Source organism: Acinetobacter baylyi DSM 14961 = CIP 107474 (assembly GCF_000368685.1).
Lineage (GTDB): Bacteria > Pseudomonadota > Gammaproteobacteria > Pseudomonadales > Moraxellaceae > Acinetobacter > Acinetobacter baylyi.
The window spans coordinates 115,343-173,013 of record NZ_KB849625.1 but is presented as its reverse complement, the minus strand read 5'-3'; the positions used below and the strand labels follow the sequence as shown (position 1 = coordinate 173,013).

The 57,671-nt window shown below is 41.4% G+C and carries 52 protein-coding genes and 1 pseudogene (2 of these 53 running past the window's edge); 38 read left to right on the top strand and 15 right to left on the bottom strand.

What is annotated here, in order from left to right:
* From F952_RS02770 to F952_RS02710, 13 genes are all read left to right on the top strand, one after another.
* Nucleotides 1–546, top strand: partial view of an aromatic ring-hydroxylating oxygenase subunit alpha gene (locus F952_RS02770; RefSeq protein ID WP_004921856.1) — the 3' portion only. 507 nt of this gene lie to the left of the window's left edge; only the last 546 of its 1,053 coding nucleotides appear in the window; the start codon falls outside the window, past its left edge; the stop codon is at nucleotides 544–546.
* Between the two features lie 11 nt (nucleotides 547–557).
* Nucleotides 558–1,322: an SDR family oxidoreductase gene (locus F952_RS02765; RefSeq protein ID WP_004921853.1), complete on the top strand. Its 765-nt coding sequence runs from the start codon at nucleotides 558–560 to the stop codon at nucleotides 1,320–1,322.
* Nucleotides 1,323–1,332: 10 nt separating this feature from the next.
* A complete protein-coding gene (locus tag F952_RS02760) occupies nucleotides 1,333–2,268 on the top strand; it encodes a VOC family protein (RefSeq protein ID WP_004921848.1) in 936 nt (311 codons plus the stop codon).
* 25 nt (nucleotides 2,269–2,293) lie between these two features.
* Entirely contained in the window at nucleotides 2,294–3,505 is a 1,212-nt protein-coding gene (locus tag F952_RS02755) for an NAD(P)/FAD-dependent oxidoreductase (protein ID WP_004921845.1), read from the top strand.
* Nucleotides 3,506–3,571: 66 nt separating this feature from the next.
* A complete protein-coding gene (locus F952_RS02750; RefSeq protein ID WP_004921842.1) occupies nucleotides 3,572–4,801 on the top strand; it encodes an MFS transporter in 1,230 nt (409 codons plus the stop codon).
* A gap of 30 nt (nucleotides 4,802–4,831) precedes the next feature.
* Nucleotides 4,832–5,356, top strand: coding sequence for a cupin domain-containing protein (locus F952_RS02745; protein ID WP_004921840.1), 525 nt, complete (start codon nucleotides 4,832–4,834; stop codon nucleotides 5,354–5,356).
* 64 nt (nucleotides 5,357–5,420) lie between these two features.
* Nucleotides 5,421–6,257 (top strand): alpha/beta fold hydrolase, encoded by an 837-nt coding sequence (locus F952_RS02740; protein ID WP_026056949.1) that lies wholly within the window; start codon nucleotides 5,421–5,423, stop codon nucleotides 6,255–6,257.
* Nucleotides 6,258–6,260: 3 nt separating this feature from the next.
* A complete protein-coding gene (locus F952_RS02735; RefSeq protein WP_004921834.1) occupies nucleotides 6,261–7,055 on the top strand; it encodes an SDR family oxidoreductase in 795 nt (264 codons plus the stop codon).
* A gap of 11 nt (nucleotides 7,056–7,066) precedes the next feature.
* On the top strand, nucleotides 7,067–7,858 hold the full coding sequence (locus tag F952_RS02730; RefSeq protein WP_004921832.1) for an aspartate dehydrogenase: 792 nt from the start codon (nucleotides 7,067–7,069) through the stop codon (nucleotides 7,856–7,858).
* 13 nt (nucleotides 7,859–7,871) lie between these two features.
* A complete protein-coding gene (locus F952_RS02725) occupies nucleotides 7,872–9,338 on the top strand; it encodes an aldehyde dehydrogenase (RefSeq protein WP_004921829.1) in 1,467 nt (488 codons plus the stop codon).
* A gap of 62 nt (nucleotides 9,339–9,400) precedes the next feature.
* Complete coding sequence (locus F952_RS02720) at nucleotides 9,401–11,041, top strand: thiamine pyrophosphate-binding protein (RefSeq protein ID WP_004921827.1); 1,641 nt, start codon at nucleotides 9,401–9,403, stop codon at nucleotides 11,039–11,041.
* Nucleotides 11,042–11,293: 252 nt separating this feature from the next.
* Entirely contained in the window at nucleotides 11,294–12,490 is a 1,197-nt protein-coding gene (locus F952_RS02715; RefSeq protein ID WP_026056948.1) for a hypothetical protein, read from the top strand.
* 143 nt (nucleotides 12,491–12,633) lie between these two features.
* Nucleotides 12,634–13,977 (top strand): PepSY-associated TM helix domain-containing protein, encoded by a 1,344-nt coding sequence (locus tag F952_RS02710; protein ID WP_011182194.1) that lies wholly within the window; start codon nucleotides 12,634–12,636, stop codon nucleotides 13,975–13,977.
* Here the strand turns inward: F952_RS02710 and F952_RS02705 are convergent.
* Nucleotides 13,974–14,465 carry a GNAT family N-acetyltransferase gene (locus tag F952_RS02705; protein WP_004921817.1) on the bottom strand — a complete coding sequence of 164 codons (492 nt, stop codon included), beginning with the start codon at nucleotides 14,463–14,465 and terminating at the stop codon, nucleotides 13,974–13,976. The genes F952_RS02710 and F952_RS02705 overlap by 4 nt on opposite strands.
* 178 nt (nucleotides 14,466–14,643) lie before the next feature.
* Entirely contained in the window at nucleotides 14,644–16,782 is a 2,139-nt protein-coding gene (locus F952_RS02700) for a TonB-dependent siderophore receptor (RefSeq protein ID WP_004921815.1), read from the bottom strand.
* 76 nt (nucleotides 16,783–16,858) lie between these two features.
* On the opposite strand from F952_RS02700, the gene F952_RS02695 reads away from it, so the two are divergent.
* Nucleotides 16,859–18,004, top strand: coding sequence for an acetyltransferase domain-containing protein (locus tag F952_RS02695; RefSeq protein WP_004921812.1), 1,146 nt, complete (start codon nucleotides 16,859–16,861; stop codon nucleotides 18,002–18,004).
* A gap of 33 nt (nucleotides 18,005–18,037) precedes the next feature.
* Here F952_RS02695 and F952_RS02690 read toward each other — a convergent pair whose 3' ends face one another.
* The 6 genes from F952_RS02690 to betI all read right to left on the bottom strand — a co-directional run bounded on the left by F952_RS02690 (nucleotide 18,038) and on the right by betI (nucleotide 25,911).
* On the bottom strand, nucleotides 18,038–18,523 hold the full coding sequence (locus tag F952_RS02690; RefSeq protein WP_004921808.1) for a hypothetical protein: 486 nt from the start codon (nucleotides 18,521–18,523) through the stop codon (nucleotides 18,038–18,040).
* 63 nt (nucleotides 18,524–18,586) lie between these two features.
* Nucleotides 18,587–19,858 (bottom strand): MFS transporter, encoded by a 1,272-nt coding sequence (locus F952_RS02685; RefSeq protein WP_004921805.1) that lies wholly within the window; start codon nucleotides 19,856–19,858, stop codon nucleotides 18,587–18,589.
* An 80-nt stretch (nucleotides 19,859–19,938) separates the two neighbouring features.
* Complete coding sequence (gene mqo / locus F952_RS02680; protein ID WP_004921803.1) at nucleotides 19,939–21,570, bottom strand: malate dehydrogenase (quinone); 1,632 nt, start codon at nucleotides 21,568–21,570, stop codon at nucleotides 19,939–19,941.
* Between the two features lie 499 nt (nucleotides 21,571–22,069).
* Nucleotides 22,070–23,731 carry a choline dehydrogenase gene (gene betA / locus F952_RS02675; RefSeq protein ID WP_004921798.1) on the bottom strand — a complete coding sequence of 554 codons (1,662 nt, stop codon included), beginning with the start codon at nucleotides 23,729–23,731 and terminating at the stop codon, nucleotides 22,070–22,072.
* A gap of 88 nt (nucleotides 23,732–23,819) precedes the next feature.
* The gene (gene betB, locus F952_RS02670) at nucleotides 23,820–25,292 is read right to left on the bottom strand and encodes a betaine-aldehyde dehydrogenase (RefSeq protein WP_004921796.1); all 1,473 of its coding nucleotides are present in this window, start codon (nucleotides 25,290–25,292) and stop codon (nucleotides 23,820–23,822) included.
* Nucleotides 25,285–25,911, bottom strand: a complete 627-nt coding sequence (gene betI, locus F952_RS02665) for a transcriptional regulator BetI (protein WP_004921794.1) — start codon at nucleotides 25,909–25,911, stop codon at nucleotides 25,285–25,287. Before betI ends, betB begins: the two co-directional genes overlap by 8 nt.
* Before the next feature lie 247 nt (nucleotides 25,912–26,158).
* On the opposite strand from betI, the gene F952_RS02660 reads away from it, so the two are divergent.
* The 3 genes from F952_RS02660 to F952_RS02650 all read left to right on the top strand — a co-directional run bounded on the left by F952_RS02660 (nucleotide 26,159) and on the right by F952_RS02650 (nucleotide 30,601).
* Nucleotides 26,159–27,739 (top strand): BCCT family transporter, encoded by a 1,581-nt coding sequence (locus F952_RS02660; RefSeq protein WP_004921791.1) that lies wholly within the window; start codon nucleotides 26,159–26,161, stop codon nucleotides 27,737–27,739.
* A 165-nt stretch (nucleotides 27,740–27,904) separates the two neighbouring features.
* A complete protein-coding gene (locus F952_RS02655; RefSeq protein WP_004921787.1) occupies nucleotides 27,905–29,965 on the top strand; it encodes a choline transporter in 2,061 nt (686 codons plus the stop codon).
* A 12-nt stretch (nucleotides 29,966–29,977) separates the two neighbouring features.
* The gene (locus F952_RS02650; protein ID WP_004921786.1) at nucleotides 29,978–30,601 is read left to right on the top strand and encodes a MarC family protein; all 624 of its coding nucleotides are present in this window, start codon (nucleotides 29,978–29,980) and stop codon (nucleotides 30,599–30,601) included.
* 38 nt (nucleotides 30,602–30,639) lie between these two features.
* Here the strand turns inward: F952_RS02650 and F952_RS02645 are convergent, their stop codons facing one another.
* Both F952_RS02645 and lipA read right to left on the bottom strand, forming a co-directional pair.
* Entirely contained in the window at nucleotides 30,640–31,755 is a 1,116-nt protein-coding gene (locus F952_RS02645; protein WP_004921783.1) for a transcriptional regulator, read from the bottom strand.
* Between the two features lie 214 nt (nucleotides 31,756–31,969).
* On the bottom strand, nucleotides 31,970–33,001 hold the full coding sequence (lipA, locus tag F952_RS02640) for a lipoyl synthase (protein WP_004921780.1): 1,032 nt from the start codon (nucleotides 32,999–33,001) through the stop codon (nucleotides 31,970–31,972).
* Between the two features lie 348 nt (nucleotides 33,002–33,349).
* Between lipA and F952_RS02635 the strand changes: the two genes are divergently transcribed.
* The 8 genes and pseudogenes from F952_RS02635 (at nucleotide 33,350) to F952_RS02605 (ending at nucleotide 41,069) form a co-directional block, all read left to right on the top strand.
* The gene (locus tag F952_RS02635; RefSeq protein WP_004921778.1) at nucleotides 33,350–34,312 is read left to right on the top strand and encodes a thiamine pyrophosphate-dependent dehydrogenase E1 component subunit alpha; all 963 of its coding nucleotides are present in this window, start codon (nucleotides 33,350–33,352) and stop codon (nucleotides 34,310–34,312) included.
* A gap of 15 nt (nucleotides 34,313–34,327) precedes the next feature.
* Complete coding sequence (locus F952_RS02630) at nucleotides 34,328–35,347, top strand: alpha-ketoacid dehydrogenase subunit beta (protein ID WP_004921775.1); 1,020 nt, start codon at nucleotides 34,328–34,330, stop codon at nucleotides 35,345–35,347.
* A gap of 1 nt (nucleotide 35,348) precedes the next feature.
* Nucleotides 35,349–36,144, top strand: a pseudogene (locus F952_RS17165) (E3 binding domain-containing protein); the annotation flags it as partial.
* Nucleotides 36,145–36,221: 77 nt separating this feature from the next.
* Nucleotides 36,222–36,890, top strand: a complete 669-nt coding sequence (locus F952_RS17160) for a dihydrolipoamide acetyltransferase family protein (RefSeq protein WP_410468491.1) — start codon at nucleotides 36,222–36,224, stop codon at nucleotides 36,888–36,890.
* Nucleotides 36,891–36,900: 10 nt separating this feature from the next.
* Nucleotides 36,901–38,301: a dihydrolipoyl dehydrogenase gene (gene lpdA / locus F952_RS02620; protein ID WP_004921768.1), complete on the top strand. Its 1,401-nt coding sequence runs from the start codon at nucleotides 36,901–36,903 to the stop codon at nucleotides 38,299–38,301.
* 74 nt (nucleotides 38,302–38,375) lie between these two features.
* A complete protein-coding gene (locus tag F952_RS02615; protein ID WP_004921766.1) occupies nucleotides 38,376–39,434 on the top strand; it encodes a 2,3-butanediol dehydrogenase in 1,059 nt (352 codons plus the stop codon).
* Nucleotides 39,435–39,473: 39 nt separating this feature from the next.
* Nucleotides 39,474–40,259 carry an acetoin reductase gene (locus F952_RS02610; protein WP_004921763.1) on the top strand — a complete coding sequence of 262 codons (786 nt, stop codon included), beginning with the start codon at nucleotides 39,474–39,476 and terminating at the stop codon, nucleotides 40,257–40,259.
* Nucleotides 40,260–40,547: 288 nt separating this feature from the next.
* Nucleotides 40,548–41,069 (top strand): acyl-CoA thioesterase, encoded by a 522-nt coding sequence (locus F952_RS02605; RefSeq protein WP_004921762.1) that lies wholly within the window; start codon nucleotides 40,548–40,550, stop codon nucleotides 41,067–41,069.
* A gap of 139 nt (nucleotides 41,070–41,208) precedes the next feature.
* Here the strand turns inward: F952_RS02605 and F952_RS02600 are convergent, their stop codons facing one another.
* The gene (locus tag F952_RS02600) at nucleotides 41,209–41,451 is read right to left on the bottom strand and encodes a hypothetical protein (RefSeq protein ID WP_004921759.1); all 243 of its coding nucleotides are present in this window, start codon (nucleotides 41,449–41,451) and stop codon (nucleotides 41,209–41,211) included.
* Nucleotides 41,452–41,946: 495 nt separating this feature from the next.
* Here F952_RS02600 and F952_RS02595 point away from each other — a divergent pair, with 495 nt between their 5' ends.
* A complete protein-coding gene (locus F952_RS02595) occupies nucleotides 41,947–42,957 on the top strand; it encodes a CobW family GTP-binding protein (RefSeq protein WP_004921756.1) in 1,011 nt (336 codons plus the stop codon).
* Nucleotides 42,958–42,961: 4 nt separating this feature from the next.
* Here the strand turns inward: F952_RS02595 and dctA are convergent, their stop codons facing one another.
* The gene (dctA, locus tag F952_RS02590) at nucleotides 42,962–44,233 is read right to left on the bottom strand and encodes a C4-dicarboxylate transporter DctA (RefSeq protein WP_004921754.1); all 1,272 of its coding nucleotides are present in this window, start codon (nucleotides 44,231–44,233) and stop codon (nucleotides 42,962–42,964) included.
* 206 nt (nucleotides 44,234–44,439) lie between these two features.
* Between dctA and F952_RS02585 the strand changes: the two genes are divergently transcribed.
* The 9 genes from F952_RS02585 to F952_RS02545 all read left to right on the top strand — a co-directional run bounded on the left by F952_RS02585 (nucleotide 44,440) and on the right by F952_RS02545 (nucleotide 52,430).
* Complete coding sequence (locus tag F952_RS02585) at nucleotides 44,440–44,970, top strand: YaeQ family protein (protein WP_004921751.1); 531 nt, start codon at nucleotides 44,440–44,442, stop codon at nucleotides 44,968–44,970.
* Nucleotides 44,971–45,019: 49 nt separating this feature from the next.
* Nucleotides 45,020–45,355, top strand: a complete 336-nt coding sequence (locus F952_RS02580) for an FKBP-type peptidyl-prolyl cis-trans isomerase (protein WP_004921748.1) — start codon at nucleotides 45,020–45,022, stop codon at nucleotides 45,353–45,355.
* A gap of 377 nt (nucleotides 45,356–45,732) precedes the next feature.
* On the top strand, nucleotides 45,733–47,808 hold the full coding sequence (gene pgaB / locus F952_RS02575; RefSeq protein WP_004921745.1) for a poly-beta-1,6-N-acetyl-D-glucosamine N-deacetylase PgaB: 2,076 nt from the start codon (nucleotides 45,733–45,735) through the stop codon (nucleotides 47,806–47,808).
* A gap of 12 nt (nucleotides 47,809–47,820) precedes the next feature.
* A complete protein-coding gene (gene pgaC, locus F952_RS02570) occupies nucleotides 47,821–49,089 on the top strand; it encodes a poly-beta-1,6-N-acetyl-D-glucosamine synthase (protein WP_004921742.1) in 1,269 nt (422 codons plus the stop codon).
* A gap of 23 nt (nucleotides 49,090–49,112) precedes the next feature.
* Nucleotides 49,113–49,526, top strand: coding sequence for a poly-beta-1,6-N-acetyl-D-glucosamine biosynthesis protein PgaD (pgaD, locus tag F952_RS02565; protein WP_004921738.1), 414 nt, complete (start codon nucleotides 49,113–49,115; stop codon nucleotides 49,524–49,526).
* Nucleotides 49,527–49,707: 181 nt separating this feature from the next.
* A complete protein-coding gene (locus tag F952_RS02560) occupies nucleotides 49,708–50,844 on the top strand; it encodes an acyltransferase family protein (RefSeq protein WP_004921735.1) in 1,137 nt (378 codons plus the stop codon).
* 83 nt (nucleotides 50,845–50,927) lie between these two features.
* On the top strand, nucleotides 50,928–51,503 hold the full coding sequence (gene pnuC, locus F952_RS02555; protein ID WP_004921733.1) for a nicotinamide riboside transporter PnuC: 576 nt from the start codon (nucleotides 50,928–50,930) through the stop codon (nucleotides 51,501–51,503).
* Nucleotides 51,503–51,775 carry a hypothetical protein gene (locus tag F952_RS02550; RefSeq protein ID WP_004921730.1) on the top strand — a complete coding sequence of 91 codons (273 nt, stop codon included), beginning with the start codon at nucleotides 51,503–51,505 and terminating at the stop codon, nucleotides 51,773–51,775. Before pnuC ends, F952_RS02550 begins: the two co-directional genes overlap by 1 nt.
* A gap of 58 nt (nucleotides 51,776–51,833) precedes the next feature.
* Complete coding sequence (locus F952_RS02545) at nucleotides 51,834–52,430, top strand: alpha/beta hydrolase (RefSeq protein WP_004921727.1); 597 nt, start codon at nucleotides 51,834–51,836, stop codon at nucleotides 52,428–52,430.
* 40 nt (nucleotides 52,431–52,470) lie between these two features.
* Here the strand turns inward: F952_RS02545 and F952_RS02540 are convergent, their stop codons facing one another.
* Together F952_RS02540 and F952_RS02535 are read right to left on the bottom strand one after the other, a co-directional pair.
* Nucleotides 52,471–53,766 (bottom strand): MFS transporter, encoded by a 1,296-nt coding sequence (locus F952_RS02540; RefSeq protein ID WP_004921725.1) that lies wholly within the window; start codon nucleotides 53,764–53,766, stop codon nucleotides 52,471–52,473.
* A 105-nt stretch (nucleotides 53,767–53,871) separates the two neighbouring features.
* Nucleotides 53,872–54,075, bottom strand: coding sequence for a hypothetical protein (locus F952_RS02535; RefSeq protein ID WP_004921723.1), 204 nt, complete (start codon nucleotides 54,073–54,075; stop codon nucleotides 53,872–53,874).
* Nucleotides 54,076–54,276: 201 nt separating this feature from the next.
* Here F952_RS02535 and F952_RS02530 point away from each other — a divergent pair, with 201 nt between their 5' ends.
* From F952_RS02530 to F952_RS02520, 3 genes are all read left to right on the top strand, one after another.
* Nucleotides 54,277–55,128, top strand: coding sequence for a Cof-type HAD-IIB family hydrolase (locus tag F952_RS02530; RefSeq protein WP_004921719.1), 852 nt, complete (start codon nucleotides 54,277–54,279; stop codon nucleotides 55,126–55,128).
* Nucleotides 55,128–55,610, top strand: a complete 483-nt coding sequence (def, locus tag F952_RS02525; protein WP_004921717.1) for a peptide deformylase — start codon at nucleotides 55,128–55,130, stop codon at nucleotides 55,608–55,610. Before F952_RS02530 ends, def begins: the two co-directional genes overlap by 1 nt.
* Before the next feature lie 160 nt (nucleotides 55,611–55,770).
* Entirely contained in the window at nucleotides 55,771–57,036 is a 1,266-nt protein-coding gene (locus tag F952_RS02520) for a glutaminase (protein WP_004921713.1), read from the top strand.
* A gap of 34 nt (nucleotides 57,037–57,070) precedes the next feature.
* Here F952_RS02520 and F952_RS02515 read toward each other — a convergent pair whose 3' ends face one another.
* On the bottom strand, nucleotides 57,071–57,671 hold the 3' portion of the coding sequence (locus tag F952_RS02515; protein ID WP_004921709.1) for an AraC family transcriptional regulator. The gene runs 173 nt beyond the window's last position; 601 of the gene's 774 nt are visible here — the last part of the coding sequence; the start codon falls outside the window, past its right edge — the gene reads right to left on this strand; it ends in the stop codon at nucleotides 57,071–57,073.

Genomic DNA, 57,671 nt, shown 5'->3' with positions numbered 1-57,671 from the left:
GTCATGGATCCGATGCATGGAACGTATTTGCATTGTACTTCGCACTCCATGGCAGAAGGTGAACGTACCGCAGAAATGAAACATCGCAGCACTGAGCATGGTTTTATTTTTGAAAAGGAAGGTCAAACTGGCGTTAATTTTGACTGGGTTGAATATGGTAATACAGGTGCAAGCTGGTTACGTCTGTCTATTCCATATCGTAAAGACTTTGGCCCAGGTGGTGTGTTCTGGATTGTTGGTTTTGCAACGCCTATTGATGCCGATAATACCCGTGTATTTTTCTGGCGCTGCCGCAAGGTCAATGGCTGGCAACGCAATGTTTGGCGTTTCTTATATCGTAATCACCTAGAAAAATTGCATTGGGATGTGCTGGAGCAGGATCGTATTATTCTGGAAAATCTTGCACCGAATGCACGTTCTAAAGAATTCCTTTATCAACATGATGTTGGATTGTCACGTTTACGCCGTCTGATGAAAAAAGAAGCCGAAAAGCAGTTGAAAAAAATTGCAGTGCTAAACACTTCATCTTTGACCGAAACACCATAAGGATTGTGGTTATGACCATTCATACATTACTGCACGGTAAAAAAATTATTGTCACGGGAGCAGCACGTGGGCTTGGTTTGGGCTTTGCTCAAGCAATTGCTGAGGCGGGTGCACAAGTCATCATGGCAGATATTTTAATCGAATTGGTTGAAGGCGAGGCAAAGCAGTTACAACAACAAGGTTTGCAGGTGCAAGCTGTTGGACTGGATTTATCTCAACCTGAATCAATTCAGACTGCAGTTCAATTTGCCGTAAATACTTGGGGTGGTCTGGATGGTTTAGTGAACTGTGCTGCATTGGCAACAGGTGTGGGGGGTAAGGACTTAACTCAATACGATCCTGATTTGTGGGATCGGGTTATGACGGTCAATGTCAAAGGTACATGGTTGATGGTTCAGGCATGTGTACCGTATTTGAAACAGTCACAAAGCGCAAAGATTATCAATATTGCTTCTGATACTGCACTTTGGGGTGCGCCCAAGTTGATGGCTTATGTTGCAAGTAAGGGTGCCATTCTTTCGATGACTCGCTCAATGGCAAGAGAGTTGGGGGAATTTAACATCTGTGTAAATACACTCTCTCCAGGGCTTACTCTGGTTGAAGCAACCGAGTACGTACCACAAGAACGACATGACCTATATGTCACTGGTCGCGCCATTCAGCGTCAGCAACATCCACAGGATTTAAACGGCACAGCGCTTTATTTGCTATCTGATCTTGCATCGTTTGTGACGGGACAAAATATCCCAGTCAATGGTGGCTTTGTCTTTAACTAGGAGCAAAAACATGATTACAGGAATTGAAGTTTTAAAATTTGGCGTTGAAGACAAAGCGGAAGCAATCAAGTTTTTATCCGATTTTGGCTTGGTACAGCAACCCTCCGATATCAGTGAAGCGGAACTGTTTCAAACACAAAATGGTAGCAAAATATATTTGTTTGATCTTCACGATTCGCGCCTGCCTGTTGCCATCGAAGATGGTTCAACCTTACGAGAAGTGACATGGGGAGTCGATAGTGATCAGGATTTGCAACAATTTGCACAAAATTTAAAAGATATCGAAGGCTTTGAACAAGGTACAGAATATGTTCAGTGCCGTGACCCGAATGGAATGACCATTGTCTTTAAACGTTCGATAACCAAAGATTTACCTGAGCAAAAAACCGAAGGCATTAATCAGTATGGCAATATCCAGCGTGTCAATGCAGCCAGCCCTGTTTATGAAAAAGGTGAACCGATTGCGATTGGTCATGTGGTGTTCTTTACCCCAGATTTAGCAACAACAGAAAGTTTTTATAAAGAAAAACTCGGTTTTCATTTGTCGGATGCCTATCGCAATCGTGGCGCTTTCTTGCGTTGTCGCGGTGAAGGTTTTCATCATGATTTATTTTTGCTTTCTGTACCCAATAAACCTGCGGGTTTAAACCATGTTGCCTTTGTAGTGCGTGATATTCATGAGGTGATTGGGGGTGGTTTAAATATGAACCGTTCTGACTGGTCAACTTTTATTGGGCCAGGCCGTCATCCAATTTCTTCTGCGTATTTCTGGTATGTCAATTCACCACTTGGCGGCGCATTTGAATATTACACCAATGATGACTATTTGACTGAAGAGTGGCAACCGCGTGTAGAAGAACACTCTCTGGAACTATTTACCGAATGGGCGATTGAAGGTGGGCTTGATCATGATACCCGTCGTCAGATCAAACCAGTTCAGGGTTAATCAGGTTTACAGGGAGTATACGTCAATGGAAAGAATTGTGGTGGTCGGTGCAGGTCAGGCCGCAGGATGGGCAGTCAGTACTTTGCGTCAGGAAGGTTTTCAAGGTGAGATTCATGTGGTGTCCAATGAACATCAGATTTTTTATGAACGCCCCCCATTGTCTAAGCAAGTGCTGTCCAAAGAAGCGAGTTATGACAGCCTGAATTTATTTTCACCTGAACAAATTGATGCATTTTCTGTGCAATGGCACAAACCAGATCTGGCTACCCAGATTGATCGTGATCATAAACAGGTCATTTTAGAAAGTGGCAAAATTTTACCTTATGACAAACTCTTGATCGCGACAGGCAGCCGGGCACGGGTACCTGTGAATACCTGGAAAGATATTTCTAATGTTGTGACTTTACGTGATGTACAAGACTGCGAACGTTTGGCGAATTTACTGGAAACAGCAAAGTCGATTGCCATCATTGGTGGCGGCTGGATTGGTCTTGAAATTGCCGCGACAGCACGTAAACAGGGCAAACAAGTTCATGTGTTTGAATACGCAGAACGCTTGTGTGGGCGCAGTGTCAGTCCAGAAGTTTCTGAATTTTTAAAAGAAATTCATGAGCAGCAAGGCACAAAGATTCACCTTAATAGTAAAAATCTACATTTGATTGAAAGTTCGGATCAAACGGTTCAGGTCCTCAACCATCCAGAAACAGCCCAGACATTTGATTGTGTGGTGGTGGGTGCAGGTGCAGAAATTGCCAAAGAACTTGGGGTGAGTGCTGGTCTGGCTGTAAAAGATGGCATCGTGGTCAACTGTTATGGTCAAACCTCAGATGTAGATATCTATGCTGCAGGTGATGTGGCGATTCATCCTGTTTTAGGGTACTGCATTCAGTCTTGGGCCAATGCACAAAATCAAGCCATTGCAGCTGCCAAATCAATGCTGGGTGTTGCGACCGAATATTCAGATATTCCATGGTTATGGTCAGATCAGTATCAGTTCAACATTCAGATTTTGGGTACCTATCAAGCTCAGTCTAATCCTAAATTAATTATTCGCCAGAGTAGTCCAGCTCAACTCAGTTATTTATATCTGGATGAGCACAATCGCTTGATGAATCTAATTGCAGTCAATGATGCCAAGCTGGTCAAACTGGCCAAACGCTGGATTCAAAACAGCACTGTATTAGATCCAAAATTATTAGCTGATCCTGAATTTAATGTCATGAAGCTCAAACCGTAAGCGCACTTCACGACATCCAGTCAGAGCACTCATTTTAGGCGAATCGCCAGATCGAAGGAATGTTGCATGTTAAATGATATAGATGAAAAAAAAGGATTCAAACACTGGATACCCGCCTTTGTCTTAATGGCATGTGTGGTATTGGCCTTCTTTGACAAGATTAGTATTGCAGTGTTGTTTTCAGATCCGCATTTTCAGGACGCAATGGGAATTGCTGAGGACAAAGCCAAACTGGGGTGGCTAATGACCAGCTTTTTGCTGGCGTATGGATTCTCTTCTATTTTTCTGAGCTTTCTGGGCGACATTTTTAATCCCAAGAAAATGCTGTTTTGGAGTGTAACCTCGTGGGGTATTTTAATGCTGATCATGGGATTTACCACACACTATGGCAGCATGTTGTTTTTGCGGGTATTGCTTGGTATTGCAGAAGGCCCTCTGTTTGCGCTGGCTTATGCCATTGTCAAACAAACTTATACAGATCGTCAGCAAGCACGTGCATCAACCATGTTTTTACTTGGTACACCCATTGGCGCATTTTTAGGCTTTCCAATTACTGCGGCGGTGCTGGCTAAGCACGACTGGCATACCACGTTCTTTGTCATGGCGGCTTTAACTTTAGTGGTGATGATCATTATTGTACTTGGATTGCGCAATTTACAGTTACGTAAAATCATTGAAATTGAAGACTCAAGCAAGCGTGTCAATTTTAAGGGACATATTGCCAATACCAAACTTTTACTTAAAAACAGGGCGTTCTGGCTGGTCTGTTTATTCAATATCGCACTCATGACTTACTTATGGGGTCTGAATAGTTGGGTGCCGTCTTACTTGATTCAAGATAAAGGTTTTAACCTCAAAGAGTTCGGTTTTTATTCGAGCTTGCCATTCATTGCCATGTTGGTGGGTGAAGTCGTAGGTGCTGTTTTTTCAGACAAATTGGGTAAACGTGCGATTCAGGTTTTTAGTGGTCTATTGGTCGCAGGAATCTCGCTTTACGTGATGGTCTTAATGACAGATCCACTTCTTATTATTGCAGCAATGTCATTAAGTTCAATGGCATGGGGTTTTGGGGTTGCAGCCGTATTCGCTTTGCTCGCACGTGTCACAACAGCAGATGTCGGAGCGACAGCAGGCGGAATTTTCAACGGTTTAGCGAACTTTGCCAGTGCAGCAGCGCCTGTACTGATTGGCATGATCGTCATGCAAACTGGCAGTTTTAATTTGGGAATCACATTCTTGGCAGTGGTGGCCATTGTGGGTTCCTTCTTCCTTACACCATTACTCAAACGTTACTAATTCAGTTCAATTTCTTAGCAGGAGTAAGACATGAGCACTCAACAATTTGAATCATGGACGCAACCCGAAGACAAAAGTTTAGAAGAATGGTTAAACACGCGAATCGCACGTTTTGAAACCCGTAAATATGATTTTGATGCACTGAAGTTTCAGGCAGATTACGACCCGAAATATCGCCGTGCCCAAATGCGTTACATGGGTACAGGCGCAACAGGTGTAGCCAATGATGGAAATACGGTACCTGCTGAAAACTTTACCTTTTCAACCATGGTCTTGCCGCCGCAATGTGAAGGACCTTTACACATTCATCATGACGTTGAAGAGGTGTTTTTTATGTTACGTGGCGAGATTGATCTGTTCATTGAGCATAACGGTGAGAAGTTTAGTACCCGTTTAAAAGAGCGTGATCTGATTTCAATTCCACCAGGGATTTATCGCGGTCTGTTTAATCCTGGTCAAGATGATGCCTTGATGTGTGTGATGTTGGGAACGGGTAAACCGACGATTCCAAACTATCCACCTGAGCATCCACTGTCTCAGATTAAACGTAACTAATTGATCATTAAGTAGAACGATTAAGACGGATTGATGTCTTAATGCTCAGCACGATAAGGATATGATGATGACACTTGTTGAACGCTTACAGAAATTTTCGGTGAAGTCTGTCGATATTGATGGGCAGACCCAAACCTACCGTGAAGCAGGTACAGGAGATCAGTATCTGGTGTTGTTACATGGTATTAGCTCTGGTTCTGGTTCTTGGGTCAATCAACTCGAAGCATTAAGTCATCATTTTCATGTAATTGCATGGGATGCACCTGGTTATGGCGCATCTGATGCTTTAACAACTTTAACGCCAAATGCAGAGCATTATGCACAGCGTCTGGCTGGACTATTTCAGCAATTAGGCATTCAAAAAGCCATTGTGGTTGGGCATTCATTAGGGGCACTGCAAGCCAGTGCCTTTGCCCGAAATTATCCAGAGCATGTTGAGATATTAATGATTGCAAATGTTGCACAGGGTTATCAGCGTTTTCCTGCTGTAAAGCAAGCGGAAATTTATCAAAAAAGACCAAAAATGCTGGCCGAACTTGGGCATCAGGGATTAGCACAGTCCCGAGGCCCACATTTAACTTATTTAAAAAAACCAGAAACCTTAGAGCTGATTGAACAGGTCATGCAAAACCTCAATCTGGGAGGTTTTACTCAAGCCTCTTATTTACTGGCTCATGATGAGATTCGAAATTATTTAACAGATTTGGCTGTGCCGTGCTTCGTCATTGCAGGCTTGTGCGACAGCATTACACCACCACAAGGGATTGCAGATTTGGTTCGGGAAATTGATTGCCAGAACTATATCGAGATTAGTGAGGCAGGACATCTAAGTTATGTCGATCAAGCTGAATTATTTAACGACATTATCGTTTCTGCCAAGCAGCAACAAAACGAGAGATAAAGTATGAGCTTCCAAGTAGAAGGAAAAGTAGCAGTGGTCACAGGTGGCTCTTCTGGCATCGGATTGGCTGCAGTTGAGATTTTAGTGGCTGAAGGTGCAAAGGTCGCATGGTGTGGGCGAGATGAACCACGTCTTGCAGAATCAAAACGCACTATTTTAGAAAAATACCCGCATGCTGGTGTATTTACCCAAGTGTGTAATGTCCTAGATAAAGCAGATGTCAAACACTTTGCTCAAGCGGTGAAACAGCATTTAGGCAATGTCGATATGCTGATTAATAACGCAGGTCAAGGACGGGTATCTACCTTTGAAAACACCCAGGATGAAGACTGGATGAAAAAACTTGAATTGAAATATTTCAGTGTCTTACATCCTATTCGTTCTTTTTTGGATGATTTGAAAAGTTCAGATATTGGTTCAATTACCAATGTCAATTCATTGCTGGCCTTACAACCCGAGCCGCATATGATTGCAACGTCTTCTGCACGTGCTGCATTGCTCAATTTAACTCATTCTCTGGCACATGAATTTACCCAGTATAAGGTTCGGGTGAATTCAATTTTGCTGGGTATGGTGGAATCGGCTCAATGGAAACGTCGCTTTGAAACACGTTCAGACGTGAATCAGTCATGGGAAGAATGGACAGCCAATATTGCAAAAAAACGTGGTATTCCAATGCAGCGTTTGGGAAAACCGGAAGAACCAGCACGTGCCTTGGTCTTTCTGGCTTCGCCATTGGCCTCTTATACCACGGGCTCAACCATTGATGTCTCTGGTGGTTTCAACAAACACTTATAAGGGTGAGCGCAATGAAGCAATTAATGATGATTGGTTTTGGTGCAATGGCCTCGGAAGTCTATGCACATTTACCACAAGATCTTGAGTTGAAGTGGATTGTGGTTCCCGAGCGGAGTGTTGAAAGCGTCAAGCAAAAAGTTGATCGCCACATACAGGTGATTTCCGATATCAATCAGTGTGACGGTGCGCCAGATTATGTGATTGAGGTGGCAGGGCAGGCAGCAGTAAAAGAGCATGCAAAAAACGTACTGGCGCATGGCTGGAATATAGGGTTGATTTCGGTTGGAACCTTGGCAGATAGCGAGTTTTTTACGGAATTACAGCAAACAGCAGAACAAAATGGTGCGCATTTACATCTACTTGCAGGTGCAATTGCTGGGATTGATGGAATTGCAGCAGCGAAAGAAGGCGACTTGGAAAAAGTGACCTACAAAGGCTGCAAAAGTCCAAATAGTTGGCGTGGCAGTTATGCCGAGCAGTTAATTGATTTGGATCAGGTACATACAGTGACCATGTTCTATCGAGGAACTGCGCGTGAGGCTGCACAAAAATTTCCTGCAAATGCCAATGTTGCAGCAACCATTGCACTGGCAGGCGTTGGCATGGACAACACTATCGTAGAACTGACTGTTGATCCAGATACCACTCAAAACAAACATACTATTGTTGCCGAAGGTCGATTTGGTCAAATGACCATTGAAATGGTCGGTGTACCACTCGCATCTAACCCAAAAACATCGACACTGGCTGCACTCAGCGTGATTCGTGCTTGCCGTAACAGTGTTGAAGCCATTCAGATTTAAGAGGGATATTCAGATGGTTAAGGAACTTTATATTGCAGGTGAATGGCGTTTGGGTCGAGGAAAGGTTATCCAAAGTACTTTTCCAGCAGATAATTCTGTAAATGCCGAAATTTCTACAGCCAGTTTTGAGGACATTGAAGAAGCCATTGTAAAGACAGATCAAGCGTGGCGTGCGCCAGAATGGCGTAATCGTCTGCCGCATGAACGCGCCAAAATTTTATACAAAGTGGCAGACATTATTGAAGCGCGTGTTGATGCATTAGCTGCACTTCAAACACGTGATAATGGCAAGCCACTTGCAGAAACGCGTGGCTTGGTGTTCAGTGCAGCAGCAACAGCCCGTTATGTGGCTGCGGCATGTGAAACAATGAACGATGAATTGACTTCACAACGTGCGCCCGATTTTATGACCTTCAGTGTGCATGAGCCAGTAGGTGTGGTTGCTGCGATTACCCCGTGGAATTCACCCATTGCCAGTGAGGTTCAGAAACTTGCACCGGCCTTGGCTGGTGGAAATGCAGTGATTTTAAAACCTGCGGAAGCGACATCACTGATTGCACTTGAACTGGCCAAAATTTTTGAAGAGGCTGGATTACCAAAAGGTTTACTCAGTGTGCTGGTTGGCAAAGGTTCCGTTGTGGGTGATGCAATTGTTAAGCATCCATTAGTACGCAAGATTTCCTTCACTGGTGGGACTACAACAGGTCGCCATCTGGCACATATCGCAGCAGATAAATTGATTACAACATCGCTTGAGCTGGGTGGCAAATCCCCAACGATTGTCTTGCCTGATGCCGATATCGAACTGGCTGCCAAAGGCATTGCCTACGGTATTTTTAGCTCTGCAGGGCAGGCTTGTATTGCGGGCTCTCGTTTATTTATCCATAGCAGTATTTATGATCAGTTTTTGGCGCGTCTGGTTGAAATTACCAAGAGCTTGCGTGTCGGACACCCTGAACAAAAAGATGTACATATGGGTTCTTTGATTAATGCTGCACATTTGGCATCGGTCGACCGGTATGTACAACTAGCCAAACAAGAAGGTGGTGAAATCTTAACAGGTGGTCAGGCCATGACTGAGGGTGAGTTTGCCAAAGGCAGTTTTTATCTGCCAACCATTATTACAGGATTGAAAAATCAGGCGCAGGTCTGCCAAGAAGAAATTTTTGGCCCCGTGTTAGTCGTGATGAAATATGAGCATGAAGATGACTTGATTGAGCAAGCCAATGACAGTTGTTTTGGGCTGGCAGCAGGCATCTGGACCGAAAGTTATCGAAAGGCATGGCGTATTGCCCGTGTGCTTGAAGTGGGTACTGTCTGGATCAATACCTATAAGAAATTTTCAATTTCAGCACCATTTGGTGGATTTAAAGACAGTGGTATAGGGCGTGAAAAAGGTCGTCAGGAGATTTTGTCCTATATGCAGCAAAAAAGTATTTATATGGGGCTAAATGAACAGCCAAACCCGTGGGCAGATTAAGCCAATTTTAGCCAAGATATTTATTTAACAAAATTTTATACAAAATTCAGAGGAAGATTTTCATGACTGAACGTGTCAATGTTGGAGAGGCGATTGCCCGTTTACTTGAAGCCCATGATGTAAATAGTATTTATGGTGTCATTTCGATTCATAATTTACCTATTGCCGATGCAGTGGGGCGCCGTGAAAAAATCCGTTTTGTCGCAGCGCGTGGTGAAGCTGGTGCGGTGACGATGGCCGATGCACATGCCCGTTTTAAAGGCTTGGGTGTAGCACTGACCAGTACAGGTGCGGGTGCGGGCAACGCAGTAGGTTCACTGATTGAGGCCATGAATGCAGCAAGCCCAGTGTTGCATTTAACAGGTCAGGTTGAGCGTGAATATTTAGACCGTGATGCCAGTTTTATTCATGAAACCAAAGATCAGCTTAGCTTCCTGCGTGCATCGAGCAAGGCTGCTTTTCGTATTACCAGTCCAGACAATGCGATTGGAGTAATTCGTGAAGCGATTCGTGTAGCAACGACGGTTCCCATGGGACCCGTCAGTGTGGAATTGCCTATTGATGTTCAGGCAGCAGAAATTGATTTACCTGCAGATTTAAGTCCTGTACAAGCCATGCAATTGCCGCAGGTCGCGCAGAGTCAGGTTGATTTTCTGGCAGATCAAATTAAGCAAGCCAAACGTCCTGTATTCTGGATTGGTGGTGGTGCCCTCAATTGCGTCGATGAAATCAAAGCCATTGCAGATCTGGGCATTCCTATCGTGTCATCTACACATGGTCGCGGGATTTTACCTGATGCGCATCCTCGTAGTTTAGGTGCTTTTCATAACTCAGCAAAAGTTGAAGAACTTCTAAAAGCATCAGACTTATTGGTTGTTGTGGGTTCACGCTTGCGCAGTAATGAAACCAAAACCTACTCGGTTCAATTTCCCGACAACTTGATTCAGATTGATGCAAATCCAGTGGCGCAACAGCGTAACTATAAGGTTCGCCGTTTTATTTGTGCAGATGCCAAGGATATTTTAGTGCGTACTCTAACGCAGCTTGAAGGTATTTCTAAGGTAGATACCGAATATGATCAGATGATTGTTAATGCCAAAGATGCCGCGGTTGCAGCGCTTCGCAAGCAATTGGATCAATATGCCTTAATTTGTGATCACTTACGTTCGGCTTTACCAGAAGATGGCATCTTTGTACGTGACATTACCATGTCGGGGAGTACCTGGGGCAGTCGTTTATTTCCAGTTCAGGCACCAAATCGCAATATCCACTCACTGGCAGGCGCAATCGGTCTAGGCTTGGCACATGCCATTGGCTCTAGTATTGCAAATCCAGATAAAAAAGTAGTCGGGCTTGTGGGGGATGGTGGCTTGATGCTCGGGATTGGTGAAATCGCGACCATGGCACAAGAAAACACAGATATGGTTTTGATGATCATGAATGATGGTGGTTATGGTGTGATGCGTGGCATTCAAAATAATTATTTTGGGGGACGTCAGTATTTCAATGAATTGCATACGCCTGACTATCAAAAACTCGGAGAGTCTATGGGGGTTAAAAGCTGGAAAGTTGGCAGTGCCGATGAATTCAAGATTGCCATCAAAGATGCCATTGCTTTTGATGGTCCAGCAGTTATTGAACTCGATATGCATGCCATTGGCCCATTAAATTTTGCTGGGCCACCACAGAAAAAACTGTACTAATCCCAAAGCCTAATAAAAAGACATTGGAATAGAACAAAGTAATGAGTCAAAAAGATGCTTGATCTGCCAAGGCAAGTCGAGCAGCCTGAAACAGGGGATTTATTAAATAGGATGTGCAAAGGAATTGCACTTTCAGTAAAGAGATGACTTATTTTTTTTAGCTAAAAAATAAGATAAACAAAGTTTTATATATGAAACATTAATGGTCAATTTTTATTGACAAATTATGTTTGAATAAAAGGAAAAGCAATGATGAAAAAAAATGCGGTTTCAATATTAAGTTTAACCATTTTGGCTATGGGGTTATCGAATACAACATGGGCAGATGGTTCACCTCTGGAATGGAAAAGTGACGATGGCACTGCCTCATTTAAAGTGGGAGGGGTTATTCGTGTGCAGGATCGTTATGAAAGCTGGGCACAAAGCTCAAATCGTGGCATGGGGAAACTTGATTTTGATGTGTTTCGTTTAGATCTGAAAGGAACCTATGACAATTTCTATTTGAACTCCAGTTTTTTATTGCAAGATCAGGAGTTTACCTCTATTGAAAAAGCCTATGTAGGCTATAAGTTCAATGCCAATAACAGTTTGGAAGCAGGCTTTGTATATAAACCATTTGCGATTTATCCTTATCCTCAAAATGGCTGGACATATCATTTACCGTTCTTTTTAGGCTATGGCAATAATATTGCACCTGGTTTGAACTGGAACTATACCGACAAGGATTGGGACATAAAGTTTGGGTATTATCCGCGCATGCTGGAAACCAATATGCGGTATTCACCTGAAAGTGGCACGTATGATGATCTGAAAAATACCTTTCCAAATCAGAGTGCTTACCAGAACGAAAAACGTAATCAGCTCAATGCCCGTATCGTGAAAAAGTTTGATACGACTGTCGGGCAGCAGGAAATAGGTTTATCTGGCGCGGTTTCTCAGCTTCACAATAAAGTAACCGATGATGACGGTAAATATTATGCGCTTGGTATTCATGCCAATACCAATGTGAATCGATGGAATGTACAGGGTTCTGTCATTCACTATCAATATGATGCTAAAAATCCAGAGGGGGTTAGTAATGACGTAACTCTGATGGGAACCAATGGGCTCACACCATCTTACTTTATTGCTTCAGAAGGGACTGTTTCCAGTTTAAACGTGGCTTACACGTTACCTATTAAAGACATGTGGAAGTTAAAAGCGATCAAATTTTATAACGACTTTAGCTATCTGGATAAAGAGCGTAGTGACTGGTCAGCATCGCAGATGAATACCACAGGCATGATGTTTATTGCTTCGCCATTTCTAGTGTGGGCAGATTACACCTGGGGTAAAAACTCTAACATTATTGGTGGTTCAACCAACAGTACAGGCTATACCTCTGCAACGTCGCTCAATAGTGATAAATGGCTATATCGTATCAACCTCAATTTTGGTTTTACCTTCTAAGTCTATATTTCATTTACACCAGTACATCAGTTTATGGCCATAAAATCAGCAGCCCTGTTTTGTGGTCTTTTTTAAGATGCAAAATTAAGATTGTGACTATAAATTCAACTATAATGGCGCGGTTCTATTTTTTGTCTCTGTGTATGGCCGCTTCTCAATCTTCTGCAACATTCTGGCGTGATTTACTTGTTCTGTTACATCGCTATGCAGGTATTTTTATTGCACCATTTATTTTTGTTGCAGCCTTTACAGGCTTACTCTACGTGCTTACCCCACAGTTAGAGCAATGGACTTATCGCGATGTATTAGTGAGCCAAGCCACATCTCAACCGAAATCTTTAACCGAACAGATTCAGGCTGCCCAATCGGTGATGTCTCCGACAGCACAAATTATGGCAGTCAGGCCAGCCGCTACATCGCATGATACCACCCGTGTGATCTATTCTGATCCTCAACAGCAGATGGCTAATCGAGCCATTTTTATCGATCCACATGATTTAAAAGTAAAGGGACAGCTTGCAGTGTATGGGACCAGTGGGATTTTACCTTTAAGAACATTTCTGGATCGTTTACATCGTGATTTATGGCTTGGAGAGTGGGGCCGAATATACAGTGAACTTGCTGCCAGCTGGATGGGATTACTGGCACTCTCAGGAATTTATCACTGGTTTAAGCGCCGTAAACAACTGAATCAACCGTCTGAGCATAAAAAACTTTATTTAATTAAATGGCACAGTTGGCTAGGTTTGGCTTTATTACCTTTACTTTTATTTTTCTCGATTACTGGATTGACTTGGTCGAATTGGGCCGGCTCAAATATTTTAAGTATGCGTCAATGGTTAGGCTGGCAAACGCCAAGTCTCATCACCTCATTGTCAGCAGATTCTATTTCCAAGCCAGATATGCATCAGGAGCATCATGCCAGTATGATCATGCATATGCACAGTATGGTCGATGCCAAAGATTTCTCTGATGCATTACAACTGGCACGCGACAATGGAATTACAGCCGCCAAAGTACAAATTCGCCCTCCTGTGGCAATGAGTCAGGCATGGGTGGTTGAAGAAATTGATCGCAGTTGGCCGACGCAAGTCGATAGTATCGCGGTTGATATTGTTCAACACAAAGTGATTGATCATGTTTATTTCGATCAATTTCCTTTAGCTGCAAAGTTAACGCGCTGGGGCGTCGATGCCCATATGGGTGTTCTGTTTGGCTGGACAAATCAACTGTTATTAATTTTGTTTGCTATAGGCTTATGTATCACGATTGTGCTTGCTTACCGTATATGGTGGCAAACTACAGATTTTAAGAAAACCACGATTGATTTTTCTAGACGTGCTGTGGTCATGTGGAGCAATGGCAGTCTTATTCAAAGAGTTGGCTTAGTTTTCATTCTGATGGTCACTGGTATTTCTTTACCTATCTTTGGAGTCAGTATTTTAATGGCTTTGATGATGGTGATGCTGGGATATAAAAAAGTTTAAGCCGACTTAAACATGTGAATGGTGTCATAATTTTGAATTTCTTCACGATGAATGACATCAAATCCCTGTTTTGTCCAAAAATACTCTGCCGCAGGTAAAAAAGGATGGGTGTGCAGATAAAAATACTTAATTTTCTGCTGTGCCGCATATCCAAATAAGGCCTCACATAAGCGTGAGGCAAGGCCTTGACGACGATACTCAGGCTGTATAAAAAGTTTAACCACTTCCACACTATCCTTGGGAATATCTAATGCAAAGCGATGGTTATAAGCGCGATAAGCAATCATACCAATGATGTTATGCTGCTGATCTTTAACCACAAAACACGCACCTTTCTGGTCATGCAGATATACATCCTGAAAATGCGTAAGATCATAAGGTAAAGCTAACTGATAAACGTCTGGAAAAAGCAATTGGCGTGTTCGGATAGCAAATTGTTTTGCTTGAGGTATATCTTCAAGCTGCAATACAGCTAATGTGATGTTCATTTCCCGACTCGATGATGCGCAAAAATAATGTTGAATGTGGACAGCTAAGTCTAAGGATTATAATGACCTATTATATCATGTTCAGTTCAAAGAGATTGTGAGCATAAAAACAAAAAAACTCTCAAGATCAATCTAAGTATCAATGAGTGATCTTGAGAGGGAGTAAAAGATTTATAACTTAAAACATCCACTGCACCGACAAAGAGGCATTGATTGGATCACCAGGCTGGATCCACATGTCACTATAACTTTCCAGATAGTAAGTTTTATCAAACACATTATTAAGATTAAACTGATAGCGGAACTTGGCGTTTGGAGCATAATAAGCATTTAGATTCATGATTGTATAGTCTGGTAATTCCAGACGACCTTGATCATTTTGCGTACCATTCCGTTTGCCTACATAGACGACATTCCCACCGACACCTGCTTTACGATGGCCATCATCAAGTAGAGTATAATCAAGACTTAGATTGGCATTATGCTTTGGTACACTGTTTAAACGTGTGCCTTTGGCAATGCTGGTATCTTGGGTAATGATGGCATCGGTATAAGTATAATTAGCCAAAAGATTCAGTTTTGAAGCCAGTTGGGTTTGAAAACTTAATTCTACACCCTGGCTACGTGCTTCACCTGCGGCATATTGATAGCTGGTATCATTTGGATCAATCGTTAAGGCATTGCGTTTTTTCATGTGGAAAATCGCAGCACTCAATAGGCTATCGTCAGTTGGTCGATACTTGGAACCTATCTCATAGCCTTCACCTTTTTCTGGCGCAAACACATTTCCAGATTTATCTGTTCCAGTATTGAGTGCAAAAGATCGGCCGTAGTTGCTGTAAAAAGACAAATGATCATTCAGTTTGTAGTTAAGACCAACACGCGGTGAAACTTCATTGAAAGTTTTGCTGGAATAGATTCCATTGACATTGTTATCAAGGTTTTGTTTAACGTGATCAAGACGACCACCGACCAGAACACTCCAGTGATCGTTAAAGAACATTTGATCTTGTAGATTTAGCGCTGCGTAGTTTTGTACTTCGTGGGTATTGGTAAACAATCCCATGTCTTTTGGATAGGTGCCATATTGAGGATGATTGACATTGATTTGGTTCACACAATAACGTTTTGGATTGCTGTATCCACCATTGATCTGTCCAGCACGTCCGTTATCACAGCGGAGCTGACTCTGGTTAAATACCAATGTGCCTGCTTCGCCACCCACCAAAATTTCGTGTCTGGCCCAAGAGCTGTTGACTTTGCCTAGAAGTTCGGTCTGGGCAAGGCGGTCAGTCGTATAGGTATAACGCTGACGGCGCTGTCGATTGAGTGTTTCACCATCGGCTTCAAAGCTTCGAGGTTCATTTGAACTACCTGAAATCTTACCTTGCTTGTAGCTTATCGCGCTGTTGAGTTTCCAGTCATCATTAAATGTATGTGCCAGATGCAGTTGATAAAACTGGTCACTGACTTCATTTTGGTCTGCTGATGGTTCGCCAGTGTAAGTTTTACGATCCATCAAAATTTGACCTTTATAGGCACTAATGCCACGATCAAACAGGCCTTTTTGACGCGTGATTTCACTGTCAAAATTCAGTTGGGTCTGGTCAGATAATTTCCAGCTTAATTGTGGTGAAATGAACCAGCGTTCACTGTTTACATGATTACGAAAACTTTGATTGTCTTCATGTGCAACTGCAAAGCGATATGCCACCTCATCATTAATTGGCGCTGTATATTCAAAACTGCCGCGATATTTTTCTTCGGTGTTGGCTCTGAGATAAACTTCACCTTGAGGTTCCCATTGTGGTTTTTTTGCTGTGATATTGAGTAAACCGCCCATTTCGCCCCGACCATACATTGCTGCTGCAGGACCCTTTAAAAAGTCGATAGATTCAATATTGACCATGTCACGTGGCGCACTCAAACCTCGATTTACACTCAAACCATTACGAATAATAGTCGCACTCACATTGGGATCAGTGGTAAAGCCACGAATGGAATAGTTATCCCAAAAGCCACCACCATAATTGTTTTGTGCATATACCCCATTGACCAGTTGAATTGCTTCATCAATACGCTGTACATCCTGTTGCTTCAAAATTTCTTCAGACAAGAAACTTCGACTAAAAGGAACGTCGATGACATCATGGGTAAATTTGGTAGTGGCTGAAGTTTTTGTTTGATTTTCCTGTTGATGAGCTGCTTGTAGCGTAATCGTTGAAAGCAGATTAGTCGATTTGTCATCGGCCCATGTAAATCCTGGAAATAAAGAAAACCCCAAAATAGAGGAAATAAAATAAGATGTGCGTTGCATAAATCGGCTCAATCGTGGAGACAAAATGTAGTAATTGTAATACTATAACATTACAAATTTAAGTTTTATAGTGATTATGCCTGAAGTAAAAATATTGTCTCGTTTACAGTCCATTGACGCGTTGCGTGGACTCGTCATTGTGATCATGTTGCTCGATCATGTTCGAGAAACTTTTTATCTCAACAAGCAGGTCAGTGATCCCATGAATATTTTGGAAACAGAGCCCGCGCTATTTGGGAGCCGTGCTTTAGCGCATATTTGTGCCCCAGTATTTGTCTTATTGACTGGGCTTTCGGCTTATCTTTATCAAATGAAAAATACGGTTGCCAGTACGCGTAATTTCTTGTTTAAGCGTGGTTTATTTCTGATTTTGTTGGAACTGACATTGGTCAACTTTGCCTGGACGGCAAAATTTCCACCTGACGTGATTTATTTGCAAGTGATCTGGGCTATTGGTATTAGTATGGTGGTGCTGGCCTTATGCGTGGGTTTACCTAGAAAAGCTCTACTCGCGGTCGGATTACTGATTATTTTTGGGCACAATTTGCTTGATCAGATTACATTTAGGGGTATTCCAGCTTTAGAGCAAATCTGGTTTGTACTACATGAGCGTGGCTGGATTGAATCTACAGCAGTTAGAATCAGAACTTCATATCCAGTTTTACCTTGGTTTGGTGTGATCTTTGTTGGCTATGCTTTAGGATATTTCTTTGAATCACGATTTAGTGCAGTAGCGCGTCAGCGATATTTACTTGTATTGGGGATGATTAGCATTGCATTGTTTCTGGGATTAAGATCAATCAATATCTATGGTGATCAGCCATGGGTGCAGTATGATTCGTGGGGTATGACGGCCATGAGTTTCTTTAATTTGACCAAGTATCCACCATCGTTGTTTTTTATTCTATGGAACATTGGATTAGGATTGATATTGCTTGTGGCGCTAGAACATTTAAGCCACTTCAAAGGTTTCAAACCTCTGGTTATTTTTGGTTCTGTCCCCATGTTTTTTTATATCTTGCATTTATATGTACTTAAGTTGCTTTATGTGATGGGTATTGAGTTATTTGGTCCAAACCAAGGCGATTATTTTTCTGTAGATTCAGTAAGCGCTTTGTGGCTGATTACAGTCTTTCTAATCATTTTACTCTATCCTGTTGTCGCTTGGTTTTCACGCTACAAGCATCAGAATAAGCATATTGCGTGGTTAAAATATTTCTAATATTTAAATGATAACAGGATCGTGATGATCCTGTTATAAAGCGCCATATTGCTGCCATGTTTCGCCATTATGTAAAGAGTCATAATAACCTTTAAGATAATCTAGCTCGTAATATTGAACTGCGGCGAGTGCGATGAAAGACAAGAGTAACCCAATTTTGAGTATGTTCAGTTTCTGAGGGTGATCTGCAATTTTAGGCAGTCCAAACAGAGTGAGTGCAACTGAAGGAAATAATACGATAGCTTTCATATGAGACAAGAAGCCCAAACCATGCGTATAAAGTAATCCGAAAATGATGACGATCAAGCCTAGGCCTGCAAGATTACGCGTGTGTTCTGAGGGTCGTAACGCCATCACAGATTGAAAAAATAAAATAATATTAGCAAAGAAATAAAATGTTGTTCCGCCAATGATGGCAGTATAGGTCGCATTCAGGACGCAATAGACTCCAATGATGACCAATATCAAGACATAGAAAGTGGAATAAAGTTTTTGCGACGTTTCTCTTGCTTTGGCCATAAAAAAATATTCCTGGGTAATAGGCGAATCTGAAATCAGAATAATGATTTCGATATACAAGTTCTATTTATGTGATGTAAGAAATGTATGTTTATGCTGTTTTATTTTTGATTTGAGTAAATCACGATTTATAGATGCACTGACCCCTACAAATAATAAACATATACTTCCGCCAAGGAGAGTCGCAGGTATGGTACTAAACAAACGTGCAAACAGGCTGGATTGAAAAGCACCAATCTGGTTACCAGAAGTCACCACAATGCCGTTTATGGCAGCTACACGACCCAGCAAATTCTTAGGTGGAAGCATCTGTAAAAGGGTTTGTCGAATGATCATACTCATGCTGTCAAAAGCGCCCATCAGCACCAATAGCGTAAATGAAAGCCACAGTAAGCGAGAGCATGCAAATAGAAGGGTACAACATCCTAGCCCAATCAAAGCAATCAGCATATTGCGCCATGCATGATTGATCAGGTTTGAGCGCATGAGTATAAAAGTCATTATACATGTGCCAATTGCAGGTGCAGCTCTCAGCAAGCCTAAACCTTCGGCATCAGTTGCTAAAATATCTTCTGCAAAAATTGGAAGTAATACCAGTATACCGCCAAACAATACTGTGCTCAGATCAAGAAGCATTGACCATAAAATCAAACGATTATGTCGTATAAACATGATTGCTTCTTTCATGCTACTGATGATGGGTAAATTATTAATACTGGGAAAATTTCGAGGTTGCATCGAGCAGATGGCAATACTACCAATCAATAAAAATATAAAAGCAATTCCAAGCGATATGTAGCGTCCAAATTGATGCAGCAATAGCCCAGCAATTAAGGGGCCAAGTATCGCGCCAAGTTGCCAGATGAGAGCAGTCCAAGTATTTGCATGACTATACATTTTTTCTGGAACTAAAAAACAGCGTAAAGAATTAAATGCAGGGCTATAGATGCCTCTTAAAATTCCAAGACAAAAAATGCAGCCGAAAATACTCAGCGATAACTGAAAAAGCGTAATGGTTTGTTGTTGATGCAATAAAAAGACCAAAATAAGTAGCAGTGGAATAATACAGGTCAGGCTAAATCCATATTTTAAAATGGTTTGTCGATTAAAACGATCGGCAATATATCCACCAAAAAAAGACAATAATATAAAAGGAATCAGTTCAACGATTCCAATTAAACCCAGCATTAGCGGGTTCTTACTAAGCTGGTAAAGCGAATAGGCCACCACAATTTCCTGAATCAGGATTGCCAGAGTCAAACACAGTTGATTAACACTGATTAAGATAAAATCCCGATAGCGTAAAGCAGCAAAGAAATCAGAAGAAGATGACATAAACAGATGATAAAAGCCCAAAGAACAAGAGAATAAAAAAGGATGAGCAAGCGCTCATCCTTTTCTTGAAACAGCGTAGTTTATTTAGACTGACTTGCAGCAATCTTGGCGAAATCAGCTTGAGTCAATGGTGTGTAGTGCAGGCCAAGTGTTTGGCTGGTGTACTGACGCACTTGATCAAGAAGTACAGGATTATCACTTAAATCTTGTTTGTACGATCTTACGATTTCGTGCAGCTTTGGATTCCATTCACCTTTCACTTGTTGTGGGAAAGCTTTTTCAAGCAAATTCAACATAATGTATGGTGAAGTAGACGCGCCAGGAGATGCACCCATCAGTGCAGTAACTGAACGGTCTTTAGAAACAAATACTTCTGTACCAAATTGAAGTTTGGCTGGTTTGCCTTCTTCTTTTTTGATGACCTGAACACGCTGGCCACCTTGGTTCAAACGCCAGTCTTCACGTTTCGCATTTGGGTAGTACTTTTTCAACTCATTGAAACGATCTTCATCGGTCATCATCACTTGGCTAACTAAATATTTCACCAAATCAAGATTTTCCATACCAACAGCAGTCATTGGTAACACGTTGTTTTTATTGGTTGATGCCAACAAATCAAACTGAGAGCCTTGTTTCAGGAACTTGTTTGAATAGGTTGCAAATGGTCCAAATAAAACATATTTCTTACCATCGATATAACGAGTATCAATGTGAGGTACAGACATTGGCGGCGCACCTAGCTCGGCGCGGCCATATAGTTTTGCTGTGTGTTCTGCTGCAATTTTAGGATTGTCAGTCATCAAGAACACACCGCCCACTGGGAAGCCTGCATACTGCTTAGATTCAGGTAAACCGGTCATCTGTAAAAGTTTGACACTTGCACCGCCTGCACCAATAAACACAAAACGTGTTTTCACATGATCCGCTTTGCCTGTTTTTAAGTTCTTGAAAGCAACTGTCCAGGTTTTGTCATCGTTTTGACTAATGCCAGTAACTTCACTTGAAGTTGAAAGTTTGAAATTTTGATGTTTATCTAGGTTATTCACCAATTGAGTGGTGATTGCACCGTAGTTTACATCAGAACCAATTTCCATACGTGTTGCTGCAACTTTCTGTGCAGGATCACGGCCTTCCATGGTGAGAGGCGCCCATTGTTTAATCTGGTTTGCATTCTCAGTAAATTGCATACCATAAAACAGTGGATTTTTAATCATCGCTGCATAACGTTTTTCAAGAAATGCAACATTATCACCCCATACAAATGCATGATGCGGCACTGGGTTGATAAAACTTGATGGTTGACCAAGTACATTGTGTTTGACTTGGTATGCCCAGAACTGTTTTGAAATTTCAAACTGTTCAGCAACTTTCACAGCTTTAGAAATGTCCATTTTACCGTCTTTTTCTTCGGTATAGTTCATTTCCATAAAGCCTGAGTGGCCAGTACCTGCATTATTAAAACCATTTGAGCTTTCTTGAGCAACGCGGTCAAGGCGTTCATACATCCGAATTTGCCAGTTTGGCTCAAGTTCAGTCAAATACGTTCCCAGCGTGGCACTCATGATACCGCCACCTACCAGAACAACATCGACTACAGGCTCATTGGCAGAGGTTTGAATTTTTTTAGAAGCAATAGGCCTAAAGAGGAAGGCGATCGCTGCAATTAAAAGAACAACAAGGAATACCGCGAGGTATTTCAAAAACTTTTTCATGCGATTAAGGACCTTGGGGTAGGTGATTAGCATCGCGCAGAAGCGAAGAGCGGGAAAAAAGAAAAATAAAAAATGCTGGAAATGGCGGTAAATCTAAGTTCAGAGAGAGGGAGTAAAATGTCCTAATCAACACTAGAGCGATTAATTCATTTTTTAAATTTGACCACACATTTCCATTGGGGACGTATTGTAGAGGAATTGTGTATTGACAATATAATTTTTATTTGAAATGTTAAAATAGAATTAATAAATACAAATGATGTTGTAATTTTTATGATTGATTATCAATGATTTAGATAGTTATTTTAAAAGGTCGAGGTCGGCAGATTACTTATAATTACATAACTTTATACGTATTTTATATCAAAATTGATCAAAAATTTGTACATCATCACTATAAAAATGAGAGCAAAATAAAAATATGTTCGATAATTGTCTAAGAAATTCGATATTCGAACATGATGATCGGTAAAAAACCATGTTCGAATATCACTAAAATTTATGCTGATGCAACATAAAAAGGTGCATCAGAACGTGGCAACGGCGCACGTTCACGGATCTGATCTGCAATTTTCTCTGCCATCATAATGGTGGTGGCATTTAGATTTCCTGTAATGATCAGTGGCATAATTGACGCATCGACTACGCGCAAACCTTGTAAGCCATGGACACGTCCTTGATGATCGACCACAGCCATATCATCTTCGCCCATTTTACAACTGCATGATGGATGGTAAGCCGTTTCAGCATGATTGCGAACAAAATCATCAAGTTGAGTATCGGTACTCAGTTGCTTGCCAGGGCTAATTTCTTCACCACGATACGGGTCCAATGCTGGCTGATGCATAATCTCACGGGTAATCCGAATCGCTGCGCGAAATTCTTGCCAGTCTTGTTCAGTTGACATGTAATTAAACAGGATACTTGGATGTTCAAACGGATCTTTCGATTTGAGTTTGATATGACCACGTGAAGGCGAGCGCATAGAGCCAACATGCGCTTGAAAGCCATGCTCTTTCACTGCATTACTGCCGTTATAATTAATGGCAACGGGTAAAAAGTGATATTGAATATTCGGCCACTCAAATTCATCTGAAGAGCGAATAAAGCCGCCTGCTTCAAATTGGTTACTTGCGCCAATACCTTTACCTAAAAATAGCCATTCAGCACCAATCGCTGGTTGGTTATACCATTTGAGGGCAGGGTATAACGATACAGGCTGTTTACATTTATATTGTAGGTACATTTCCAAATGATCTTGCAGATTTTCACCCACACCTGGCAGATCATGTACGACATCAATATCCATTGATTTTAGGAAGGTACTTTCACCTACACCAGAACGTTGTAAAATTTGTGGAGAAGCAATTGCTCCTGCACACAGTAATACTTCTTTATTGGCCATCACCTTTTTTAAATCACGTTTATCGGCGCCTTGTATATACTCAACACCAATGGCCTGCTTGCCATTAAACAAAATTTTGTTGGTCATGGCATGGGTGATAATGGTTAAATTTGGCCGTTCTTTTGCCATATCCAAATAACCACGTGCTGTACTGGAACGGCGCCCATTCTTGGTGACAGTACGATCCATTGGACCAAAACCTTCTTGTTGATAGCCGTTCAAGTCATCTGTACGTGGATAACCCGCCTGTACACCTGCTTCAACCATGGCATGAAACAAAACATTATTGTTATCTTTAGGCGTTGCAACACTGACAGGGCCATGATCACCGTGATAGTCATTGCCTCCAATATCACGGGTTTCTGCTTTCTTGTAATACGGTAAGCAGTCGGCATAGGTCCAGTTCTCCAGGCCTTTAAGCTTTGACCAGCCTTCAAGATCCATGGCATTACCACGGATATAACACATCCCATTAATCAGCGATGAGCCACCCAGACCTTTACCGCGACCACATTCCATACGACGGTTATTCATATGCGGTTCGGGTTCGGTCAGGTAAGCCCAGTTATAACGGCGGCCTTGTAAAGGGTAGGCCAAAGCGGCTGGCATCTGGGTACGAAAGTCCAGACGATAATCTGGGCCACCTGCTTCTAAAAGTAATACCGAAACATCGGCATCTTCAGTTAAACGTGCAGCCAGTACATTACCTGCTGAGCCTGCACCAATAATAATATAATCAAAAGTTTGAGTCGTCATTGCTATTCCTGAATATTGTTGGCGTCACGCTGTGTGTACAGCAGTGACATCAGATTTATGAGGAAACTTTAAAGTGGGCAGAGCATGCTTAAAACACGCTTTGATAATCGCCCAGTTCGACCTGAATGGATTTGGTACGGGTATAATGATTGAGCGTTGAAATCCCGTTTTCACGCCCTACGCCTGATTCCTTGTAACCACCGACAGGCATTTCGGCAGGGGATTCACCCCAAGTATTGATCCAGCAGATTCCTGCTTCAAGCTGATGAATAATTTGATGCGCCTGGGAAATATTCTGTGTGACCACACCAGCAGCCAAACCAAAGTTGGTATTATTGGCACGTTCAATCGCTTCTTCAATCGTGTCATAAGTCAAAATACTCATGACTGGACCAAAAATTTCTTCTTGTACGATTTTCATGTCATCGTGGCAGTCGGTAAAGACCGTTGGTTGTACATAAGCCCCTTGAGCCAGTAAACCCGTTGTTGCGCGTTCGCCACCAATTAAAACTTTGGCACCTTGCTGCTTACCAGATTCGATATAAGACAACACTTTTTCCATATGTGGAAAGCTGACCAATGGCCCAAAATTGGTGTCTGTATGTTGTGGATCACCCATACGAATACGTTTCACACGTTCAACAACTGCCTGTTCAAATGCAGCCTTTAAGCGCTGTGGAATAAAAACACGTGTGCCATTGGTACATACCTGACCTGAGCTAAAAAAGTTTGCCATGACAGCAATATCTGCGGCGCGATCAAGATTGGCATCTTCACAGATGATCAGTGGCGATTTACCACCAAGCTCCATGGTGACTTCTTTAAGGGTTGATCCAGCAGCACTGGCCATGACTTTTTTGCCAGTTTCCACACCACCCGTAAAGGAAATTTTTTCAATCACAGCATGCTCGGTCAGCCATTGTCCAATTTCACGACCCGCACCTTGCACCACATTAAATACACCCGCAGGTAGGCCTGCTTCAGAATAAATTTCGGCAAGTTTAAATGCAGTCAGTGGTGTCACTTCACTGGGTTTAAAAATCATGGCATTTCCTGCCGCAAGTGCAGGAGCAGATTTCCAAAGCGCAATCTGGATTGGATAGTTCCAAGCACCAATGCCTGCAACAACACCTAAAGGTTCACGGCGGGTATAAAAAAAACTGCTTTCACGTAAAGGAACTTGTTCGCCCTGAATCGCGGTTGCCAGCCCTGCATAGTATTCGAGTACATCTGCACCCGTCACAATGTCAACGGTAGAGGTTTCGCTAAAAGCCTTGCCAGTATCCAGTGTTTCTAACTGAGCAAGTTCATCGTTACGTTCACGTAAAATATCTACTGCACGGCGCAGGATGCGTGAACGTTCAACGGCTGTTTTGGCTGCCCAGACTTTTTGGCCTTCGGCTGCACTTTTTACAGCAGCTTCAATGTCGGTTTGAGAGGCTTGTTGAATGGTGGCAATGACTTCACCTGTTGCAGGGTTGATGCTGTCAAATGTTTTGCCACTGGTTGCATCTGTATATTGTCCATGGATATATAAACGATGAAGTTTTACATCACTCATTTTGTCTCTCCTGCCTGATTTGTTTCACTAGCTTTAATTGTGTATCTACATAGTCATATGCAATAGATCGAGCCAGCGTACTGTCAAATGTTGTATCCTGACTCAAACTACCACGTAGCCAAAGACCATCGATCAAGGCTGCAAGCCCACGTGCTGCAATACTGGCCTGATCTTTGGGCATCAACTCCAGAAAGTGAAATTTCAGATTGGAGTAGAGCCGTTGGTCATTAATTCTTTGTAGGCGACTGAGCTCTGGCATATGCATACTGGCCGACCAGAAATCGAGCCAGATGCGCATTGCTCTTTGATTGACCTGACTAATGTCGAAATTAGAGTCAATAATCGCCTTAATCATGCTCTCAGGATGTGAGTCTTGGACTTCTGCCTTGTATTGTGCTGTTTTACGCCGTAACACATTTAACATTTCCAGCATGCAGGCGTTAATCAAACCTTGTTTATCACCAAAATAGTGACTCACAATGCCCACTGAGAGCTGGGCCTTTTTTGCAATTTGAGCCATCGTGGTATTGGATAATCCCACTTCAAAAATGACTTCGTAAGCGGCATTTACAATTTCTTCACGACGCACGTGCTCGGGTTTAACTCTGCGTTTATTCATGTAGGTCCTTAAAAATATAAGGTTTTGCTTGTATTTAGCATTCATGACACATGATAACACTTTTTCATGATACTTTTTATTGATTGAACGTTCAATCAATAAAAAGTATCATAATGAAAAATTCCGGGTAAATTGGGATTTTTTATGTAAAAGCTAGCATCCAGCGTTCTCATTGAATGGAATGTCATGAGGGATACTCGCCAGCCACATTGATTATTAGGCGTCACATCTTGCAAGGAGCAATGTTATGTGGTCAAAACGTGACGAACAGAAAACCTATCCACCCATTCGCCTGAATCCATTTGTATTCTGGAGTTCAGCGATCAGTATCAGTATTTTCGGGATGCTCTTTGTCTTGTTTCCCGAAACCAGCCAGCACGGATTGACCTGGATTCAGCAACAGGTCAATCAGTTGTTTGGTTGGTATTATATGCTGGTGATCATATTGAGCCTCGGATTTGTTGCTTGGCTTGCTTTTTCTCAAGTGGGGAATATTCCCTTGGGTAAAGCACAAGACAAACCCGAATTTGGTTATCTGGTATGGACCTCCATGCTGTTCTCAGCAGGGATTGGTATTGCACTTTTATATTATGGTGTTGCCGAGCCAGTTGACCATTTTTTACGGCCACCTGAAGGGCAGGGCGGAACAGTAGAAGCAGCACAGAATGCCATGATGTATAGTTTTTTGCATTGGGGTATTCATGGCTGGGTACTGTATGCCTTAGTGGGTGTAACTTTAGGTTATTTTGCATTTCGTCGTGATTTACCCTTGGCATTACGTTCTGCGCTTTATCCTATTTTTGGAGAGCGAATTCACGGGCTTGTCGGGCATATGGTGGATGGTTTTGGTATTTTAGCCACGATCATTTCGCTGGTGACGAATTTGGGTATCGGTGCATTGGTCATGATTTCTGGAATCAGCTATCTGTTCCCAGATCTTCCAAATACCTCTAGCACTTTGGTGGTCACGGTCATCATGATGATGCTGGTTGCGACACTAACCACGGTGATTGGGATTGAAAAGGGGCTGGCGTGGCTGTCCAGAATTAATCTGCGCTTATTATATCTGTTGTTATTGTTTGTATTTTTGACAGGTCCAACCAATCATCTGCTGAATGGTCTGGTGCAAAATACAGGTGATTATTTGAGTCATTTTGTACAGAAAAGCTTTGATCTTTATTTGTATGACAAAAATGCAACAGGCTGGCTAGCCTCATGGACGATTTTTTATTGGGCATGGTGGATTGCATGGGCACCTTTTGTGGGAATGTTTATTGCGCGTATTTCCAAAGGTCGTACTATTCGCGAAGTCGTGCTTGGCGTATGTTTGATTCCACTGGGTTTTACATTGGCGTGGATTTCTATTTTTGGAAATACTGCGATTGATTTAATCCTGAATCATGGGCAGCAGATAATTGGTAGCCTGGTAATTCAAGATCCAGCATTGTCATTGTTCAAGTTACTTGAATATTTACCATTTCATCCCTATGTGGCGGGAATTGTTGTGGTGATTTGTTTCGTTTTATTTTTAACCCCAGTAGGCTCTGGTACACTCATGATCGCTAATTTGTCATCTCAAGGTGGCAGCAGTGATAGTGATTCGCCTATTTGGTTACGCGTTTTTTGGTCGATTGCGATTACCATTGTGAGTATTGGTTTGTTGCTGGCGGGCAGCTTCAGTGCAATGCAAAGTGCGGTTGTGCTGTGTGGTTTACCATTTTCAGTGATTTTACTGTTGTACATGTTTGGTCTTGCCAAAGCATTAAAACAGGAGACACAGCAACCAGTGGTGGAGTCGCATACTACTGAGACTTCAGGTTCAGATTAGACCAAAAAAATAGCCTAACCCAAATGACTAAAATCTAATTCTGAATATTTCAGAAAAAGAATATTGATGTCATCTATTTTGTCAATCTTTAAGCGGCTGTGAGAGTCAGACTTGAAGATTGGCGTTTTATATTTTTAATTTTCTTTTTATACCCTTGAGGATTGTATGGCAACAGATAATCCAAGAGCAGTTGATGATCAAGAGACTCATCCAAAAGATCGTTTAAATCGTGTGGTCTTTTATGTTTCTGCCCTTATTATTTTAATATTTTCACTCACCACGATTTTATTTAATGATTTTGCTAATCGTGCATTAAATCAAGTACTGGATTGGGTCAGCTCTACCTTTAGCTGGTACTACTTGTTGGCAGCCACCTTATATATGGTGTTTGTCATTTTTATTGCCTGCTCTCGTTATGGCAATATCAAGCTAGGACCCAAACACTCGAAGCCTGAGTTTAGTCTGTTAAGCTGGTCGGCCATGCTCTTTTCGGCAGGGATCGGCATTGATTTGATGTTCTTCTCGGTGGCAGAGCCGTTATCGCATTATATGCATCCGCCAGTGGGTGAGGGACAGACTTATGAAGCTGCGCGTCAGGGCATGGTCTGGACACTATTTCACTATGGACTGACAGGCTGGTGTATGTATGCCTTGATTGGTATGGCACTGGGTTATTTTAGTTATCGTTATAATTTACCACTCACGATCCGCTCTGCCTTGTATCCAATTTTTGGTAAGAAAATTAATGGCCCGATTGGACATAGTGTGGATACTGCTGCCGTCATCGGAACAATTTTTGGTATTGCGACGACTTGCGGTATTGGTGTCGTACAACTGAATTATGGACTACACGTTTTATTCGATTTACCTGAAAATTTATGGGTTCAAACTGCCCTCATTTTGGTTGCCGTCATTATTACCATTATTTCTGTGACTTCAGGTGTCAATAAAGGTTTACGGATTTTGTCTGAGGTTAACATTTATGTTTCTGTTGGCCTGATGCTGTTTATTTTATTTTTGGGCAATACCGAGTTTTTACTCAATGCACTTGTTCAAAACGTGGGAGATTATCTAAGCCGTTTTCCAAGTCTGGCGCTAGAAAGTTTTGCTTTTGATCAACCGAAAGAATGGATGAATAGTTGGACGCTGTTTTTCTGGGCATGGTGGGTGGCGTGGTCTCCATTTGTGGGGCTGTTTCTTGCACGTATTTCACGTGGACGTACCATTCGTGAGTTTGTATCTGGGACCTTGATTATTCCGTTGCTGTTTACCTTAACCTGGCTCTCCATTTTTGGAAATAGTGCGCTACACAATGTCATCTTTGATGGCAATATTGCACTTGCTGAAACAGTCCTTTCCAATCCTGCACATGGTTTTTACGATTTACTGGCACAATACCCATGGTTTCCATTTATTGCGGGCGTGGCAACCATTACAGGATTACTGTTTTATGTGACTTCGGCAGATTCTGGTGCATTGGTTCTGGGTAACTTCACCACACAATTTACCAATATTGATCACGATGCGCCGCGCTGGCTGAGTGTGTTTTGGGCAGTGGCGATTGGTTTATTGACCTTGGCTATGCTGATGACCAATGGAATTACTGCACTGCAAAATGCCACCATCATCATGGGGTTACCGTTTAGTTTCGTGATGTTTCTGGTGATGGCAGGTCTGTATAAATCCTTGCGGCTTGAAGATTATCGACAGGCCAGCGCCAGTTTAAATGCTGCTCCAGTAGTGGGTAATGTCGATATTCTGAACTGGAAAAAGCGCTTAACGCGTGTGATGCATCATCCTGGAACGTTTGAAACCAAACGCATGCTCAATGAAATCTGTCGTCCCGCTGTACATGCAGTTGCAGAGGAGTTACAAAAACGCGCGGTACAAGTGGATGTACTTGAAGTGCCACTTGAAGAAGATGAAGAACTTTACCATTTGGATATTACGATCCATTTGGAAGAAGAGCAAAACTTTATCTATCAGATCTGGCCTGTCCGTTATATTGCACCCAATTTTAGTGAGCGAAGCAAGCGAGGCAAGCAGTTTTACTATCGTCTGGAAACCTATCTTTATGAAGGTTCGCAAGGCAATGACCTTGTGGGTTATACCAAAGAGCAGGTGATCAACGATATTTTAGATCGCTATGAACGCCACATGACCTTCTTACATATTAATCGTATTAGTCCGGGTAATCGCCCGCTATTTCCAGATCCTAAAGCCTAGGAGAGCTTTTGAATGTTGACCCCCTATATCCATTCTTTTGCCTTGTTTTTTTCACTGCTGAATCCGTTCCTGATGAGTATTTACATGATCGGGATGATCCGTAATTCGGATGCCAGGGTATTTAGTAAGGCTTTAATTCAGGGATGCATGATCGCGTTTATCGTCTTCATGTTATTTGCATGGGGAGGAGAAACGATTTTTAGCAAATATCTGAACGTACGCTTTGAAGCTTTTCAGATTTTTGGTGGGTTGATTTTCTTGGTGATTGGCTATCGTTATGTGTTTCAGGGTGCAGACACGATTGGTGAAATGCGTGGTGCCCCTGAGCACTTGGCAGGCACCATTGCGATGCCTTTCATGATTGGGCCAGGTACCATCAGTGCTGCTGTCGTCACAGGGATTGGTTTGCCAATTGGTGGCGCAGCAATTGTTATTGCCTTAACTTTGGCAATGACCTGTAGCCTACTGATCTTGATGAAGTTTGCACATGATCATTTACGTTATAAACATGCCAAATATATTGATCGCTATGTGGATATTGTAGGACGTTTATCTGCTTTACTCATTGGAACTATTGCGATTGATATGATTATCAATGGCGTAATGGGAGTGATCAAGGAAATCCCGGTAGGCTAATGGCTGATCCTCAAAACCGAAGCTTCTGCTTCGGTTTTTTATTCGAGTAATTTATTGAGTTTTTCTCGATAAGGACTATCTTCGGGCAATAAGTCAAACAGCCGATGTATGGCATCGACTCGCTCTGGTGCACGACTAATCAGGCGAAATAATTGGTCTACATCTTTCATTTGATAAATCAGATGGCTGAGTCTGGCATCAAAACAGTCCCGCCATGCGCACAAAAAGGGACTATCAGATTTATTCAGGAAACTGCCTTTATAGAGTGACAGTACAGTTGTCGTAAAACCTTGATTGAGTGCCTGCTCGGACATCAGAAAGTCGGACTGGATTTCACAATTTAATCGGTAAGGACGAGACTGAATACAATCGGGCAATAAATTGCGAAGTTGGGAGAGTTCGGATTTCAGCGTGGTATTCGTCACTTGCCGATCACCATATAAAGCGTAATGTAATTCGTCTAAAGAAATGCCATCGGGACACAATGCCAAAATACATAAAATTTCAATCTGACGATGACTTAAGGTCAGTACTTTTTGATTAAATTGAATGCGCGGTGTACCGAGCACTTTAATATAGAGTACATTGGTTTGTTCAAACTGAATTGCTCTGCGGACCAGATCTGCGCAGCGCTCAACCGCAAGTACGCCAAGTGCGTTATGTTTTTCATATTTGGTCGACAGATTCATAATGCCGTGTAGCTGGCCTGTCGCTTGATCAATAATTGGCGCTGCATAGCATACCCAATCTCTGACGCTATTCATCTGGTTTTCATGTGAATAGACACAACTGGCGCGATTGGTTTTGAGTGCAAGACCAATGGCATTTTTCCCGACAGCTTGCATTGACCAGTGTCCACCTTGAACAAAGTGAACCTGTTCGGCAGAGGAGCGCATAAGATGACTACTCCATGTCCAGCATAAGGTGCCATGGTGATCGGTGATGCCAATGGCCATGCCTGCATCTTCTGCAATATGCAGTAGCTCAGAATGACAATGTTGAATGGAGCGGCCAAATAAAGCCTGTTGCCATTCTTGGCCTAAATCGAGTAGAGGCGCAGATTCGCGTTTTAGAATTTCATCTGGTGAGGACTCACCTAAAATTAAGCCTGAATTTGAGTGAATATCAAATCCTTGTTTTTTTGACATATCCATCGTCATGATCCTTATGTGTCGTCATGATTCCATCACAACGGAGATCCATCTTTTCTCTTGTTTCAACTCATCTGATATTGATTAAAAAATAGATAATATTATTCATCGAGTATCTATAGACATATCTTGGGATCTGGGCAAGATCACCAAGATTTAGACATTTATTTGTAGCATGAAGCGGGAAGTAAGCATATAGATAAATGTTCATAAATCGTTAAGCAATATCAGATGTGGTATGTTTTAGTTGTTTTAAATCTTCTCGTGTAAAAGGCTTCGGTACAGCTTCGCCTCGGTATTGACGATCTGCATGATAACTGGAGCGAACCAGCGGTGCACTCCAGATATTTTTAAAACCTAGACGTTTGCCATGCTGTTCATAATGTTCAAATTCTGTTGGTGAAACAAATCGATGTACAGGTGCATGCGCTTTGGAGGGTTGTAAGTATTGTCCAATGGTGACCAGCTCAATATCATGATCGCGCAGATCATTGAGTAAGGTAATGACTTCAGCTTCTACTTCACCAAGTCCAACCATCAGACCACATTTGGTGACGACATCTGGACAATATTTTTTAAATTGCTGTAAAAGCTTTAATGAATGTTGGTAATCAGAACCTGGTCGCAGGGCGCGATACAAACGTGGAACAGTTTCGATATTGTGATTAAAAACATCAGGCGGAGAGCTGGCTAGAATTTTTAAAGCTATTTCGAGTCGACCACGAAAATCAGGCACTAAAATTTCGATTAATGTATGAGGATTGGTTGCACGAATTGCTTTTATGCAATCAACAAAATGCTGCGCTCCTCCATCCTTAAGATCATCTCGATCTACCGAGGTGATAACCACATATTGAAGCTGAAGATTGGATACTGCTTCTGCTAAATGTTGGGGTTCTAATGGGTCGAGTGTATTGGGCCGACCATGTGCGACATCGCAAAAAGGGCAGCGCCGAGTGCAGATATCGCCCATAATCATAAAAGTGGCTGTGCCACTTCCAAAACATTGTGGCAAGTTAGGACAAGCAGCTTCTTCGCACACCGTATGCAATTTTTGTTGACGTAATAAAGTCTGAATACGTTTGATTTCTTTGGGATCACTGATTTTGGTACGAATCCAATCTGGTTTTTCTGCTATTTCAGTACTAGGAATAATTTTAACAGGAATACGCTCGAGCTTTTCCTGCCCACGTAGTTTTTCACCAAGATAAATATTTTTATCGGGTTGGTCATTTATTTTTAAATCCATTCTAAAAATCCTTTTAATTTTAACATTAATATTTGAATATAATTTAAACTTAATTAAATATCTGGTTTGAATAATTAAGTTGAATCGTGTTTAAAATAATTTATTAGTTTAGTCTAACCAAGGTTGGTTAAAGGTTTGTTTTTAAACTATTGAAAATAATATATAATTTTACATTTTATTTTTTGATAATTATGTTTTTGATTTATATTGAATATTGAAATATTAACCTATTTTAATTTTTTTAGTCTAATAGAAAAGAAAATAAAAAAGGATTTATCTATTTGTATGAGTCATCTGCTCATACAACTTGGTTTCACTATTTTAAATCAAGATAAATAGGATAAGGATATGCAATTAACGGAAGAGCAATTATTAGCCGCATATAAACGGATGCGAGATATTCGTGAATTTGAAGACCGTCTTCATGAAGAAAATAATACAGGTGATATTCCTGGATTTATTCATCTATACAGTGGTGAAGAGGCGGTTGCGGTAGGCGTCTGTGAGAATCTCACCGATCAGGATTACATTACCTCTACCCATCGTGGGCATGGGCATTGTATTGCGAAAGGCTGCGATATTCACGACATGATGCTGGAAATTTTTGGAAAAGATGCAGGATTGTGCCGAGGTAAAGGTGGATCGATGCATATTGCCGATTTGGATAAAGGAATGCTGGGAGCCAATGGGATTGTAGGAGGTGGGCCACCGCTTGCAATTGGGGCAGCTTTAACGGCAAAAACATTAAAAACTGGTGGTATTGGCTTGTCTTTTACAGGTGATGGTGGATCGAATCAGGGCCTGACTTTTGAAGCGATCAATATGGCAGTTGTTTTGAAATTGCCTGTAATTTTTGTTTTCGAAAACAATGGTTTTGGTGAAGGTACGGCACATGATTATGCAGTCGGAAGTAAGGACATTGCAGGGCGTGCTGCAGGCTTTGGTTTACCTGCCGAGAAGGTAGATGGCACAGATTTTTTTGCAGTTTACGCTGCTGCACAAAAAGCAATACAACGTGCACGTCGTGGTGAAGGGCCAAGTGTGATTGAAACAGTCACCAATCGTTTTTATGGACATTTTGAAGGCGACCCAGGTCTCATCCGTTCTAAAGATGAAATTGATTATGTGAAGGAACATAAAGATCCGATCAAGATTTTCCGTGAAAAGGTCAAGGGCCAGATTGATGAAGCCAAATTGGATGCCATTGATGCTGTTTCAAAAGCCAATGTCGATGATGCTGTAGCCAAAGCACGAGCAGCAAAATATCCCGAAGTCTCTCAACTTTTGACAGATGTCTATGTGTCTTACTAAAGGAATAGTAAAGAAATGCCAAATAAAAGCTATCGAAATGCCATTAAAGAAGCCATTGAGCTAGAAATGCGCCGTGATCCGACTGTCATTGTGGTGGGTGAAGATGTCCGTGGCGGGCATGGTGGCAAAAATACAGATGAAAATAAGCTCGAAGGTTTTGGTGGTGTATTGGGTGTAACCAAAGGTTTGTGGACTGAATTCGGTTCTGAACGTGTGATTGATACCCCTATTACCGAGTCTGCCATTATTGGAATGACCGCAGGCGCGGCAGCAACAGGCTTACGTCCAGTTGCAGATTTGATGTTTATGGATTTTTATGGTGTCTGTCACGACATGCTCTATAACCAGGCCGCCAAATTCCGTTATATGTTTGGTGGTAAAGCCAAAGCACCGATGGTCGTGAGAGGCATGATTGGTGCTGGTTTTTCGGCTGCAGCTCAACATTCCCAGTCACCTTATAATGTCTTTGCATCTGTACCTGGTTTAAAGGTCGTGGTGCCATCTAGTCCTTATGATGTCAAGGGTTTACTGATTCAAGCCATTCGAGATAACGACCCTGTTGTGTTTTGTGAACATAAACTCTTGTATGACATCAAGGGCGAAGCACCAGATGAAGCCTATACTATTCCGTTTGGGGTTGCCAATTACACCCGTGAAGGAACCGATGTCACCATTATTGCATTGAGCCTCATGGTTCATCGGGCCAATGAAGTTGCAGACAAACTCGCCAAAGAAGGTATCTCTGTGGAGGTGGTCGATCCACGTACTGTTTCACCACTTGATGAAGATGGGATTTTAGAATCCGTTGCAAGCACGGGTCGTGTGGTGATTGTGGATGAATCAGCAGCACGATGCGGTTTTGGACATGATGTTGCGGCGCTCATTGCACAAAAGGGTTTTCACTATTTAAAAGCACCTATCGAACTGGTTACACCGCCACATACGCCTATTCCTTTTTCACCAGTACTTGAAAAAGAATGGATACCAAGTGTCGAGCGGATCGAACAAGCGGTCAGAAAAATACTGGAGGCTTAGGATGAGCGAAATTAAAACACTGGAAATCCCGAAATGGGGATTGTCCATGGAAGAAGGAACAGTCGCACAGTGGCTGATCGAAGAAGGCACCAGTTTCAAAAAAGGCGATGAAATTTGTGAAATTGAAACCACTAAAATTGTAAACGTCCTCGAAGCGCCTTTTGATGGTACTTTGCGTCAGATTCTGGCACATGCAGGAGATACGCTGCCTGTAGGTGGCTTGATTGCAATCTGTGCCGAAGCTGATGTTTCTGATACCGAAATTCAAAATTTTGCTCAGAATTTAAACGGTACTCAGTCGTCTAATACTCCAGCAGACGCTAAAGTAACAACAGTTCAAACGCCTGAAGTTGATCAATTAGCAGTAGCAAACAGTCAAGCTCAGTCTCAAGCGATTATCGAAACCAAAGCACAGGTTTCAAAAGACGGTGTTGAGATTCCAGCAGCTTTGCAGGGCTTTAAGGCGTCAGATGCATTTACTACGCCGCATGCATTCAAACTTGCAGAGAAACATAATATTGATCTTTCCCAAGTTACTGGTACAGGCCGATTGGGGCGCATTAGTGTGCAAGATCTGCAATCTGCGGTACAGGCAGCAGGCGGTCAATGGGCAGAGATTAAACGTCAGGGCAGTAGCAAAGCAATCAAGTCAACTGCCGATGATCGGCATATAGCTGCAACACCTGTCGCTCGACGTTTAGCCCAAACATGGGGTATTAACTTAAATGATTGCCGAGTTTCGGGTACTCGGGGGCGTGTCTGTAAAGAGGATGTTGAAGCGGTCTATTATCGTGAACATCCTGTATCAGAAACTGCTTCAACCGCGAGTTGTGCTGATACGCCAGTTGAGCTAAATTCTGTCAAGCCTATTGCCATGAATGCGATGCGTAAGGCCATTGCTTCAAGATTACAATTGGCGAAACGTAATGCACCACATTTTCGTTTGAGCATTGAAGTGAATGTTGAAGCTTTGCAAGCTTTACGTCAGCAGATCAACGATACGGTACCCCAGCTCAAGCTATCGATCAACGATATGTTGATTAAAGCGGCTGCGGCTGCGCTGATTAAAGTGCCAGAAGTCAATGTGCAATATGACGAACAAAAACAGCAGATTTTACAGTTTAAAGATGCTGATATCTCGGTTGCAGTTGCCATTGAAAATGGACTAATTACACCGATTGTTAAAGCAGCCAATCAGAAATCGCTCGCCACAATTTCGAGTACGATGCGAGATCTGGCAACCCGAGCCAAAACAGGTAAGCTTCAGCCTGATGAGTTCCAAGGTGGTAGCTTTAGCATTTCCAATTTGGGAATGCTCGGCATCAAAAACTTTGATGCGATTATTAATCCTCCACAAGGCGCCATCATGGCACTGGGGCGTTCTGAGGCACGTGCTGTAGTTGAGCATGATCTCATTGTAATTCGGCAGATGATGACAGTCACACTCTCTTGTGATCATCGAGTCATTGATGGTGCTTTGGGAGCCAAGTTTTTGGCGAGTTTCAAACAGTTTGTCGAAAACCCAGCTTTGATTTTGGTGTAGGAGGATGAGCATGTCAGACACACAATTTGACCTTGTGGTGATTGGTGCTGGTCCTGGAGGCTATGTGGCTGCGATTCGAGCAGCCCAACTGGGTCTAAAAACCGCGATTGTCGAAGCGACTCATCTGGGAGGAATTTGTTTGAATTGGGGGTGTATACCGACCAAGGCATTACTGGCGGGTGCTGAGCTTGCGCATCAATTTAAACATGCGTCGCAGTTTGGATTTGAGCTAGGAGATATCAATTTTGATTTATCTAAACTGGTTCAACATAGTCGTCAGGTTTCAGCGCAATTGGTGCAGGGGATTGAGCACTTACTTCGTAAAAATCAGGTCAGCGTATTTTATGCAAAAGCCAGATTTATTGCCAAAGAGCGCTTAGAGCTGGTCGATGCGCAACAGCAGAAACAGATGATTCGTGCCCCGCATATTATTGTGGCAACAGGTGCACATGCGGCTTCACTTCCTCAGATTCCAGTAGATGGTGATTACGTTTGGTCTTATAAGGAAGCATTGCAACCCAAGCAACTTCCCAAGTCTTTACTGGTCATTGGTTCTGGTGCCATAGGCAGTGAATTTGCGAGCCTGTATCAGGATTTGGGAAGTCAGGTCACACTGCTCGATCTTGCCAGGCAGATTTTACCCACCGAAGATCATGAAGTTGCACAGTATGTACGAAAGCAGTTTGAACAAAAGGGCATGCGTATTCTGACAGAAAGTACCGTACAGCATTTAGAAGTTTGTGAGGGAAAGGTACATTGTGAAATACACGATCCTTCTGGAGTTCAATCCCTAAGCTTTGATCATGTGCTCTCAGCCGTGGGGGTTAAACCCAATACACAGAATTTGGGTCTGGAACAATTGGGTGTGGCATTGACAAATGGATTCATCCAGACAGATGAATGGTGTCGAACCAATGTCGTCGGCATTTATGCGATTGGCGATGTTGCTGGCGCGCCTTGTCTGGCACACAAAGCCAGCCATGAAGCCATATTATGTGTAGAGAAAATTGCGGGTATTGCAGATGTACATCCACTCAATCGGCTACAAATTCCAGGTTGCATCTTTACCCACCCTCAGGTTGCCAGTATTGGATTGACTGAGCAGCAAGCCAAAGCAGAAGGCAAACAGATTCATATTGGGAAATTTCCAATGTCTGCCAACGGCAAAGCGATTGCACTTGGGCAAACCGCCGGTTTTGTTAAAACCATTGTTGATGTGGAATCTGGTGAGTTATTGGGTGCTCATATGGTCGGTCATGAAGTAACAGAGCAAATACAAGGTTATGCAATTGCACAGGCACTTGAAGCAACGGATGAGCATCTGGCACAAGTCATTTTTCCTCATCCAACTTTGTCTGAAGCAATGCATGAGTCTATTCTGGCATCTATGCAACGGGCGATTCATATATAAAAATATGACCTTTACCACTGTGTAAGGTCATACAGTTTAAAGGGTTTCAACAAAGTTTTAAAAGGAAGATAACAATGAAAGCAGCACGTTTTTATGATCGTGGCGACATCCGTATTGAGGATATTCCTGAGCCTGAAGTAACGGCAGGAACAGTGGGCATACAGGTGGCGTGGTGTGGGATCTGTGGAACAGATTTACACGAGTTTATGGAAGGCCCGATTTTTATTCCACCATGTGGACATCCGCATCCAATTTCGGGAGAGTCAGCACCTATCACCATGGGCCATGAATTTTCGGGTGTGGTATACGCTGTGGGTGAAGGCGTAGATGATATTCAGGTAGGCCAGCATGTGGTGGTCGAGCCATATATCGTGGCAGATGATGTTCCAACAGGTCCTGGTGAAAATTATCATCTTTCTAAGAATATGAACTTTATTGGTCTGGGTGGTCGTGGTGGTGGCTTATCGGAAAAGATTGCAGTCCAGCGCCGTTGGGTACATCCAATTTCAGAAAATATTCCACTTGATCAAGCCGCATTAATTGAACCACTCTCTGTCGGACATCATGCCTATGTTCGAAGTGGTGCGAAAGCAGGTGACGTGGCATTGGTGGGCGGCGCAGGCCCGATTGGTCTACTGCTCTCTGCAATTTTAAAGGCCAAAGGTTTGACGGTTATCATTACCGAATTAAGCAGCAAGCGAAAAGAAAAAGCCAAAGAATCTGGCGTTGCGGACTATATTCTCGATCCGACTCAAGTCGATGTGATTGCAGAAGTCATGAAAATTACGCAGGACAAAGGTGCAGACATTGCATTTGAGTGCAGCAGTGTGAATAAAGTATTAGACACACTGGTTGCTTCAACAAAACCAACAGGTGTTATTGTCATTGTATCGATCTGGAGCCACCCTGCAACCGTAAATGTACATAGTGTGGTGATGAAAGAGCTGGATATTCGCGGAACAATTGCCTATGTCAATGATCATCAGGAAACGATTAAACTGGTCGAACAAGGTAAAATTAATCTGGCGCCGTTTATTACGCAGCGCATTAAATTAGATGATCTGATTTCTCAAGGATTTGAGACATTGATCCATAACAATGAATCGGCTGTTAAAATTATTGTGCATCCTTAAGTTGTACAATTGCATAGAAAGAATAGAAGGAAGAACAATATGCCAAAAGGATTAAAAAATAAAATTGCACTGATTACAGGCGCTGGGCAAGGTATTGGCCGTGGTATTGCCGTGCGCCTGGCACAAGAAGGTGTGCATCTGGCACTGGTAGACTTAAATCAGGAGAAGCTAGATCAGGTATTACATGAGGTTCAGCAATACGGCATTAAAGCAACGACTTTTATTGCAGATGTCAGTCAGCGTCATGAGGTTTTTGCTGCCATTGATCATGCTGATTTAACCTTATATGGTTTGGATGTGGTCATTAATAATGCTGGGATTGCACAGGTACAAGCCATTGATGATGTTACCCCAGAACAATTCCAAACGATTATGGATATTAATGTTGCAGGTGTACTGTGGGGAATACAGGCGGCGGCTGATAAATTTAGAACATTGGATCGTAAAGGCAAAATTATCAATGCAGCTTCAATTGCAGGACATGATGGATTTGCTTTGCTGGGCATTTATTCTGCAACAAAGTTTGCTGTCCGAGCACTCACTCAAGCGGCAGCCAAAGAATATGCCAGTGCAGGGATTACAGTGAATGCCTATTGTCCAGGAGTGGTGGGTACTGATATGTGGGTTGAGATTGATCGGCGGTTTGCTGAAATCACAGGGGCTGAAATTGGTGAAACCTATAAAAAGTATGTCGATGGAATTGCGCTAGGGCGTGCACAAACACCTGATGACGTGGCTGCACTGGTTGCTTTTCTTGCCAGCGATGACTCAGATTATATTACAGGCCAATCGATACTAACGGATGGCGGAATTGTTTATCGGTAGTTGTGATGATGTTGGAACAGGGCAGCGAATAGCTGCCTTATTTTTTAAGTGAATGATTGAATGAGTTCATTACGATTATTCGGCATAAAAATATTTTAAATTTGGATTTACATCGATGAAAATGATAAGCAATACAATATAAAATAATTTTCAACTGTGAATTATTCTCAACTATAAAACTCAAAATAATGATTCTGCTTGAATATTTGCCGCTTTTAGCATGTTTTTCAACGTTGAAATATCTCATAATAAACGGTGTAAATTCTTCCCGTGTAGAGTGAAAAAGATATGTCTCCATTAGATCAAGTTACACAAGCTTCAGAAGATCAATCCGAACTTACAATGTCTGTTTTAATGACGCCTGATATGGCAAATTTTTCAGGAAATGTTCATGGTGGTACGATTTTAAAGCTGCTTGATCAGGTCGCATATGCATGTGCGAGCCGTTATTCAGGAAGTTACGTGGTGACGCTTTCCGTCGATAAAGTGACTTTTAAAGAGCCAATCTATGTAGGCGAACTAGTGACATTTTTAGCGAGTGTTAATCATGTCGGACGGACTTCAATGGAAATAGGAATCCGTGTTGAAGCTCAAAATATTCGAAGCAGGACTGTACGACACACCAATAGTTGCTATTTCACGATGGTCGCTGTTGATGAAACGGGAAAACCACAAAAAGTACCTGAACTGAAATTAGATACAGAATGGAAAATTTGTCGTTTTGAAGCTGCCGAGCTACGTAAACAACGCCGTTTACAAGACAATTCTAATCCTTCGTGTAGCTTGTTTAAGAAAAATACAGACGGCTGATGAGTGTCTGAAATAGCAAAAGTAAATTTGACTGTATTTAAATCATAAAAGCCTAAAATAAAAGGGCAAAACCGCAGCAATGGTTTAGCCCTTTTACTAGATTAAAGTCTAAGTGTTATCTCGGAGACTTTAATGAATCTTATTGAACAGCAGGTTGTGCAGGTGTTGTGGTTGAAGCTTCAGCAGCGCTTTCAGTGGTTGGTTGAGCTGAATTTGGTTGTGCAGCAGCAGCTTCTGGAGAAGTGGTTTCAGGCAATTCCTGCGTTGATACAACCACTTTTTCGCTTGATTGTGGTTGAACTTTTTCATGTGCTGATGCAGCAAATGTAGTTGCAGCAGCAAAAACGAAACTTGAAGCAAGTAGAATTTTAACTAATTTCATTGGAGGCATCCTTAATTTATTCAAATAAACTATGACATCCTGAATAGTGTCTAAACACGGGTTGGGTCAGGACTTGTTCATCATGCTAAAAGCCAAAAATTGATCTGACAATTGTTCCAACAAAGTGAAACATTCAGATTAACACTCTATTTACATAGATGAAGCTTATGTATAACCCGTGTAAGTAAATACAAAAAATGACTTAATTAAATGTTTTGAGATATTTCATTTTGGTTATTTTTTAATCTAAATCTTTACTTAAAAAAACAACAGACTGTAAATGAGAGCGATTCAATCATTGGGATTTTCTTTTATTTAATGAATATTTATTAATTTTATTAATCAATTTCTTGCTACCTTTCACATAAATTTGATAACTGTGCGATTACTCACAGAATCGAAAAAATTCATGTCTAAGGAATTCTTGCATTAATTCAGCTCGAATTTAAGAGATACTTAGGTAAAATCATTATTTTTATTGCCTATGGATTGCATGTGAAACTGCTCATTCCTCAGACTGTTCCCACACATATTATTTCTGGATTTCTAGGCGCAGGTAAAACGACGCTGCTACAGCACTTACTGAGTCAGAAGCCAGAAAATGAAGTCTGGGCTGTACTGATGAATGAGTTTGGCCAGATTGGTATCGATCAGCAACTTTTACCTCAGCAACAAGGTTATCAAGTCAAGGAATTGTTGGGCGGTTGTTTATGCTGTAGCAGTCAACTGCCTTTACATATTGCATTGGCCCGATTACTTACCGAGACTCAACCAGATCGACTTTTTATTGAACCTACAGGTTTAGGGCATCCTGCCCAATTGGTGGAGCAACTGACTGAACCTCATTGGCAAAGTAGTTTGAATATGCGTGCATTGATTACTGTGCTGGATGGGAGCCGTTTGCATGAAGAGGCATGGGTTCAGCAAAACTTATATGAAGATCAGTTAAAAGCAGCACAGATAGTGGTGGTGTCGCATGGTGATCAAATGAGTGGTACAGATGAAAAGGCGTTAGAAAAATTACAGGAAGAATATCAAGCCTATTCACAATCTTGGTTTAAAACGGCAAATGGTGAATTAGCCTTAGACGCTATTGATCATCCTCATCTTGTCACCTCTAGAATCTTACAGCCGTTACTTATGCAACAGAAAACATTCGTTTCAGCACAAGAACCAATACCAGAGATCAAACAGCTTCCATATCACTATGTTGAAAGTTCGCAAGGTTATCATGTAGCAGGCTGGAAAATGCCACGTCGCTGGATTTTTGATTTTGACTCGTTATTTGAGTTGTTATGCAATCAATCCAACTGGCTCAGAATCAAAGCGATTTTTAATACCAGTCAGGGCTGGATGATATTTAATTTTAATCCCGAACAGTTTAATTACAAAACAGGACAGGCCAATACGGATAGTCGAATTGAAATTATTACAAGCCAGTTAGGCAACTGGCTTGATTTTGAGAAACAGTTAATGGCATGTCGGCTAGATGAGCAGAATACTTAAGTGTTTAGTTGACTGATGATTTATGCTCAAGTACGGCACGTGCTTGGGCATGGTCAATGTCCTTTTCCCAATGTGCAATCACTACCGTGGCAACACAATTACCAATGAGGTTTGTACACGCTCTCACAATCCCAATAAACCAGTCTACAGAGAGTAAAAGGACTAAACCAATTGCAGGTAGGCTTGGAATGACTGATAACGTTGCAGCAAGAATTACCAAAGCAGAACCTGGAATTCCATGCGCACCTTTTGAAGTCACCAAAGAAACTAGAAGAATCATCAAAAGATTATGCATGGATAAATCAATATTGCAGGCTTGGGCAATAAAAATAACACCTAAGGTTAAATAGATTGAAAAACCATCCAGATTAAATGAATAACCTGTCGGGATGACCAGACCTACGGTTGAATCCTTAATACCTAACTGTTTGAGTTTTTTCATGACTTGTGGAAGCACAGAATCAGAAGAGGCCGTACCCAGTACAATTGACAATTCATCTTTAAAATAGTTCAGAAATTTAAAGATATTCAGTCCTGCCATTTTCAGGATGCCACCTAAAATGACCACCACAAATACAATACAGGTGATGTAGAAAAGTAAAACCAGATAACCCAGTTGAATTAATGAATCCGCACCAAATTTGGCGGTGGTATAAGCCACCGAGCCTAAAACACCGAGTGGTGCAAGACGAATGATCATTCCCATCATTTTGAAGAAAATTTCTGAAAATGCTTCCAGTGCTTGGCGGACAATTTCAGCAAGATGTTTGGGGACCAGCAGCATGGCGACGCCAAACAAAATTGCAATGAGCAGAACTTGTAAAATATCGCCATTGGCAAATGCACTCACCAAAGTCTTAGGAATGATATGTAAAATAAAGTCTGAACCCGTACTCATCTCATGAGCACGATCGGTATATGTGGTTAAGTCCTTACCATCGAGTTTGCTAATGTCAATATTCATTCCTACACCTGGTTTGAATATATACGCAATTGCAATGCCCAAAATAAGTGCAATTGAAGTGACTGCTTCAAAATAGAGAATGGTTTTTGCACCAACTTTACCCATTTTTTTAATATCATTTGCACCATAAATTCCAAGAACTACAACACAAAAAACGATGGGTGCAATCAACATTTTAATGAGAGAAATAAAGCCATCACCTAAAGGCTTTAAATTTAAAGAAAAATCATGAAAGCTGATACCTATGATCATCCCAACAATTAAGGCGATAATCACTTGGAGAAACAGGTTTGACTTTAATTTCTGCCACATATTCAATTCATCAAACAAATAAGACTGGTCAGACCAGTGCAAAAACCTAGCCAACTTTTGATGATAGTGAATAAATCTAATCAATCTCAGTCAGAAACAAAATGCTCATTGTCGAGCTAGGCAATGCTTTATCAAATCATCAACCCGATATACTTCAAGATTGAAAATCGAGTATTCTATGCGCCATTCAAGAGGACCCTATTGTTATGGCGCTTAAAGCAACCATCTATAAAGCAGATCTAAATATTGCCAATATGGATAGTCATCATTATGCAGACTATCAATTGACTCTGGCTTTGCACCCGTCTGAAACAATTGAACGTTTGATGGTGCGTATTTTAGCGTTTGCTCGTTTTGCAGATGAAAATCTACAATTCACGAAAGATCTATTCGAAACAGATGAACCCGCATTATGGCAAAAAGATCTTACAGGCCAGTTAGAACAATGGATTGAATTAGGTCAGCCATCAGAAGATAAACTTAAGAAAGCCAGTGCTCGTTGTAAGCATGTCGTGGTGGTGACCTATGGGCAACAGGTTGATGAATGGTGGAAAAGAAATAATAAAGTCAAAACATTAAGTAATGTGGAAGTTTGGCAGTTGGCGCCAGAAACGACCTCACAACTAGAAAAGCTATGTGAACGTACTATGCAGTTACAGTTAAATGTGATGGATGGCGAGTGGACTTTATTGAATGATCATGAACAGGTTGATGTTTCATGGACAAAATTGCATTAAGTACAACATGGTTTAAATAGACAGAATTTATATTAAAGGTAGACATGCTATGCAAGAATTACAGATTATTGATTTAAAAGTAGGTGAAGGTAAAGAAGCGGTAAAAGGTGCTTTAATTACAACGCACTACACAGGATGGCTCGAAGATGGCACTAAATTTGATGCTTCTATAGATCGCGGTAATTACTTTGAATGTGTAATTGGTACTGGACGAGTCATTAAAGGCTGGGATCAGGGTATTATAGGTATGAAAGTAGGCGGAAAACGTAAGTTGATCGTGCCTGCACATCTGGCTTACGGTGAGCGCAAGATGGGAAACATCATTCCTGCAAATTCTAATTTGATTTTTGAAATTGAATTATTTGATGTAAAAACCCGTGATTAAACCAGGATTATAAAAAAGCCCATTCTGGGCTTTTTTATAGTCACTATAATTTTTAGATTATATTAATGAGTTTTATATTTTAAATTTTGATAAGCTTATTTTATAAAAACATAATGCAAACATAATTATTTTAATAAAATTTATGTTTAAATAAAAAAGTCAAGATTAAGTTGCATTATAAAAAATATCATTGGTCTAATAAAATAAAAGTATTGTGGCTATCAGTTTTAAGAAACTTTTCAGCTTAATTCGGTATAACATATGCTATGTAAAAGTCTGGACACTTTTATTTAAGTTTCAATCAAGGTCATGCTTAAAATCTTGCTTAAACTGAAAAAGTTTTCAGAAAACAACTTTTTTTTAAAAGATGATATTTTATGCTAACTCGCTTCCCTTTGAAACTAATCACATTAAGTGTTTCCACAGTCTTAAGCTTATCTTTAGGCTGTGCACATGCTGAAACTGGTACATCGACCAATGACAATCCTGCAGTGAAGGAAGTTCCGCTCGTAACCAATCCGCATACTGGAGAAGAAGCCGAAGAAGCACCAAAAATTGATGTGTCAACGCTTACTATTATTGGATATCATGAAATTACGTCAAAAGAAGCGATAATTCCTGATTATGCCGTAACACCACAGCGTTTTGAAACACATTTAGATTGGCTAATTAAAAATGGTTATCATTTTATTAGTGTTGACCAATTAATTAAGGCCAATGAAGGTAAAATAAAACTTCCAGCTAAACCCGTCTTATTAACTGTCGACGATGGTTATCAATCATTTTATGACTATGCTTATCCAATTTTAAAAGCACGTAAAATTCCTGTTGTTTTAGCCGTTGTCGGTAAATGGCTCAATGTCAAGCCAAATCAAATGGTACAGTTTGGTGACGATAAGCTTGCGCGAAATAAATTATTAACATGGGCTGAAATTAAGGAAATGCAGGATAGTGGTATTGTCGAAATTGGCAGCCATAGCTTTGACTTGCACCATGGTGTGATGGGTAATCCGCAAGGCAACTCCGAGCCTGCTGCAACCACCCGTATTTATGACCAAAAAACCAAAACTTATGAATCTGATAACGCCTACGAAAAGCGTATTTCAGATGATTTGAAGAAGAATATTGAAACCTTTAAGGCAAATGGAATTCGTGCACCGCGTGTGATGGTTTGGCCGTATGGGCGATACAATCTTGAAACTGTTCGAATTGCCAAAAAATTGGGTATGCCAATTACCATTACACTTGATGATGGTCCTGATCATGTCACCAAGTCTTTAGGTCATTTAAGCCGTATTTTGGTCAGTAAAGGTGAGAGTACCGATGATCTGGCGCAAGACATTTTGACGCGTCAAATGAATTTGACAGACAATAATCGTCCGCAAAAAATTATGCATGTCGATCTGGATTATATTTATGATCCAAATCCAGAGCAGATCGAACGTAATTTGGGACACTTGTTGGATCGTATCCGCGAGATGGGTGTTAACACAGTATATTTACAGGCTTTTTCAGATCCTGATGCCAATGGCTCTGCGGATATGGTGTATTTCCCGAATCGTTATATTCCAATGCGTGCCGATTTATTTAACCGTGTCGCATGGCAAATTGCAACTCGCACCAGTGTCAACCGTGTATATGCATGGATGCCACTTATGGCTTGGGAACTACCAAAGAGCAATCTAGCGTCAAAAAAATTGGTGGTGACTCAACAGCCAAAAGAAAGCGATCATTTGAATATGGGATATATCCGTTTAAGTCCATATTCTCCTGAAGCACGTAAAGTGATTGAAGGAATTTACACAGATTTGGCGAAATCTTCGACATTTGATGGTATACTCTTCCACGATGATACCACCTTGTCTGATTATGAAGACGCAAGTCCAGATGCGCTGAAGGCGTATGCAAAAGCGGGCTTGCCAACAGACCTCGAAAAAATCCGCAATGATGATGCTTTATTGTCTAAATGGACTGATTTTAAAATTAAGACTATCGACAATTTTGCGATGAAGTTGGCCTCAGATGTTCGTTATTATCAACCGTATCTAATGACCGCACGTAATCTGTATGCGCAGGTTGCACTGTCTCCTTATGCAGAAAACTGGTATTCCCAGTCTCTTGAGCAGTCATTAAAACGTTATGATTTCACTGCTATTATGGCCATGCCTTACATGGAACAAGCAGAAGATCCGACAAAGTTCTATCAGGATATTGTAAAACGTGTCAAACAGTATCCAAATGGAATAAAGAAAACTGTATTTGAATTGCAGGCAACCAATTGGCGAACAAACCAACCTGTTCCGTCTCAGGAGCTTGCCGATACAATTCGCTCTTTGTATCAACAAGGAGCTATGCATGTGGGCTATTATCCAGATGATCCATTTAAGGACCATCCTGATACCAAAACCATGCACGACGTATTTGTGACTAAACCTTCAAAGTTAGTCCCGTAACAGGAATTGACCATGTCAACCACTTTACATCATTTGTGGCAAACAGCGCTAAACTTCGTGTTTTATTACCCGCTGTTTATGTCCTATTTATGGATGATGGGTGCGCTTATATTTTACTGGAAAGAGCGCAAAGATCCTCCATACAAAGAGCCAGCACCACTTGAATCATATCCAATGGTCGCTGTGCTTGTCCCTTGTTTTAATGAAGGGGATAATGCCGAGGAAACCATTACCCATGCACTGGGGCTGGATTACCCAAATTTTGAGGTAATTGCCATTAATGACGGGAGTTCGGATAACACCGCAGACGTACTCAATCGTCTGGCTGAAAAGTATGAAAAACTGCGTGTGGTTCATCTTGCTCAGAATCAGGGTAAGGCAATGGCGCTTCAAGCAGGCAGTCTGTTAACTGAAGCAGAATTTTTAATTGGTATTGATGGTGATGCTTTACTCGACTCACACGCTGCAAAATGGATGATCAGACATTTTCAAGAAGATCATACCGTTGCGGCTGTGACGGGTAACCCACGTATTCGTACCCGTTCGACTTTGATTGGTCGTATTCAGGTAGGTGAGTTTTCATCGATTGTGGGTATGATTAAACGTGCACAGCGTACTTTTGGGCGTTTGTTTACGGTTTCTGGTGTCATTACGGCGTTTCGTAAAAGTGCTGTGCATGAGGTGAACTATTGGTCACCGAACATGCTTACCGAAGATATTGATATTACCTGGAAATTACAACGTGCTGGCTGGGATATCCGCTTTGAGCCAAATGCTCTGGTCTGGATTTTGATGCCTGAAACCTTCCAAGGTTTATGGAAACAGCGTTTACGCTGGGCGATGGGTGGGGCACAGGTTTTAATTAAAAATCTGGATGTTTTCCTTAAGCCAAAGTTAAATTTTTTATGGCCGTTAATGTTTGAATTATGCCTGACATTGGTATGGTCATATTTGATGTTGATCATGGCTGTATTGTGGTTGATACATTTTGTGTTCCCACTTGGGCAGCTTTCAGGAATCAGTTCACCGTTTTTACCTTACGGTAGTGGAATTTTGTTGGGTGCTACCTGTCTGATCCAATTTGCAATGAGTAAATGGATGGATAGCCGTTATGAACCAAACCTCGGTAAAAACTATTACTGGATGATCTGGTATCCGTTTGTGTTTTGGTTAATTACCATCACAGCGACAATCATGGCTTTTCCAAAAGTTCTGCTGCGTGGTAAAGAAAAACGTGCGCGTTGGGTGAGCCCTGACCGTGGTATTCGTATTCAAGATTAAGCATATTTGCTGAGTAGATGTTCATGAAGTCACATGATTTGATTATCGATTTGCGTCGCCAATTACCTTGGCATAAACGTTATGTTTCAATGACAACGACTGCCATGATGTGGGGCGGGTGGCTGTTATTGTGGCGTCCTTTCCTATTGGTATGGCTATTGGTTGAGTTACAAAAAACACATTTGGTGCATCGTGTATTTAGCGCGATGAGCCTTGGTCTTGAGCATGGGATTACAGCGTTAATCATCTGTTCAGTTTCACTATTACTTTGGAGTAACTATATTCCTGCTAAAAGTGTTAAAAAGATCAAACAAAAAGACTTAAATGACTATGCGGGTTATTTTGAGTTAAACCAGCAGCAAATTCAGCTTGGACGTACTCAAAAAGTTGCTATTGTTCATCATGACGAAAATGGACGCATTACTCATATCGAATGATAGAGCGTAAATTTTAATCAACTCATGATGTTATGAATGCCAGTTTGCTTCTGTAAGCTGGCATTTATATTATGGCTGTTTCATGGCCTCCATTTGGAATCAAATGAAAGGGAATTCAAACTATTTGTAAAACTGGTTTGTACAGAATATTGGATATGTTTAAAAAGATGCAGTGGATGATATGGATAAATCAAACAAATTAAATGCTGTCGAAAGTATCCGAGGGTTGGCATGTCTGGCTGTGGTTTTTTCACATTTAAGTTTAAGCTTTTATCCGTATTTGCATCATTTTGAAGATCATGATCAACCACAAAATGCATTAATTTACTTTATTCATCATTCTCCATTTGCTTTTTGGTATTCAGGTACTGCAGCAGTTTATGTATTTTTTGTGCTCAGTGGCTTTATTTTATCTTATGTGATCTGTAACAGCCGCCAACCCAGACAAAAGATTAAATCAATGCTCGTCAAGCGTTATCCACGTTTGGCGATTCCTGCTTTCCTTTCCTGTATTCTGCTGTGGGCTGCGCTGTATTTCACAGATTTTAATAGCTCACAAGCTCAGTACTGGCTTCAGGTACTCGCTCATCAGGACTCGACACTATCCCAGGCAATTTATGAAGGCACTTTAGGTTCTTTTCTTTTTGCCGAGTCCAGTGTTAACTGGGTGTTATGGACCATGCAGGTCGAATTGTTTGGATCATTCCTTTTATTTTTTTTATTGTATATCCGTAGTTTTAACTCGTTCATTTTCTTTGTGCTCATTTTTCTGTTCCCTTTTTCATTTCATCTGTTTGCAAGTCAGGATTTATATCTGGGTTTAATCAGCTTCATACTAGGTTCGCTCATTTTTCTTTATGGACGCGTGATTCCATCTGGCATAATTGCAATTTTGATGCTTACTCTGGGGCTTTATTTGGCGGGTGCGCATAATACTAGTATGGCATACCACTGGATTTTCAAGGTGTTAGATAATAAAACCTACGATTATTGTAATTTTATTTCAGGTTTTTTGATTGTTTATAGCATCTTAATGAGCCCTTTATTATCCAAAGCGCTTGATCGTCCAGTGTTTGTTTATTTGGGAAAATTATCTTTCTCAATTTATTTATTGCACCTGATGATCCTGTATCTGATTTGTTTGCCTGTATTTAATTTATTCATCGCCTATGGTTTGAATTATGATAGTGCTGTGATTCTGGCATCACTCATCTGCCTATTGGCAATTTTAGCCTGTTCAGATGTATATAGTCGTTATATAGACCGCTTTGCTATTTATGTAAGCAATCAGCTTTCAAAATACATGGTGGGGATGTAACGGGACTTTGAATATATGCAAAATAGATTATGGTGTTACGGATCTGCGTCACTTCCTTTCCTCTTTATGCTTGAATTGTCATTATGTCGCCACTTGAAATTTTTGCCGTAATCATCAGTGTTATTGGGGTCGCACTCACGATCAAACGTAATATGTGGTGTTGGGGATTTAATTTTCTGGCATTTATTCTTTACGGCTATCTATTTTTTAGTTTCAAACTGTATGGTGAAACCATATTGCAGGGTTTTTTCATCATTATTAATTTTTACGGGTTTTATTACTGGCTCAAAGGTAAGCAGACTGAGCATGAGATTCGTATCGTCGCCATTCCTGCCAAAACGGTCATCATACAGATGTTGCTTGCGGCGCTTGGCGGTTTAATTTTTGGATTAAGCCTAAAACATTTTACCGATGCCGCAGTACCGATGCTGGATTCGCAACTGGCTGCATTCAGCCTACTTGCAACTTATTGGACAAGTCGTAAACATATTGCCACTTGGGTGTTGTGGGTATTTGTGGATATTGTCTATGTGGGTATGTTTATTTATAAAGATTTATATTTAACCGCAGGATTATACGCAGCGTTTGTGGTAATGGCAGCATTTGGTTGGTGGCAATGGGAACAGGTGAAACGTAAGCAGCGATCAGGGTTGATCTGATGAACCTACTTAGTCTGGACCAATATAAAGCAAACTGTTTTGACCAGCTTGCGCTTAAAATTCAGCAGCACCCTGAACGTTATCTTGATTTTGATTCTGTATCGGATCTCTATAAAGCAGATTGGTTAAATGAGTTCCCACAAGGCACCGAATGGTCAGTTTCAGGGCTGGATGATGGAGCAGATGAGTTTTATATCCTCATTCAATTTAAACAGAAAAAGCTCATCATCGAGATCAGACAAGGGCATAACAAGATTGATATCAATCTATAACTTTGTATTTTGTTATACACGCTAATATAGGCGAAGGTATAAAGTTGGAATACATGCAATGAGCGATAAATTACTAATCATGTTTCATGGTGTAGGCAGTAATGGTGTAGATCTATTACCAATTGCACAATATTGGCAGCGTCAGATTGATGGGCTTGATATTGCTTATCCAAATGCACCTTTTCCGTTTATGCATAGTCATGAGGTATTTGAGTGGTTTAGCCTCACTGGAATTACCCCGCAAAACCGCTATGAACGCATTGTGGATGCACGTGAGTATTTCGATCAAACCATTTTAAGAACTTTGCAAGAGCATAAGTTTCAAGGTGACTTAAGCCAGTTAATCTTTTGTGGATTTTCACAAGGCACGATCATGTGTCTGGATGCGATTGTGTCTGGGCGCTGGTCGGTAGCAGGATGTATCGGTTTCTCTGGACGCTTGGCTTCGCCAGTCGAGTCGGATGTGCGCACGACTAAAATTAGCCTGATGCATGGAGAGGCGGATGCAGTGATTGCAGTCGAGGAAGGCCGAGAGGCTTATCATACTTTAAACGAGGCAGGTTTTGATGTGCAGCTAGAAACCTACACAGGCTTAGGCCACTCTGTAAATGAGCTCGAACTTAAAAAGGGCTTGGAGTTTCTTCAGGCACTTTAAAATAAAAAGCGCGTACTCTTTAAAAATACGCGCTTTTTATTTATGTATCTACTGAATATTTTTGTGCGGTCTCAAATTTTGTTTTAAACACAAAGGCTGTACATACAGCCATAATAGCCAGCGCAAAAATATAATACATGGCGCCAATTTTGCTGTATTGGCTCAGAATCTGAATTAAAGGCAGAGTCATACCACCCACAATCGCATAAGACACATTATAAGAAAAAGAAATGCCAGAAAAGCGAATAGGGGCAGGAAACATTTTAACCATACTGCATGACACCATACCTACTGTTCCCGAGCATAATCCAAGCAACATATATAAAATAAAGACAGTGCTATGACTTGCATGCTCAAGGCTTTGATAAAAAATCCCAGCAGTGACGGCAAGTGTTGTCGCACCAGCCATCATAACTCTGGCACAGCCAAATCTGTCTGCCAGTGTACCTGCCAATATACACCCGAGCATTTGCATCAGAATTGCTGCACTTTGCATTTTAAAGGTAAGCGCACGTTCGTAGCCAAAAGTACCAATTAATAAATTCGGCATTGCCAGAATAATCACCACGACGCATCCAGTGAGAAACCAGGTAAATAGCATTCCAATCACAACAGCCGAACGATGATGCATAACAACCTGTTGCACTGGCAGTTCTTTTGACAATTGTTTGCGTGCTTGCATGGTTTTAAATACAGGAGTTTCTTTCAGATAGCTTCTTAAATAAAGCGCAAATAGACCAAAAATACCACCTGCCACAAAAGCAATACGCCATGCCCAGGCATGTATGTCAGGTTCAGTAAATTGAACAGAGATTAACAGCGACATGAGTGCGCCCAGCAGAATTCCTAAAGATAAGCCTGCGGTTAATAGTCCATTGGCAATTCCAATACGTGACTCAGGAACATGCTCAGACACAAAGGTCCATGCAGCAGGAATCTCACCGCCAATCGCAATACCCTGAATGATCCGCATCATCAGCAAAAGCAGGGGAGCAGCATAACCGATGGTTTCAAAGGTGGGCAAAATCCCAATCATAAGTGTGGGCAATGACATCAATAAAATTGAAAGTGAAAATAGTCGTTTGCGTCCAACCAGATCGCCAAAATGTGCCATGACGATGCCACCCAGTGGACGAAAAAAATATCCTGCTGCAAAAATGCCATATGTATTGAGCATCGCCCAAAAGGGACTTAAAGTACTTGGAAAAAATAAGTCTGAAATAATTTTGGCGTAAAAAACATAGATGACAAAGTCGTAAAATTCTAATGCTCCGCCTAATGATGAAAGTGCAAGAGTACGTTTATCTTGTGCGGAAAGCTGAGGGACGGCATCCATGCTGTATAAATAATCATTAAAAAAGTGTGTTTGATATTAATAGAATTTTAAATTAAAAGTAAATTGATTCATTCTATTTACGGTAGGCCACGCCATATTGAATAGCTATAATCGGATAAAATAGGGCAGGACAGATAAAACGATACCGATAACTGTCATCCATAGCGTATTTTCAACAAAATAGGGAAAAATCATTAAACTTAAACCACATACGAGCGGAATACTACGTTGTTGTTTTTTACCATAGATAAAATAGCCTAAGCCAATACAACTAAAGATCAAACCGAGTAATAAGGGAGTTGCTGTCATTTCGATTAAAATTAAGCCTATTTGTATGCAGCCTATCGATCAAACCTGAAATTTAAATGAATAAAGCGTGAAAGATGTATTTAAATCATCAAAAGTAAAAAAATAAGTAAAAAATAATGTGATCGCTTTCATAAAACTGTGATGTACTGATAGGATAATGAAGTAAAAGTTAATTTTTCTACAACTTACTATGAGGTATAAATGCCAGTAAAACTTATCGCAGTCGATATGGATGGAACGTTTTTAAATTCAGAGAAGAAATACAATAAAGCGCGATTTTTAAAACAATATGCGCAGCTTAAACAACGCGGAATAAAATTCGTTGCAGCAAGTGGCAATCCGCTTTATACCCTTCAAGCTTATTTTCCCGAAATTACCGATGAAATTGCATTCGTCGCGGAAAATGGTGCTTATGTCACAGCTGAGAATGAGGAAATTCATTACAGCGCCTATGCGCCAGAAGTATTAAAGCATATGGTGTCTGATCTCGAAGCTAAGTATGGAAGTAGTGTGATTTTATGTGCTAAATCCTGCGCGTATGTCCGATCAGATGTGACAGCAAAAACACTTGCTAAACTGAATATCTATTTTAAAAGCATCAAACAGGTCGATTCGCTACTTGATGTCAAAGAGCCAATTTGTAAAGTCACCCTTACCACTGTTGAACATGACTTTGAAGCAATGGAGCAGTATTTAAAACAGCAAGATTATGTCAAAAACCGTCTCACCAAAGCGGTATCAAGTGGTTTTGGTTTTATTGACTTGATTCAACCGAACAAGCACAAAGCCTATGGACTTGCATTCCTACAAGAAAGGTGGGGAATTGCGGATGAAGATATGCTGACCATTGGTGATAATAATAATGATATCGAAATGATTCAGAAAGCGGGTTATGGGTTTGCCATGAGCAATGCAGTGCCAGCACTAAAGCAAGTTGCAAAGTACCACGCCAAAAGCAATGAGCAAGAAGGTGTTCTGGATATTATTGATCTGGTTTTACAATCGAAAGGCTTTTCACACAGTTTAGTGTCTGAACCTGAGGTGATGTCTTAATGAGCACTGTATTAACGGTTGCAAAGCGCGGCGAAGAGATTTTAAAGCTTAACGCTGCGCCTGTGTCTGAGCAGGAATTTGACAGTGAGTGGTTGCAACAACTGGTAAAGGCAATGCAAGCCACCATGCTTGAGCGAAATGGAGTAGGGATTGCTGCGCCACAAATATATGTTTCCAAAAGAATCATGATTGTGGCATCGCGTCCCAATCCACGTTATCCCGATGCACCTGAAATGCAACCTGTGGTGATGATTAATCCCGAGATTACGCATTTTTCTTTTGAAAAAGAGCTTGGAGAGGAGGGCTGTTTGAGCGTACCAGATCAGCGTGGTCAGGTTGAGCGTGCACAAAGTATAGATGTTCGTTATTTTAGCTTACAAGGCCAGTTGATTGAACAGCGCTTTCATGGCTTTCCTGCACGTATTGTGCAACATGAAATTGATCATCTCAATGGCGTACTATTTGTCGACAGATTGATTTAATCTGTCTGGTTTTTTTGCTTAGAGAGTTTGCCCAATGTGTTGTTTAGAGAACTAAAGTAGTAAAACAAATCGCTATATTACAAAAGACCTGATTTTAGTATTATAAATTCGCTGTACCATCAAAATTAAAATAAACTCGAAAAATTGAAGGTTTAGCCTTATGCAAACGCCCGTTCCTGAATATCTGGCTCATGTCATTGATCAGTGTGAAAACAATCAGACGGGTAAACTAGCCGATTATATTCCTGAGCTTGCCCATGCCAATCCCGACCAAGTCGCGCTGGCCATGTCAACGGTTGATGGGCAAATTTATGCGGTTGGTGATGAGGATATTGAATTTACCATTCAATCGATGTCAAAGCCATTTACTTACGCATATGTGTTGCAACAGCTAGGGCTGGATGAAGTTCTTGATAAGGTGGGTGTTGAACCTTCTGGGGAAGCTTTCAATGAAATTTCTTTAGGTCATGATAAACGCCCTAAAAATCCCATGATTAACTCTGGTGCGATAACCACGCACTCACTTATTCCTATTAAAGATCAGCTTGAAAGTGCTGAAATAATACGTCGTTTTATGAGTGAGCTCGCAGGACGTGAGTTATGTTTCGATGAAGCGGTATATGCCTCTGAAATCAAAACAGCATACCGTAATCTTTCTATCGGCTATATGCTCAGAACCGTTGGAATTTTGGAAACCGATCCTGTAGATATCGTCAATGGATATATACGTCAGTGCTCAATTCTAGTGACTGTTAAAGATTTGGTAAAAATGGGCAGTATTCTAGCCAATGGTGGTATTGATGCCACCACAGGTAAACGACTATTGAACCGTGATGTGGTACGTCAAGTTTTAAGTGTCATGATGAGTTGTGGTATGTATGATGCCGCTGGCGATTGGCTTACCACTGTGGGTATTCCTGCCAAAAGTGGTGTCGCAGGTGGGATTTTAGGCGTGTTGCCAGGGCAGGTCAGTATTGCCGCGTTTTCACCTCGACTCGATGAACATGGTAATAGTGTACGCGGGATCGAGATGATGGAGCGCTTGTCTCGAGATATGGGATTACATTTGATGGAAGGAACGCCTTCTGCACAAACTATTGTACAAAGTCATTATCGGACAGGAAAAAATGCCTCGACTAGTATTTATGTACTCCGTGGGGTTTTAAAATTTACCGAAGCAGAAATGTTATTACGTATATTTCAGGGTGAAGCAGTGGATGAAAGTACAATCGTCATTGACTTAACCCAGATTTCATTGATTCATGATGTGGGTAAACGTATGTTTTTAGAAGGTGTTGATCGTTTGATTGATGATGGTCATAGCGTGCTTCTCGTTGATCCTGAGCAACGGCTAGAACAGGCGCGTACTCACAAAGATCGAGTACTACATGTGTATCAGAATATGGATGAACTGTTAGAAAAATAGTCTGACCTATGTTGATCGTATAGTCAGGTACAGATTATTTTTTATATTGCTTAAACTGCTGAGGAGTAATGCCCATATGACGTTTAAACATCGCACTAAATGCACTGGCACTGGTGTAACCCAAAGATTCAGAAATCTGACCAATGGTTTGATCATCAGAGAGTTGCTTTAAAGCGAGCGCAATATGCATCTGCTGAAGCCATGCACGATAAGAAAGCCCAGTTTCTCTTTGAAACATGCGCATGAGGGTACGCGAGCTGGTATTGATTTCATCTGCCCATGTGTTCAGGTCATATACATGATGAGGTGATCGCAACAGCGTTTCACATATTTTAATCAGGCGATGATCCTTAGGCCATGGAATCTGTACAGGGAGTGAGTTAGCTCGTTTAATCTCATCAAATACAATGATTTGTAAAGCATGGGAAAGTTGTCTCGAACGATCATCTGGATGGTCTTTAAGCTCATCCAGTTCATTAAAACGAATTAATAATTCATGAAGCAAATTGCTCACCCGAATCAAGAAGCAATGTTCCCCCATCGACTTTGCCGCATTTTCCTCGACTAGCGCAGTATTGAGTTTAACCTGACTGAGTGAAATAACGCTGTGTTCGACCCGCGGTGGAATCCAGAGT

What these genes read in the sequence shown, in the direction of transcription:
- F952_RS02765 (WP_004921853.1), top strand. Translation starts at nt 558, where the DNA reads ATGACCATTCATACATTACTGCACGGTAAAAAAATTATTGTCACGGGA.
- F952_RS02760 (WP_004921848.1), top strand. Translation starts at nt 1,333, where the DNA reads ATGATTACAGGAATTGAAGTTTTAAAATTTGGCGTTGAAGACAAAGCG.
- F952_RS02755 (WP_004921845.1), top strand. Translation starts at nt 2,294, where the DNA reads ATGGAAAGAATTGTGGTGGTCGGTGCAGGTCAGGCCGCAGGATGGGCA.
- F952_RS02750 (WP_004921842.1), top strand. Translation starts at nt 3,572, where the DNA reads ATGTTAAATGATATAGATGAAAAAAAAGGATTCAAACACTGGATACCC.
- F952_RS02745 (WP_004921840.1), top strand. Translation starts at nt 4,832, where the DNA reads ATGAGCACTCAACAATTTGAATCATGGACGCAACCCGAAGACAAAAGT.
- F952_RS02740 (WP_026056949.1), top strand. Translation starts at nt 5,421, where the DNA reads ATGATGACACTTGTTGAACGCTTACAGAAATTTTCGGTGAAGTCTGTC.
- F952_RS02735 (WP_004921834.1), top strand. Translation starts at nt 6,261, where the DNA reads ATGAGCTTCCAAGTAGAAGGAAAAGTAGCAGTGGTCACAGGTGGCTCT.
- F952_RS02730 (WP_004921832.1), top strand. Translation starts at nt 7,067, where the DNA reads ATGAAGCAATTAATGATGATTGGTTTTGGTGCAATGGCCTCGGAAGTC.
- F952_RS02725 (WP_004921829.1), top strand. Translation starts at nt 7,872, where the DNA reads ATGGTTAAGGAACTTTATATTGCAGGTGAATGGCGTTTGGGTCGAGGA.
- F952_RS02720 (WP_004921827.1), top strand. Translation starts at nt 9,401, where the DNA reads ATGACTGAACGTGTCAATGTTGGAGAGGCGATTGCCCGTTTACTTGAA.
- F952_RS02715 (WP_026056948.1), top strand. Translation starts at nt 11,294, where the DNA reads ATGAAAAAAAATGCGGTTTCAATATTAAGTTTAACCATTTTGGCTATG.
- F952_RS02710 (WP_011182194.1), top strand. Translation starts at nt 12,634, where the DNA reads ATGGCCGCTTCTCAATCTTCTGCAACATTCTGGCGTGATTTACTTGTT.
- F952_RS02705 (WP_004921817.1), bottom strand. Translation starts at nt 14,465, where the DNA reads ATGAACATCACATTAGCTGTATTGCAGCTTGAAGATATACCTCAAGCA.
- F952_RS02700 (WP_004921815.1), bottom strand. Translation starts at nt 16,782, where the DNA reads ATGCAACGCACATCTTATTTTATTTCCTCTATTTTGGGGTTTTCTTTA.
- F952_RS02695 (WP_004921812.1), top strand. Translation starts at nt 16,859, where the DNA reads ATGCCTGAAGTAAAAATATTGTCTCGTTTACAGTCCATTGACGCGTTG.
- F952_RS02690 (WP_004921808.1), bottom strand. Translation starts at nt 18,523, where the DNA reads ATGGCCAAAGCAAGAGAAACGTCGCAAAAACTTTATTCCACTTTCTAT.
- F952_RS02685 (WP_004921805.1), bottom strand. Translation starts at nt 19,858, where the DNA reads ATGTCATCTTCTTCTGATTTCTTTGCTGCTTTACGCTATCGGGATTTT.
- mqo (WP_004921803.1), bottom strand. Translation starts at nt 21,570, where the DNA reads ATGAAAAAGTTTTTGAAATACCTCGCGGTATTCCTTGTTGTTCTTTTA.
- betA (WP_004921798.1), bottom strand. Translation starts at nt 23,731, where the DNA reads ATGACGACTCAAACTTTTGATTATATTATTATTGGTGCAGGCTCAGCA.
- betB (WP_004921796.1), bottom strand. Translation starts at nt 25,292, where the DNA reads ATGAGTGATGTAAAACTTCATCGTTTATATATCCATGGACAATATACA.
- betI (WP_004921794.1), bottom strand. Translation starts at nt 25,911, where the DNA reads ATGAATAAACGCAGAGTTAAACCCGAGCACGTGCGTCGTGAAGAAATT.
- F952_RS02660 (WP_004921791.1), top strand. Translation starts at nt 26,159, where the DNA reads ATGTGGTCAAAACGTGACGAACAGAAAACCTATCCACCCATTCGCCTG.
- F952_RS02655 (WP_004921787.1), top strand. Translation starts at nt 27,905, where the DNA reads ATGGCAACAGATAATCCAAGAGCAGTTGATGATCAAGAGACTCATCCA.
- F952_RS02650 (WP_004921786.1), top strand. Translation starts at nt 29,978, where the DNA reads ATGTTGACCCCCTATATCCATTCTTTTGCCTTGTTTTTTTCACTGCTG.
- F952_RS02645 (WP_004921783.1), bottom strand. Translation starts at nt 31,755, where the DNA reads ATGGATATGTCAAAAAAACAAGGATTTGATATTCACTCAAATTCAGGC.
- lipA (WP_004921780.1), bottom strand. Translation starts at nt 33,001, where the DNA reads ATGGATTTAAAAATAAATGACCAACCCGATAAAAATATTTATCTTGGT.
- F952_RS02635 (WP_004921778.1), top strand. Translation starts at nt 33,350, where the DNA reads ATGCAATTAACGGAAGAGCAATTATTAGCCGCATATAAACGGATGCGA.
- F952_RS02630 (WP_004921775.1), top strand. Translation starts at nt 34,328, where the DNA reads ATGCCAAATAAAAGCTATCGAAATGCCATTAAAGAAGCCATTGAGCTA.
- F952_RS17160 (WP_410468491.1), top strand. Translation starts at nt 36,222, where the DNA reads ATGAATGCGATGCGTAAGGCCATTGCTTCAAGATTACAATTGGCGAAA.
- lpdA (WP_004921768.1), top strand. Translation starts at nt 36,901, where the DNA reads ATGTCAGACACACAATTTGACCTTGTGGTGATTGGTGCTGGTCCTGGA.
- F952_RS02615 (WP_004921766.1), top strand. Translation starts at nt 38,376, where the DNA reads ATGAAAGCAGCACGTTTTTATGATCGTGGCGACATCCGTATTGAGGAT.
- F952_RS02610 (WP_004921763.1), top strand. Translation starts at nt 39,474, where the DNA reads ATGCCAAAAGGATTAAAAAATAAAATTGCACTGATTACAGGCGCTGGG.
- F952_RS02605 (WP_004921762.1), top strand. Translation starts at nt 40,548, where the DNA reads ATGTCTCCATTAGATCAAGTTACACAAGCTTCAGAAGATCAATCCGAA.
- F952_RS02600 (WP_004921759.1), bottom strand. Translation starts at nt 41,451, where the DNA reads ATGAAATTAGTTAAAATTCTACTTGCTTCAAGTTTCGTTTTTGCTGCT.
- dctA (WP_004921754.1), bottom strand. Translation starts at nt 44,233, where the DNA reads ATGTGGCAGAAATTAAAGTCAAACCTGTTTCTCCAAGTGATTATCGCC.
- F952_RS02585 (WP_004921751.1), top strand. Translation starts at nt 44,440, where the DNA reads ATGGCGCTTAAAGCAACCATCTATAAAGCAGATCTAAATATTGCCAAT.
- F952_RS02580 (WP_004921748.1), top strand. Translation starts at nt 45,020, where the DNA reads ATGCAAGAATTACAGATTATTGATTTAAAAGTAGGTGAAGGTAAAGAA.
- pgaB (WP_004921745.1), top strand. Translation starts at nt 45,733, where the DNA reads ATGCTAACTCGCTTCCCTTTGAAACTAATCACATTAAGTGTTTCCACA.
- pgaC (WP_004921742.1), top strand. Translation starts at nt 47,821, where the DNA reads ATGTCAACCACTTTACATCATTTGTGGCAAACAGCGCTAAACTTCGTG.
- pgaD (WP_004921738.1), top strand. Translation starts at nt 49,113, where the DNA reads ATGAAGTCACATGATTTGATTATCGATTTGCGTCGCCAATTACCTTGG.
- F952_RS02560 (WP_004921735.1), top strand. Translation starts at nt 49,708, where the DNA reads ATGGATAAATCAAACAAATTAAATGCTGTCGAAAGTATCCGAGGGTTG.
- pnuC (WP_004921733.1), top strand. Translation starts at nt 50,928, where the DNA reads ATGTCGCCACTTGAAATTTTTGCCGTAATCATCAGTGTTATTGGGGTC.
- F952_RS02550 (WP_004921730.1), top strand. Translation starts at nt 51,503, where the DNA reads ATGAACCTACTTAGTCTGGACCAATATAAAGCAAACTGTTTTGACCAG.
- F952_RS02545 (WP_004921727.1), top strand. Translation starts at nt 51,834, where the DNA reads ATGAGCGATAAATTACTAATCATGTTTCATGGTGTAGGCAGTAATGGT.
- F952_RS02540 (WP_004921725.1), bottom strand. Translation starts at nt 53,766, where the DNA reads ATGGATGCCGTCCCTCAGCTTTCCGCACAAGATAAACGTACTCTTGCA.
- F952_RS02535 (WP_004921723.1), bottom strand. Translation starts at nt 54,075, where the DNA reads ATGACAGCAACTCCCTTATTACTCGGTTTGATCTTTAGTTGTATTGGC.
- F952_RS02530 (WP_004921719.1), top strand. Translation starts at nt 54,277, where the DNA reads ATGCCAGTAAAACTTATCGCAGTCGATATGGATGGAACGTTTTTAAAT.
- def (WP_004921717.1), top strand. Translation starts at nt 55,128, where the DNA reads ATGAGCACTGTATTAACGGTTGCAAAGCGCGGCGAAGAGATTTTAAAG.
- F952_RS02520 (WP_004921713.1), top strand. Translation starts at nt 55,771, where the DNA reads ATGCAAACGCCCGTTCCTGAATATCTGGCTCATGTCATTGATCAGTGT.